Origin of the sequence: Blautia acetigignens, from assembly GCF_025566865.1 — a bacterium.
GTDB lineage: Bacteria > Bacillota > Clostridia > Lachnospirales > Lachnospiraceae > Blautia_A > Blautia_A acetigignens.
Map to the genome: position 1 here is coordinate 19,904 of NZ_JAOQJM010000017.1, position 57,671 is coordinate 77,574.

Annotated in this window: 41 protein-coding genes, 1 tRNA gene and 1 pseudogene (1 of these 43 cut by a window edge); 39 read left to right on the forward strand and 4 right to left on the reverse strand. The window is 43.1% G+C overall.

The window, feature by feature from the left end; all coding sequences use genetic code 11:
* Nucleotides 1-130: 130 nt before the first annotated feature.
* Nucleotides 131-4,381 carry a 2-hydroxyacyl-CoA dehydratase gene (locus OCV70_RS15920; RefSeq protein ID WP_262579869.1) on the reverse strand — a complete coding sequence of 1,417 codons (4,251 nt, stop codon included), beginning with the start codon at nucleotides 4,379-4,381 and terminating at the stop codon, nucleotides 131-133.
* Nucleotides 4,382-4,708: 327 nt separating this feature from the next.
* Here OCV70_RS15920 and tgt point away from each other — a divergent pair, with 327 nt between their 5' ends.
* The 7 genes from tgt to OCV70_RS15955 all read left to right on the forward strand — a co-directional run bounded on the left by tgt (nucleotide 4,709) and on the right by OCV70_RS15955 (nucleotide 13,296).
* Complete coding sequence (gene tgt, locus OCV70_RS15925) at nucleotides 4,709-5,860, forward strand: tRNA guanosine(34) transglycosylase Tgt (protein WP_021926754.1); 1,152 nt, start codon at nucleotides 4,709-4,711, stop codon at nucleotides 5,858-5,860.
* 146 nt (nucleotides 5,861-6,006) lie between these two features.
* Nucleotides 6,007-6,306 (forward strand): preprotein translocase subunit YajC, encoded by a 300-nt coding sequence (gene yajC / locus OCV70_RS15930; RefSeq protein WP_021926753.1) that lies wholly within the window; start codon nucleotides 6,007-6,009, stop codon nucleotides 6,304-6,306.
* A 226-nt stretch (nucleotides 6,307-6,532) separates the two neighbouring features.
* Nucleotides 6,533-7,615 (forward strand): 3-isopropylmalate dehydrogenase, encoded by a 1,083-nt coding sequence (gene leuB, locus OCV70_RS15935; RefSeq protein ID WP_262579872.1) that lies wholly within the window; start codon nucleotides 6,533-6,535, stop codon nucleotides 7,613-7,615.
* A 72-nt stretch (nucleotides 7,616-7,687) separates the two neighbouring features.
* On the forward strand, nucleotides 7,688-9,361 hold the full coding sequence (gene ilvD, locus OCV70_RS15940; RefSeq protein WP_117852154.1) for a dihydroxy-acid dehydratase: 1,674 nt from the start codon (nucleotides 7,688-7,690) through the stop codon (nucleotides 9,359-9,361).
* A 16-nt stretch (nucleotides 9,362-9,377) separates the two neighbouring features.
* Nucleotides 9,378-11,054 (forward strand): biosynthetic-type acetolactate synthase large subunit, encoded by a 1,677-nt coding sequence (ilvB, locus tag OCV70_RS15945; RefSeq protein ID WP_021924819.1) that lies wholly within the window; start codon nucleotides 9,378-9,380, stop codon nucleotides 11,052-11,054.
* A complete protein-coding gene (gene serC, locus OCV70_RS15950; RefSeq protein ID WP_021924818.1) occupies nucleotides 11,051-12,133 on the forward strand; it encodes a 3-phosphoserine/phosphohydroxythreonine transaminase in 1,083 nt (360 codons plus the stop codon). Before ilvB ends, serC begins: the two co-directional genes overlap by 4 nt.
* Nucleotides 12,133-13,296 carry a phosphoglycerate dehydrogenase gene (locus tag OCV70_RS15955; RefSeq protein ID WP_021924817.1) on the forward strand — a complete coding sequence of 388 codons (1,164 nt, stop codon included), beginning with the start codon at nucleotides 12,133-12,135 and terminating at the stop codon, nucleotides 13,294-13,296. Before serC ends, OCV70_RS15955 begins: the two co-directional genes overlap by 1 nt.
* 599 nt (nucleotides 13,297-13,895) lie before the next feature.
* Here the strand turns inward: OCV70_RS15955 and OCV70_RS15960 are convergent.
* A complete protein-coding gene (locus tag OCV70_RS15960; RefSeq protein WP_021924613.1) occupies nucleotides 13,896-14,870 on the reverse strand; it encodes a carbohydrate kinase family protein in 975 nt (324 codons plus the stop codon).
* Between the two features lie 236 nt (nucleotides 14,871-15,106).
* Between OCV70_RS15960 and glgB the strand changes: the two genes are divergently transcribed.
* The 11 genes from glgB (at nucleotide 15,107) to OCV70_RS16015 (ending at nucleotide 28,155) form a co-directional block, all read left to right on the forward strand.
* Nucleotides 15,107-17,236 carry a 1,4-alpha-glucan branching enzyme gene (glgB, locus tag OCV70_RS15965; RefSeq protein WP_021924612.1) on the forward strand — a complete coding sequence of 710 codons (2,130 nt, stop codon included), beginning with the start codon at nucleotides 15,107-15,109 and terminating at the stop codon, nucleotides 17,234-17,236.
* Nucleotides 17,237-17,353: 117 nt separating this feature from the next.
* A tRNA-Thr gene (locus tag OCV70_RS15970) sits at nucleotides 17,354-17,426 on the forward strand.
* 234 nt (nucleotides 17,427-17,660) lie between these two features.
* Complete coding sequence (locus tag OCV70_RS15975; protein WP_021924611.1) at nucleotides 17,661-18,737, forward strand: ABC transporter ATP-binding protein; 1,077 nt, start codon at nucleotides 17,661-17,663, stop codon at nucleotides 18,735-18,737.
* Nucleotides 18,734-19,585 (forward strand): ABC transporter permease, encoded by an 852-nt coding sequence (locus OCV70_RS15980; RefSeq protein ID WP_431833885.1) that lies wholly within the window; start codon nucleotides 18,734-18,736, stop codon nucleotides 19,583-19,585. Before OCV70_RS15975 ends, OCV70_RS15980 begins: the two co-directional genes overlap by 4 nt.
* A complete protein-coding gene (locus tag OCV70_RS15985; RefSeq protein WP_021924609.1) occupies nucleotides 19,582-20,364 on the forward strand; it encodes an ABC transporter permease in 783 nt (260 codons plus the stop codon). Before OCV70_RS15980 ends, OCV70_RS15985 begins: the two co-directional genes overlap by 4 nt.
* 32 nt (nucleotides 20,365-20,396) lie before the next feature.
* The gene (potA, locus tag OCV70_RS15990; protein WP_021924608.1) at nucleotides 20,397-21,440 is read left to right on the forward strand and encodes a spermidine/putrescine ABC transporter ATP-binding protein; all 1,044 of its coding nucleotides are present in this window, start codon (nucleotides 20,397-20,399) and stop codon (nucleotides 21,438-21,440) included.
* The gene (locus tag OCV70_RS15995; RefSeq protein WP_021924607.1) at nucleotides 21,440-22,261 is read left to right on the forward strand and encodes an ABC transporter permease; all 822 of its coding nucleotides are present in this window, start codon (nucleotides 21,440-21,442) and stop codon (nucleotides 22,259-22,261) included. The genes potA and OCV70_RS15995 overlap by 1 nt, the downstream gene beginning before the upstream one ends.
* Nucleotides 22,262-22,270: 9 nt before the next feature.
* On the forward strand, nucleotides 22,271-24,118 hold the full coding sequence (locus tag OCV70_RS16000) for an extracellular solute-binding protein (protein WP_021924606.1): 1,848 nt from the start codon (nucleotides 22,271-22,273) through the stop codon (nucleotides 24,116-24,118).
* A gap of 98 nt (nucleotides 24,119-24,216) precedes the next feature.
* Nucleotides 24,217-25,245, forward strand: coding sequence for a polyamine ABC transporter substrate-binding protein (locus OCV70_RS16005; protein WP_195588195.1), 1,029 nt, complete (start codon nucleotides 24,217-24,219; stop codon nucleotides 25,243-25,245).
* 108 nt (nucleotides 25,246-25,353) lie between these two features.
* Nucleotides 25,354-26,988: a phosphoenolpyruvate--protein phosphotransferase gene (ptsP, locus tag OCV70_RS16010; protein WP_021924604.1), complete on the forward strand. Its 1,635-nt coding sequence runs from the start codon at nucleotides 25,354-25,356 to the stop codon at nucleotides 26,986-26,988.
* 12 nt (nucleotides 26,989-27,000) lie between these two features.
* Entirely contained in the window at nucleotides 27,001-28,155 is a 1,155-nt protein-coding gene (locus OCV70_RS16015) for a DUF362 domain-containing protein (RefSeq protein ID WP_021924603.1), read from the forward strand.
* Between the two features lie 114 nt (nucleotides 28,156-28,269).
* Here OCV70_RS16015 and OCV70_RS16020 read toward each other — a convergent pair whose 3' ends face one another.
* Nucleotides 28,270-29,151, reverse strand: coding sequence for a homocysteine S-methyltransferase family protein (locus OCV70_RS16020; protein WP_021924602.1), 882 nt, complete (start codon nucleotides 29,149-29,151; stop codon nucleotides 28,270-28,272).
* Between the two features lie 283 nt (nucleotides 29,152-29,434).
* Between OCV70_RS16020 and OCV70_RS16025 the strand changes: the two genes are divergently transcribed.
* From OCV70_RS16025 to OCV70_RS16095, 15 genes are all read left to right on the forward strand, one after another.
* Nucleotides 29,435-30,973, forward strand: coding sequence for an LCP family protein (locus OCV70_RS16025; RefSeq protein WP_021924601.1), 1,539 nt, complete (start codon nucleotides 29,435-29,437; stop codon nucleotides 30,971-30,973).
* A complete protein-coding gene (locus tag OCV70_RS16030) occupies nucleotides 30,945-31,076 on the forward strand; it encodes a hypothetical protein (RefSeq protein ID WP_262579873.1) in 132 nt (43 codons plus the stop codon). Before OCV70_RS16025 ends, OCV70_RS16030 begins: the two co-directional genes overlap by 29 nt.
* A 248-nt stretch (nucleotides 31,077-31,324) precedes the next feature.
* Entirely contained in the window at nucleotides 31,325-32,140 is an 816-nt protein-coding gene (locus OCV70_RS16035) for an RpnC/YadD family protein (protein ID WP_021924600.1), read from the forward strand.
* Between the two features lie 426 nt (nucleotides 32,141-32,566).
* A complete protein-coding gene (locus OCV70_RS16040; protein WP_243280834.1) occupies nucleotides 32,567-35,629 on the forward strand; it encodes a fucose pyrophosphorylase domain-containing protein in 3,063 nt (1,020 codons plus the stop codon).
* Nucleotides 35,630-35,656: 27 nt separating this feature from the next.
* Entirely contained in the window at nucleotides 35,657-36,934 is a 1,278-nt protein-coding gene (locus OCV70_RS16045; RefSeq protein ID WP_021924598.1) for a glycosyltransferase family 4 protein, read from the forward strand.
* 31 nt (nucleotides 36,935-36,965) lie between these two features.
* The gene (locus tag OCV70_RS16050) at nucleotides 36,966-37,823 is read left to right on the forward strand and encodes a glycosyltransferase family 2 protein (RefSeq protein ID WP_117852103.1); all 858 of its coding nucleotides are present in this window, start codon (nucleotides 36,966-36,968) and stop codon (nucleotides 37,821-37,823) included.
* 36 nt (nucleotides 37,824-37,859) lie between these two features.
* Entirely contained in the window at nucleotides 37,860-38,840 is a 981-nt protein-coding gene (locus OCV70_RS16055) for an O-fucosyltransferase family protein (protein WP_117852099.1), read from the forward strand.
* A 19-nt stretch (nucleotides 38,841-38,859) separates the two neighbouring features.
* Nucleotides 38,860-39,897 (forward strand): glycosyltransferase family 2 protein, encoded by a 1,038-nt coding sequence (locus OCV70_RS16060; protein ID WP_117852092.1) that lies wholly within the window; start codon nucleotides 38,860-38,862, stop codon nucleotides 39,895-39,897.
* On the forward strand, nucleotides 39,894-41,084 hold the full coding sequence (locus OCV70_RS16065) for a hypothetical protein (protein WP_117852089.1): 1,191 nt from the start codon (nucleotides 39,894-39,896) through the stop codon (nucleotides 41,082-41,084). The genes OCV70_RS16060 and OCV70_RS16065 overlap by 4 nt, the downstream gene beginning before the upstream one ends.
* Nucleotides 41,085-41,098: 14 nt before the next feature.
* Nucleotides 41,099-42,067 (forward strand): glycosyltransferase family 2 protein, encoded by a 969-nt coding sequence (locus tag OCV70_RS16070; protein WP_117852085.1) that lies wholly within the window; start codon nucleotides 41,099-41,101, stop codon nucleotides 42,065-42,067.
* 14 nt (nucleotides 42,068-42,081) lie between these two features.
* Nucleotides 42,082-43,518, forward strand: coding sequence for a lipopolysaccharide biosynthesis protein (locus OCV70_RS16075; protein WP_117852082.1), 1,437 nt, complete (start codon nucleotides 42,082-42,084; stop codon nucleotides 43,516-43,518).
* Between the two features lie 119 nt (nucleotides 43,519-43,637).
* On the forward strand, nucleotides 43,638-45,080 hold the full coding sequence (locus OCV70_RS16080; RefSeq protein WP_117852078.1) for an IS110 family RNA-guided transposase: 1,443 nt from the start codon (nucleotides 43,638-43,640) through the stop codon (nucleotides 45,078-45,080).
* Nucleotides 45,081-45,629: 549 nt separating this feature from the next.
* Complete coding sequence (locus OCV70_RS16085) at nucleotides 45,630-46,739, forward strand: DegT/DnrJ/EryC1/StrS family aminotransferase (RefSeq protein WP_021925886.1); 1,110 nt, start codon at nucleotides 45,630-45,632, stop codon at nucleotides 46,737-46,739.
* 14 nt (nucleotides 46,740-46,753) lie between these two features.
* Nucleotides 46,754-47,953, forward strand: a complete 1,200-nt coding sequence (locus tag OCV70_RS16090) for an ATP-grasp domain-containing protein (RefSeq protein WP_021925887.1) — start codon at nucleotides 46,754-46,756, stop codon at nucleotides 47,951-47,953.
* Nucleotides 47,954-47,972: 19 nt separating this feature from the next.
* Nucleotides 47,973-48,962 (forward strand): NAD-dependent epimerase/dehydratase family protein, encoded by a 990-nt coding sequence (locus OCV70_RS16095; protein WP_021925888.1) that lies wholly within the window; start codon nucleotides 47,973-47,975, stop codon nucleotides 48,960-48,962.
* A 67-nt stretch (nucleotides 48,963-49,029) separates the two neighbouring features.
* On the opposite strand, the gene OCV70_RS16100 is transcribed toward OCV70_RS16095, so the two are convergent.
* A complete protein-coding gene (locus OCV70_RS16100; RefSeq protein ID WP_117852069.1) occupies nucleotides 49,030-49,899 on the reverse strand; it encodes an AraC family transcriptional regulator in 870 nt (289 codons plus the stop codon).
* A gap of 187 nt (nucleotides 49,900-50,086) precedes the next feature.
* Between OCV70_RS16100 and gmd the strand changes: the two genes are divergently transcribed.
* From gmd to OCV70_RS16130, 6 genes and pseudogenes are all read left to right on the forward strand, one after another.
* Nucleotides 50,087-51,142 (forward strand): GDP-mannose 4,6-dehydratase, encoded by a 1,056-nt coding sequence (gmd, locus tag OCV70_RS16105; RefSeq protein WP_262579874.1) that lies wholly within the window; start codon nucleotides 50,087-50,089, stop codon nucleotides 51,140-51,142.
* A gap of 42 nt (nucleotides 51,143-51,184) precedes the next feature.
* Nucleotides 51,185-52,126, forward strand: coding sequence for a GDP-L-fucose synthase family protein (locus tag OCV70_RS16110; RefSeq protein ID WP_334292272.1), 942 nt, complete (start codon nucleotides 51,185-51,187; stop codon nucleotides 52,124-52,126).
* 14 nt (nucleotides 52,127-52,140) lie between these two features.
* Entirely contained in the window at nucleotides 52,141-53,457 is a 1,317-nt protein-coding gene (locus tag OCV70_RS16115; RefSeq protein ID WP_117852059.1) for a sugar phosphate nucleotidyltransferase, read from the forward strand.
* Between the two features lie 28 nt (nucleotides 53,458-53,485).
* Nucleotides 53,486-54,487: a type I phosphomannose isomerase catalytic subunit gene (locus OCV70_RS16120; RefSeq protein WP_117852261.1), complete on the forward strand. Its 1,002-nt coding sequence runs from the start codon at nucleotides 53,486-53,488 to the stop codon at nucleotides 54,485-54,487.
* 45 nt (nucleotides 54,488-54,532) lie between these two features.
* Entirely contained in the window at nucleotides 54,533-56,224 is a 1,692-nt protein-coding gene (locus OCV70_RS16125; protein WP_021925894.1) for a phospho-sugar mutase, read from the forward strand.
* Between the two features lie 396 nt (nucleotides 56,225-56,620).
* Nucleotides 56,621-57,671, forward strand: a pseudogene (locus tag OCV70_RS16130) (AAA family ATPase); its annotated part runs 248 nt beyond the window's last position; the annotation flags it as partial.

Below are 57,671 nucleotides of genomic sequence, written 5' to 3' on the forward strand. Positions count from 1 at the left end.
ATAATTAATTATTCAAACATATTAATAGCTATCATACTACACGCTATTTCCAATTTCAAGCACACAGCGTTTTCACAGCCGCTACTCCTAAGCAGGTCATTTCAGGTGCGCCCTTAATGGAGGTGAAATTTTACGCGTTCTTCGCCTCTTCCTCCGCCTTCAAATTCTTCTGCGCAGTAGAAAGCATCAGCTTAATACGGTTCAGCTGGTTAACCTCACTTGCACCTGGGTCGTAGTCGATGGCTGCAATATTTGCCTTCGGATACTGTCGTCGGATTTCCTTGATAACGCCCTTTCCTACAATGTGGTTTGGCAGGCAGGCAAATGGCTGGATGCAGACAATATTGGGAACGTTGTCGTGAATCAGTTCCATCATTTCACCTGTAAGGAACCATCCCTCGCCGGTCTGGTTGCCCTCAGAAACAATGGGGCGGGCCATTTTTGCAAGGTCACGGATATCGGCTGTGGGGTGGAAATGACGGCTTTCTGCAAGTGCTTCGTTTGCAGCCTTTCTTACCCAGTCAATAGCTTTGATGCCCATATTTCCAAAGAAGGCCTTGGACTTCTTGAAACCAAGGTTATCTGCCTTAAAGTTCTGGTTATAGAAGCAGTAAGACATAAAGTCGATCAGATCCGGCACAACCGGCTCAGCGCCTTCAGCCTCCAGAAGCTCTGCAAGGTGATTGTTTGCAGCCGGAAGGAATTTCACCAGGATCTCTCCTACAATTCCTACACGAGGTTTCTTCTCGTCACTGATGGGAATGGTATCAAAATCATGAACCATCTCACGGCACATTTTCTTAAACTGGCTGTGGCTTAAGGAGCCTCCGGAAACAAAAGCGATCACACGCTTTTCCCAGATCTTGTGCTTTCGGTTTACAATGCCCTTCTCAAGCTCATAGGGACGCATGCGGTAAATACACTTCATCAGAATGTCGCCGAATACTGCAGCGTAAACAACAGCTTTCACAAGTGGAAGAGTGAGCTTAAAGCCAGGGTTGCTCTCCAGACCGCTTAAGTTAAGGGAAATAACCGGAATCTGCTCCATGCCGGCCTTCTTAAGGGCGCGGCGGATAAAGGCAATGTAGTTGGAGGCACGGCAGCCGCCGCCTGTCTGGGACATGATAACAGCTGTCTTGTTCAGGTCATATTTGCCGGATAAAAGAGCATCCATAATCTGTCCTACTACGATCAGGGAGGGATAGCAGGCATCGTTGTTTACATATTTCAGACCTACATCAACGGCGTGCTTGTTGTCATTTGGAAGAACCTCCAGATGATAGCCATTTGCATTAAAGGCAGCCTCAAGCAGGGAAAAATGTACCGGAGACATCTGTGGACACAGGATGGTGTAATCCTTTCTCATCTCTTTGGTAAAGGAAACCTTCTCGATGGAAGCCGGGCGGATGGTGCGCTCCTTCTTCTGCGCATCCTTGGCACGAAGGGCTGCAAGAAGGGATCTGACACGGATTCTTGCGGCGCCAAGGTTGTTGACCTCGTCAATTTTCAGACAGGTGTAAATCTTGCCACTGCCGTCAAGAATCTCATAAACCTCATCTGTAGTTACCGCATCCAGTCCGCAGCCAAAGGAATTCAGCTGGATCAGATCAAGATCGTCCCTGGTTTTTACAAAGTTTGCAGCTGCGTACAGTCTGGAGTGGTACATCCACTGGTCATTGACACGGATGGGTCTCTCCACAGGAACAAGGTGGGAAACAGAATCCTCAGTGAGAACAGCCACTCCGTAGCTGTTGATCAGATCCGGGATACCGTGGTGGATCTCCGGGTCAATGTGGTAAGGACGTCCTGCAAGGACAATTCCTCTTCGTCCTGTTTCCTTCAGATACTGAAGAGTCTCCTCGCCCTTTTTCTCAATGTCCTTATGTACGGCATCCATTTCTTCCCAGGCTTTGTGAGCTGCTGCTTTCACCTCAGCAGCCGGGATATCCGGGAAAATCTCAGTGAGGCGCTTGGTCACGATTTCCTCGGAGGTCAGTGCCAGGAATGGGTTCATAAAGGTAATGGACGGATCATGAAGCTCGTCCACGTTGTTCTTAATGTTCTCTGCATAGGAGGTAACGATCGGACAGTTGTAATGGTTGACTGCGTCCGGGAATTCGTTGCGCTCGTAAGGAATGCAGGGGTAGAAAATAAATTTCACGCCGTTTTTCAGAAGCCAGGTCACATGTCCGTGGGCAAGCTTGGCAGGATAGCACTCGGACTCACTTGGAATGGACTCGATTCCAAGTTCATAAATCTTTCTGGTGGAGGTAGGGGAAAGAACTACCTGATATTTCAGCTCTGTAAAGAAGGTATACCAGAAAGGATAATTCTCAAACATATTCAGTACACGCGGGATACCTACCTTGCCTCGCACTGCTTTCTCCGGGGAAAGCGGTGCGTAGGAGAACAGACGCTTGTACTTATATTCGTAAAGGTTCGGGATATGATCCTTATTTTTCTCCTTGCCGATACCGCGCTCGCAGCGGTTTCCGCTTACAAACTGGCGTCCGCCTGTGAATTTGTTGATGGTAAGACGGCAGTTGTTGGTACATCCGTGACAGTTGGCCATGGAGGTGGTGTATTTCAGCTCATTGATCTTGTCAATGGAAAGCATGGTGGTCTCGCGGCCTTCTGCGTGATAACGCTCCTTGGCAATCAAGGCAGCGCCGAAAGCACCCATGATTCCGGCAATATCCGGGCGGATAGCCTGGCAGCCTGCAATACGCTCAAAGCTTCGAAGAACACCGTCGTTATAGAAGGTACCGCCCTGTACAACAATGTGTTTGCCAAGCTCCTTGGCATCGGAAACCTTGATAACCTTGTAAAGAGCATTCTTGATAACAGAGTAGGCAAGTCCGGCAGAGATATCTGCGACAGAAGCGCCTTCCTTCTGGGCCTGTTTTACCTTGGAGTTCATAAATACGGTACATCTGGTACCAAGGTCAATAGGATGCTCTGCAAAAAGAGCGGCTTTGGCGAAATCCTGCACGGAGTAGTTCAGGGATTTGGCAAAGGTTTCAATAAAGGAACCGCAGCCAGAGGAACATGCCTCGTTCAACTGTACGCTGTCAACGGTCTGGTTGCGGATCTTGATGCACTTCATATCCTGTCCGCCGATATCTACGATACAGTCAACCTCCGGATCAAAGAAAGCAGCTGCATAGTAATGGGAAACGGTTTCAACCTCGCCCTCATCCAGCAGCAGGGCAGCCTTCATCAGCGCCTCGCCGTAGCCTGTGGAACAGGAAAATGCAATGTGGGCATCCTCCGGAAGCAGGCTGTAGATCTCCTGAATGGAACGGATGGCTGTTTTCAGCGGGCTTCCGTTGTTGTTGCTGTAGAAGGAATAAAGCAGGGTTCCGTCCTCGCCTACAAGAGCAGTTTTGGTGGTGGTGGAACCTGCGTCAATACCCAGATAGCAGTTGCCGTGGTACTGGGAAAGGTCGCCCTTCTTTACCTGGTAAGCACTCTGACGCTCGTTGAAGGCCTTGTAATCCTCCTTTGTGGCAAAAAGAGGCTCCATACGTTCTACCTCGAAGTCCATCTTAATGGAATTCTTCAGGCGGTCCTTCATATCGGTAAGGGAAACGGTCACCTCATCTTTAGCGTTCATGGCAGAACCCATGGCTGCGAAAAGGTGGGAATTCTCCGGTGTGATGGCGTGTTCGTCATCCAGCTTCAGGGTACGGATAAAAGCTGCCTTCAGCTGATCCAGGAAGTGAAGAGGACCGCCAAGGAATGCAACATGTCCGCGGATGGGTTTACCGCAGGCAAGACCGGAGATGGTCTGGTTCACCACTGCCTGGAAAATGGAAGCGGAAAGGTCTTCCTTGGTAGCACCGTCGTTGATCAGGGGCTGGATGTCTGTCTTGGCAAATACGCCGCAGCGGGCTGCGATTGGGTAAAGTGCCTTGTAATTCTTGGCGTATTCGTTCAGTCCGGTGGCGTCTGTCTGAAGCAGGGATGCCATCTGGTCGATGAAGGAACCGGTACCGCCTGCGCAGATTCCGTTCATACGCTGTTCAATATTGCCGCCTTCGAAGTAGATGATCTTGGCATCCTCGCCGCCAAGCTCGATGGCTACGTCAGTCTGGGGTGCAATCTTCTGAAGGGAAGTGGAGACTGCGATAACCTCCTGGACAAAAGGAACCCCAAGGTGATTGGCAAGGGTAAGTCCGCCGGAACCTGTGATCACAGGATGGAGGGTAAGCTCTCCAAGCTTCTCGTATGCTTTCTCAAGAAGATCTGCGAGAGTCTCCTGGATGTTGGCAAAATGACGCTGGTAGTCTGCGAAAAGCAGGGTGTCATTTTCGTCAAGTATTGCGATTTTGACAGTGGTGGAACCAATGTCAATTCCTAAAGTGTATTTATTGCTCATATAAAAAAATATGCCTCCTCGTTTGTGCTCATTGCGGCCAAACTGAGTAGGTAAGGCCGCCTTTGGCATGTGCGCGGGATGAAAAACAGTCCGCAAACTTTCTTATTTATATGTTAATCTTTTCAGTGAAGATATTCCGTAATATTATACGATATGAAAACTTAAATGGCAATGTAAAAGTTTAACAAGGATTCTTTCACCAGATGTTGAATTTTCGGTTATTTCGGGCTATAATAGATAAAGTTTCCCACCGGATTTTTACACTTATAAAAATGTGTAAAACAAAAGGGGAAAGGCATAGATAGTATAAAAAGAAAGGAAACATATATGGCAAAATATACACTTATGAAAACAGAAGGCCGTGCCAAGCGTGCCCAGTTTGAGACAGTACACGGAACGATCCAGACTCCTGTATTTATGAATGTGGGAACAGTAGGTGCCATTAAGGGAGCAGTATCTACTATGGATCTGAAGGATATCGGTACCCAAGTGGAGCTTTCCAATACCTATCATCTTCATGTAAGAACAGGAGATAAGCTGATTAAGGAATTTGGCGGACTTCATAAATTTATGGTATGGGACAGACCGATCCTTACAGATTCCGGCGGATTCCAGGTGTTTTCCCTGGCAGGACTGCGTAAGATCAAGGAAGAGGGCGTTTACTTCCAGTCCCACATTGACGGCCACAAGATTTTCATGGGACCGGAGGAGAGCATGCAGATCCAGTCCAATCTTGGATCTACCATTGCCATGGCTTTTGACGAATGTCCCAGCAGCGTAGCAAGCAGGGAGTATGTGCAGAAATCAGTAGACCGCACCACCAGATGGCTGGAGCGCTGCAAGAAGGAGATGGCCAGACTGAACAGCCTGCCGGATACGGTGAACAAGGAGCAGCTGCTTTTCGGAATCAATCAGGGTGCCATCTATGAGGACATCCGTATTGCACATGCAGACGCCATTTCCAAGATGGATCTGGACGGCTACGCAGTGGGCGGTCTGGCAGTGGGCGAGACCCATGAGCAGATGTACCACATTCTGGATGAAGTTGTGCCGCATTTGCCACAGGGTAAGCCTACTTATCTGATGGGCGTTGGAACTCCGGCGAACATTCTGGAAGGGGTTGCAAGAGGAATCGATTTCTTTGACTGCGTGTACCCGAGCCGTAACGGACGTCATGGACATGTGTACACCAACCACGGCAAGATGAACCTGTTTAATGCCAAGTATGAAATGGACCCGCGCCCCATTGAGGAAGGCTGCCAGTGTCCTGCCTGCCAGCATTACAGCAGAGCCTACATCCGTCATCTGATGAAAGCCAAGGAGATGCTGGGAATGCGCCTTTGCGTGCTTCACAACCTGTATTTTTACAATCATATGATGGAAGAAATCCGGGATGCTCTGGATGCAGGGAATTTCGCAGAATATAAGGAAATGCGCCTGGCTGGTTTTGCAGAGGGCAAAATCAACGGCAGAGTATAAAAAAATTCTAAAACTACTTGAAGAATTCCCGTTTATTGTGTATATTATACTATAATGCGCTGGCGATTATGGCGGCGGAAGATTCAGGGGAATTCCGGACTGGAATCACATTCCCTGGGAAGAGTAAGATACAGGAGGATTTGCAAATGGACGCATCAAGCGGAATGAGTATGGGATTTACCATCGTATGGCTGGTTGTACTTTTCGGTATTATGTATTTTCTGATGATCAGACCTCAGAAGAAAGAGCAGAAGAGAGTACAGGCAATGCTCAGCGATATGGCTGTTGGTGATAGCGTTGTGACCACAAGCGGCTTCTATGGCGTGATCATCGACATGACAGAAGACGATGTGATCGTAGAGTTCGGCAACAACAAGAACTGCCGTATCCCTATGAGAAAGCAGGCAATTGCTGAAGTTGAGAAAGCAGAGCAGGCTTCTGCATAATCTGCGGACTGACAATTACGTAAGACGAAAGAGCTTCACCCTATAGCGGGGTGGGGCTTTTTTTATGCATAAATCCATTTATATGGGAGGGAAAACGACAACTTTTTTACTTTAATAGGTTGAAATCTGAAAGAAAGTGCGTTATTATAATAACAATTATCCATTGATGTCAGAAGAGACGTGGAAATTCCCACTGGCATACAGGAACAAAGGAGAAGAAATTATTATGAATTACAACATTTCACTGATTCCCGGAGACGGTATCGGACCGGAGATCGTTGCAGAGGCAAAGAAGGCTCTGGACAAGGTATGTGAGAAATACGGACACAGCTTTTCTTATTCTGAGGTACTTTTAGGAGGAGCATCCATCGATGTTCACGGTGTTCCCCTTACAGAGGAAGCCATTGCAACCGCCAAGGCTTCTGATGCAGTTCTTATGGGCTCCATTGGCGGCGATGCCAAAATATCCCCATGGTACAAATTAGAGCCATCCAAGCGTCCGGAAGCAGGACTTCTTGCCATCCGTAAGGCACTGAATCTTTTTGCAAACCTGCGTCCTGCATATTTATACAATGAGCTTCGCGCAGCATGCCCTCTTCGCGATGAGATCATTGGCGACGGCTTTGACATGATCATTGTACGTGAGCTCACTGGCGGTCTTTACTTTGGAGAGAGAAAGACCATCGAGGAAAACGGAGTTGCCAAGGCAATCGATACGCTTTCCTATAATGAAAACGAGATCCGCAGAATTGCCATCAAGGCATTTGACATTGCCATGAAGCGCCGCAAGAAAGTAACAAGCGTTGACAAGACAAACGTTCTGGATTCTTCCAGACTCTGGAGAAAAGTAGTAGAAGAAGTTGCCAAGGATTACCCGGAGGTGACTCTTGAGCATATGCTGGTTGACAACTGTGCCATGCAGCTGGTAAGAGACCCGAAGCAGTTCGATGTCATTCTTACAGAGAACATGTTCGGCGATATTCTTTCTGACGAGGCCAGCATGGTAACCGGTTCCATTGGAATGCTTTCTTCTGCCAGCCTGAATGAGACAAAATTTGGCCTTTATGAGCCAAGCCACGGTTCTGCACCGGATATTGCCGGACAGAATAAGGCGAACCCGATCGCAACCATTCTTTCCGCAGCTATGATGCTTCGTTTCTCCTTGGACCTTGATGAGGAAGCAAACGCAGTTGAGGCAGCAGTACAGAAGGTTCTGACAGCAGGCTACCGCACAGGCGACATTATGTCTGAGGGCTGCACCTTAGTTGGAACCAAAGAGATGGGCGACCTGATCGCAAAAGAGATCTAATCAGAATAGAAAGGATTTACAGCCGGGAAAATCAGATTTTTCCGGCTGTGAAGAACAAAGGAGATACAAGCTATGAGAAGTGATGCAGTAAAAACAGGCACACAGCAGGCACCTCACCGTTCCCTGTTTAATGCCCTTGGAATGACAAAAGAAGAGATGGAGCGCCCGTTAGTTGGTATTGTGTGCTCTTATAATGAAATCGTACCAGGCCATATGAACCTGGATAAAATTGCCCAGGCAGTTAAGCTTGGCGTTGCAATGGCTGGCGGAACTCCGATCATGTTCCCTGCAATCGCTGTCTGTGATGGTATTGCAATGGGTCATGTGGGAATGAAATATTCCCTGGTAACCAGAGACCTGATCGCAGATTCCACAGAAGCAATGGCAATGGCACATCAGTTTGATGCCCTTGTTATGATCCCGAACTGTGACAAAAACGTGCCTGGACTTCTGATGGCAGCAGCCAGAATCAACGTTCCTACTGTATTCGTAAGCGGCGGCCCAATGCTGGCTGGTCACTTAAACGGACACAAGACAAGTCTTTCCAGCATGTTTGAGGCTGTTGGAGCTTACGCTGCAGGCAAGCTTACAGAGGAAGGCCTTACCGAGTGTGAGAACAAAACATGTCCAACCTGCGGTTCCTGTTCCGGTATGTACACTGCAAACAGCATGAACTGCCTGACAGAGGTTCTTGGTATGGGACTGAAAGGAAACGGAACCATTCCGGCTGTTTATTCCGAGCGTATCCGTCTTGCAAAGCATGCAGGAATGCAGGTTATGGAAATGTACCGCCGCAACATCCGTCCAAGAGACATTATGACAAAAGAGGCAATTTTAAATGCCCTTACCGTAGATATGGCACTTGGATGTTCCACAAACAGTATGCTTCATCTTCCAGCTATCGCACATGAGATTGGCTGGGATTTCGATATCAGCTTTGCAAATGAGATCAGCGCAAAGACCCCGAACCTGTGTCACCTGGCACCTGCAGGCCCGACTTATATGGAAGACCTGAATGAGGCAGGCGGTGTTTACGCGGTTATGAATGAGCTTGCACAGGCTGGACTTCTTCATACAGAATGCATGACCGTAACCGGAAAGACAGTAGGAGAGAACATCAAAGACTGTGCAAACCTGAATCCGGAGGTTATCCGTCCTCTTGACAATCCGTACAGCACCACAGGCGGACTTGCCGTACTTCGCGGCAACCTTGCCCCGGACGGAAGCGTTGTAAAACGTTCTGCAGTGGTAGCTGAGATGATGGTTCACGAAGGACCTGCAAGAGTTTTTGACTGCGAGGAAGACGCAATCGCAGCCATCAAAGGCGGCAAGATTGTAGAAGGTGACGTTGTTGTCATCCGCTACGAGGGACCAAAAGGCGGCCCTGGAATGAGAGAGATGCTGAACCCCACATCCGCAATCGCAGGTATGGGACTTGGCTCTTCTGTAGCCCTGATTACAGACGGACGTTTCAGCGGCGCATCCAGAGGTGCTTCCATCGGGCATGTTTCCCCGGAGGCAGCAGTTGGCGGCCCTATCGCTCTGGTTGAAGAGGGTGACATCATCAGCATCAACATTCCGGAACTGAAGCTGGAACTGAAGGTTTCTGATGAAGAGCTTGCAGCAAGAAAAGCAAAATGGCAGCCAAGAGAGCCGAAGGTTACAACCGGATATCTTGCAAGATATGCAGCAATGGTTACCTCCGGAAACCGCGGTGCAATTCTTGAAGTACCGAAAGCGAAATAGTTAGGAGGAAACAAAATTGCAGCTTACAGGAGCAGAGATCATCATAGAATGTTTACTGGAGCAAAGCGTGGATACTGTTTTCGGGTATCCAGGCGGCGCGATCCTGAATGTTTATGACGCCCTTTACCGATACAGTGACAAAATCAAACATGTACTTACATCCCATGAGCAGGGAGCTTCCCATGCAGCAGACGGCTATGCCCGGGCAACCGGAAAGGTGGGTGTGTGCCTGGCTACTTCAGGACCTGGAGCAACCAACCTGGTAACCGGAATCGCAACCGCATGCATGGACTCTGTTCCGGTGGTGGCAATTACCTGTAACGTAGGAACTGCACTTCTTGGAAAGGATTCTTTCCAGGAGGTGGATATCGCAGGAATCGTAATGCCTGTGACAAAACACAGCTACATTGTAAAAGACGTAACACAGCTTGCGGACACCATTCGCAAAGCTTTTACCATAGCAAAAAGCGGTCGTCCGGGACCTGTCCTTGTAGATGTCCCGAAGGATGTGACCGCCGCGAAATGCGAATATATCCGTCACACTATCACAGCTGTAGAGCCTAAGGTGGATACCATCCGCCCGGAGGATGTGGAGACCGCAGCCCAGATGATCGCCAGAGCCCAGAAGCCTTTCATCTTTGTAGGCGGCGGCGCTGTAATTGCAGACGCATCCAAAGAGGTGCGTGCTCTGGCTCACAAGATCCAGGCACCTGTATGTGACAGCCTGATGGGAAAAGGTGCTTTTTCCGGTGAGGATGAGTTCTATACAGGACCAGTTGGAATGCATGGAACCAAAACATCCAACTATGCTATGTGTGAGTGTGATCTTCTGATTACCCTTGGCGCACGTTTCAGCGATCGTGTCACAGGAGATACCAAGACCTTCGCACCGAAGGCAAAAATCCTGCAGATCGATGTGGATGCAGCGGAAATCAACAAGAACATTGTGGTTGACGCTTCCGTGATCGGAGATCTGAGGGAAGTGCTGAAGCTTCTTCTGGAAAAAATTCCGGAGAAGAAACACGAAGAGTGGGCAGCACACATTCAGGATATGAAAGAAAAATATCCGCTGAATTACGATCATTCCCAGCTTACCGGACCTTATGTGATCCAGAAGCTTTATGAACTGACTGGTGGAGATGCTATCATTTCCACAGATGTTGGACAGCACCAGATGTGGGCTGCCCAGTATTTCAAATTTAAGGAACCGAGAACCTTCCTTACATCAGGAGGGCTTGGTACCATGGGCTATGGCCTTGGAGCAGCTATCGGAGCAAAAATGGGCTGCCCGGACAAAACTGTGGTAAATATAGCAGGAGACGGCTGTTTCCGTATGAATATGAATGAGATTGCTACAGCAGTGCGCTGTGGGAAGCCTCTTGTTCAGATTATCCTGAACAATCATGTACTTGGAATGGTTCGTCAGTGGCAGACTCTTTTCTATGATCATAGATATTCCCAGACTGTTTTAAATGACGGTGTGGACTTCGTGAAGGTATCTGAGGCAATGGGCGCAAAGGCAATCCGCGTTACGAAGATGGAAGAGGTAGAGCCTGCACTTAAGGCTGCGCTTTCATCTGATGGCCCGGTAGTTCTTGACTGCTGGATCGATCAGGATCTAAGTGTATATCCTATGGTTCCTGCAGGGGCAAGTTTAGATGAGGTATTTGACGAGGAGGATGTGAAGAAATGAGCAGAGTGTATAATTTTTCCGCAGGACCGGCAGTTCTTCCGGAAGAGGTGCTGAAAGAAGTCGCAGATGAGATGATGGATTACAATGGTACCGGAATGTCTGTTATGGAAATGAGCCACAGAAGTGCTGCATTCCAGGAAATCATCGACACAGCAGAGAAGGATCTGCGTGAGCTGATGAACATTCCGGACAACTACAAAGTTCTTTTCCTTCAGGGCGGCGCTTCCCAGCAGTTTGCCATGATCCCTATGAACCTTATGAAAAATAAGGTGGCTGATTATATTGTAACCGGCCAGTGGGCAAAGAAAGCATACCAGGAAGCACAGAAATACGGAAAAGCAAACAAAATTGCTTCTTCCGAGGATAAGACTTTCTCCTACATTCCGGACTGCAGTGATCTGCCGATCAGCCCGGATGCAGACTACGTTTATATCTGCGAGAACAACACTATTTATGGAACCAAGTTCAAAGAGCTTCCCAATACAAAGGGCAAAACACTGGTAGCGGATGTATCCTCCTGTTTCCTTTCTGAGCCTGTTGATGTAAGCAAATACGGCATTATCTACGGCGGTGTCCAGAAGAATATCGGACCGGCCGGTATGGTAATCGTGATCATCCGTGAGGACCTGATCACAGAGGATGTCCTTCCGGGAACTCCTACTATGCTTACATATAAGACACATGCAGACGCAGGCTCTCTTTACAATACACCGAACGCATACTGCATTTATGTGTGCGGAAAAGTCTTCAAATGGCTGAAGAAAATGGGCGGACTGGAAGAGATGAAGAGACGCAATGAGGAGAAGGCAAAGATCCTCTATGATTTCCTGGATTCCAGCAAGCTTTTCCATGGCACAGTTGTTCCGAAAGACCGTTCTCTTATGAATGTTCCTTTCGTAACAGGTGACAAGGAGATGGATGCAAAATTTGTAACAGAGGCAGCAAAGGCTGGTCTTGTAAACCTGAAGGGTCACAGATCCGTAGGCGGTATGCGTGCAAGTATTTATAATGCGATGCCAAAGGAAGGCGTGGAAGCGCTGGTTGCATTCATGAAAAAGTTTGAGGAGGAAAATGCGTAATGTTTCAGTATCATTGCCTGAATCCGATTGCCCAGAAGGGTCTGGATATTTTTGATGAGGGATATAAAAATTCTGATACCATTGACGGCTGCCAGGCGGTTCTTGTAAGAAGTGCAAAAATACATGATATGGAGCTGCCGGAAAGTGTTGCTGTGATCGCCCGTGCTGGAGCCGGAGTGAATAATATTCCGGTTAAGGAATGCGCTGAGAATGGTGTTGTTGTATTTAACACTCCTGGTGCCAATGCAAATGGTGTCAAGGAGCTGGTTCTTGCCGGTATGCTGCTTGCTTCCCGTGATATTGTAGGTGGTATCGAATGGGTTCAAAGAGAGAAGGACCAGGAGGATATTGATAAGCTGGCTGAGAAGCAGAAGAAGCAGTTTGCAGGCTGTGAGATCATGGGCAAAAAGCTTGGTATCATCGGTCTTGGCGCCATCGGAAGCATGGTTGCAAATGCGGCAGCTTCTCTTGGCATGGAGGTTTATGGATATGACCCGTATATTTCCATTGATGCGGCTTGGAATCTTTCCCGTACCATTAAGCACAGCAAGAGCCTGGATGAGATTTACAGCAAGTGTGATTATATTACCGTTCATGTTCCCCTTCTGGATTCTACCAAGAAGATGATCAACAAAGAGGCTTTTGGAAAGATGAAGGACGGCGTGGTTCTTCTGAACTTTGCACGTGATCTTCTGGTGGATGAGGAGGCTCTGATCGAGGCTCTTGACAGCGGCAAGGTGAAGAAGTATGTGACAGATTTTGCAAATCATACAGTTGCAGGACATGAGGGAATTCTGGTTACTCCTCATCTTGGAGCTTCTACTGAGGAGTCTGAGGAGAACTGTGCAGTGATGGCTGTGAAAGAGGTTCGTGATTTCCTTGAGAATGGTAACATTAAGAATTCTGTGAACTTCCCGAACTGTGATATGGGTACCTGTGTGGCAGTTGGACGTATTGCTATCACACATAAAAACATCCCGAATATGATCAGCCAGCTGACCAAGATTCTTGGTGCTGAGGGACTGAATATTGCGGATATGACTAACAAGAGTAAAGGGGAGTATGCGTATACTCTGATCGATCTGGAGAGTGCAGCTTCCGCAGAGGCATTGGATGCGCTGAAGTCTATTGAGGGCGTTTCCAGAGTGCGTGTGGTGAAATAAGCGGGACTTAGTGAAGCAATCGTTTGCAGGACGTGAGTTCACAATGTATATTCATCGCAGGTCGTCGCAACACTCCAACGAGCTAATGTCTAACTGCGACTAAGCCGCTCGGGAGAGCCCTCTCGGCTAAGTCTACGTAAGACATGGATCTCGTCTCCGTTAAGAGCGCTCCTGAAATGACCTGCTCACGAATATACATTGTGAGCTCACTGGTTACTGGTAAGGCGAATGTGCTAAAACGATACTTCTTCACTGGCGTTGGAAGGGAATTCAGACCGATGCTTATTGACCGGCATTAAGGGGAGTTTCAGCCGATGCACAGCCTCTGGACACCTGTTACTCCTAAGCAGGTCATTTCAGGTGCGTCTTTAGCGGAGATGAAATCCACTGCTTACGAAGGCTTAATCGTGAAGGCTCTCCTGAACGATTTAGCCGTAGTTAGCAGTTAGTTCACCGGAGCGTTGCACCGACCTGCGTGGAATAACAGGTGTCCAGAGGCGTCCGCCTTGATTAACTAAATAGCTTTTTAGCTTCCGAAGACACAGTTTATTGCATAAAAAAGCTGACATCTGCAACTACCGCAAATGTCAGCTCCTTTTTTATCTGCCGCTCTTAGCAATGAATTCCAGTACTTCCTCGCGGGTCGGCATTACGCGAAGCGCACCCTTACGAGTGGTAATGAGGGAAGCTCCTGCGTTGGCGAAGGTAAGCATTTCCATAAGATTCTCATCGGAGAGGTCCTCAAGACCATGCTCCAGAACATAATTCAGAATGCTGGCGCAGAAGGTATCTCCGGCACCTGTAGTCTCAATAGTATGCTCCTGAAGGAATGGTGCACATTCTACACGGCGGCCCTTGTAGTAAGCACGGCTTCCGTCCTTACCCATAGTGATCAGTACAAGGGGAATGTGGTACTTCTCTTCAATAAGGGCTGCACCCTTGTCATAGTCTGTAGTATCGAAGAGAAATTCTACCTCGTTGTCAGAAATCTTCAGCACATCGCATTTGGTAAGACCGTACTCAATCTCTTTTCTGGCATCCTCTAAGGACTTCCAGAGTGGCGGACGAAGGTTCGGGTCAAAGGTGATAATACATCCGGCTTCCTTAGCTACGTCGATGGCATGGCGGGTAGCCTTACGAACGCCCTCATGAGTAGAAGAAAGAGTTCCGAAATGGAAGATACGGGAATCACGGATCAAATCATCCGGAACCTCGTCAATGGTCAGCATCATGTCAGCACCAGGATTGCGGTAGAAAGAAAAATCTCTGTCCCCATCCGGATAGGTGTGAACAAATGCCAGTGTGGTATGCACCTCATCATCCATAACAAGTGCCTGTGTATCAATTCCAACTTCTTCAACAGCAGCCTTGAGCTGATTTCCAAACATGTCTTTTCCAACCTTGCCGATGAAAGCAGTTTTCTTTCCAAGACGATTCAGCATAGCAAGAACATTGCATGGGGCTCCGCCTGGATTGGCCTCCATAATAGGGTTGCCCTGTGTGCTGGTACCATTCTCTGTGAAGTCGATCAGAAGTTCACCCAGTGCAGTCACATCATAGCTTCGATTGCTCATTGAAAAATCCTCCTTAGCTTCTAGAGCCATTTACAAACATGCCCTAGCGAAAATATATACCAATAATTTAACGCAGCAGGTAAGATTTGTCAAACAAATTCCTTTATTTTTTCAGTTTAAAATGGTAAAATAGTAATAAATAACCATTACCTGCGGATGGATTTTTCAGACAGATTTTAAGGGCAGGATATTAATACTGTGGGTGGCCGCAGGTTGTGCGGAGAAATGGAGAGCATATGAGTAAAACTGTATATGATTATATGAATTGGGCAGGAATTGAAGCAATTGTTTATGGAGAAGAGACAGCTCCAAGAGATGTGATGGGACCCAGACTGACACCGGATGGTGTGCTGATACAGGGCTTTTTCCCAGGTGCCAAGTCAGCAGTGGTAGCTGTTGGGAATAAGAAATACCAGATGGAGCTGGAGGATGAAGCTGGCTATTATGGGGTTTTAATTCCGGGACGGAGAATCCCTGAGTACGAATTTCAGATACAGACAGGTGATAAAGAGAGAAGCTTTAAGGATGCCTATGGCTTTGGAGGAATCCTCACAGAGGAGGATGAGACTGCCTTCTTGTGCGGCGTTTATTATGAAGGCTATAAGAAGTTAGGTGCGCATCCTATGGTTATGAATGGGGTAAGCGGAACCCATTTTGCAGTGTGGGCACCCAATGCCATTCGTGTAAGCGTTGTGGGAGATTTTAATGACTGGGACGGCAGAGTGCTTCCTATGCATAAGATGCCAAAATCCGGTATTTTCCAGCTGTTTGTTCCGGGAGTGAAGGTGGGAGATGCCTACCGGTATGAAATCAAGGCGAAAGGGGATGTACTTCTTCAAAAGGCAGACCCCTATGGAAACAGAACTGCTGCTCCGCCGGAATGGAACTCGGTTGTGGCAGATGTGTCAGACTTTGAATGGAATGACAGCAAGTGGATGAAGGACCGGAAGAAGTACGATGACCGCAGACAGCCGGTTTCTATCTATGAGACAAGCCTTGGCAAGTGGAATAATAAGAAGGAATTAGTTTCTTTTCTGAAGGAAGAGGGCTATACCCATGTAGAGCTTCATCCGGTTATGGAATTTCTGGCAGATGAGGCAGATGGCTATCCTACCTCTTCATACTTTGCCCTTAGCACACGATATGGAGAGCCTAAGGAGTTTGCTGCCTTTGTTGATCAGCTTCATCAGGAAGGAATCGGTGTGATCCTTGACTGGTCCCCGGCCCAGTTCCCAAGATATGAGGGCGGACTGGAGAAATTTGACGGAACTGTTCTTTATGAGGTGAAGGATCCTGGTATGGCAGTTCATCCTATGTGGGGAACCATGCTTTATAATTATGACAGTCCTATGGTAAAGGATTTTTTGATTTCAGGTGCCTGCTTCTGGCTGGAGGTTTTCCATGCAGACGGACTTCGCATGGATGATGTGGATGCCATGCTTTACCTGGATTACGGAAGAAAAGACGGATGGACACCGAATATGTACGGCTCCAATGAGAATCTGCATGCCATAGAATTCCTGAAGCATCTCAATTCCATTGTGAAGAAACGTAATCCGGGCGCGCTTCTCATTGCCCAGGAGGACGGTCTGTGGCCGGAGCTGACAGATTGTGTAGAGAATGATCATATTGGCTTTGACTACAAGTGGAGCGGCGGATGGACCAGAGATTTCCTGTTCTATCTTTCCGTAGATCCTTTCCTTCGGAAAAATTATCATGACCAATTGACTTTGTCTACCTTATATGCATATTCTGAGCATTATGTACTCACCCTTGGAAGCAGAGATGTGGGAACTCTTGGGGAATTTATGGATAAGCTTCCAGGAGATGAGAAGCAGAAGCTGGCACAGGTAAGAGCTGCTTATTCCTATATGATGGTACATCCCGGCTGCAAGATGATGGCACCACAGGGGGATATGCCAGAGGGGCTGGCGAAATGCATTCAGGCATTGAATGCTCTTTACAAAAATTCTCCTGCTCTTTATAAGCTGGATGACGATTATGACGGATTCGAGTGGATTCAGCTGATGAAGTACGAGGAAAATGTGATCACTTTCCTTCGCAAAACAGAAAAGCCGGAGGAGACGCTTCTGGTGATCTGCAATTTTGCTGCCATTCCTTATGAGAATTACCAGGTTGGCGTACCGTTTGCAGGCAAATATAAAGAAGTCTTTAACAGTGACGCTGCAGAATTTGGCGGCGAGGGCGTTGTAAATGCCCGGGTCAAAGCAGCAAAGGCAGAAGAGTGGGACGAGCGGGAGTATTCTATTAAAGTGAAATTACCGGCTCTTGGAGTAAGCATCTATAGCTGTACTCCGGGGAAGGCACCTGCCAAGAGGGCAATTGCTTCGAAGACTGTGAAATGATTGCACAGTAGTGGAATTTTCCCAGGAGGACTGGTTCAAAATTTCCTTGACAAATGCAGATGTATAAATTAAAATAGCAATTGTGTCCGGCAGATGTTTTCATCTGCCGATGCATAAGCTGGAATAGCTCAGTCGGTAGAGCACTTCACTCGTAATGAAGGGGTCGTGAGTTCGAGTCTCATTTCCAGCTTTTTTTATTTTGCAAAAGGGTATATTCCATGATTGAATGTACCTTGAACAGGACGGACCTGCTTTTGGCGTACCTTTTTTCGGCAAATTATATGAAAATACGGGTTACCGATTTCGTAAGGTGCAGTAATAGCACTGCATTAACATTTATTATGTTAATGCCGAAGTCCATCAAGGGCTTTGTTATGTCGGCAGCCCGTATTTTTTTTCACAAAAACAGAGAGGAGGGGAATGAATGTCTGACTCATTTCTTGAATTAAAAAATCTGAAAAAAAGCTTTGCCCCCGGCGAGGCTGTTCTTCAGGGGATAAATCTTACAATCAGGCAGGGCGAGTTTGTAACCCTGCTAGGTGCTTCCGGCTGCGGCAAGACAACCACCTTGCGTATTATCGCAGGCCTGGAGCAGCCCGACAGCGGCAGTGTGTGGCTGGAGGGACAGGATGTGACTGCTCTTGAACCTAATCAGCGAGATGTGAATACGGTATTTCAGAATTATGCCCTTTTTCCCCACATGAATGTGGCGGATAATATTGGGTATGGCTTGAAAATCCGTAAGGCTCCCAAGGCTGAGATTAAGAAAAAGGTGAAAGAGATGCTGGAGCTTGTGCAGCTGGAGGGGTATGAGAAGCGAAAGCCCTCAGAGCTTTCCGGCGGTCAGAAGCAGAGGGTTGCAATTGCCAGAGCACTGGCAAATAATCCGAGGGTTTTGCTGCTGGATGAACCTCTTGGAGCACTGGATCTGCAGCTTCGCCGCACCATGCAGCTGGAGCTGAAGCGTTTGCAGAAGAAGCTTGGAATTACCTTTATTTATATTACCCATGACCAGGAGGAGGCCATCAATATGTCTGACCGGATCGTGGTAATGAATCAGGGGCAATTTGAGCAGATCGGAACACCGGATGAAATTTATAATCATCCGAAGACCAGCTATGTGGCTGCCTTTGTAGGAAATGCCAATATTCTCAAGGGAATTGTAGCAGAGAAAAACGGGCACCACATAAAAGTGAAGCTGGGAGATGAAGTGGCTTCTATTGATACAGAGGAAAAGGTAAATGTCGGGGAAAACGTTACGGTTGCTCTTCGTGGTGAACACATTCTGCTGGAGGAAAATGGCGACTTGCATGCCACTGTGAAGGAGAAAAATTTTGCAGCAGGGCAGCTCAGGGTTTTGCTTACCCTGCCAAATGGTGATGAGGTTACAGCCAGCCGCTTCGGTATGAATGCAGACATTCAGCCGGGACAGCAGATTTGCTGGCGTTTTGAACCAAAGGATGCGGTTTTAGTGGACCGTCCTAAGGGAGGTACAAACTGATGGGCAAAAAAAGCTCCATATGGATGATTCTTCCTTTATATATTTTTACCCTGATATTTGTAGCCTGCCCACTTCTCTATATGGTTGCCTTAAGCTTTGCCACTCCAGGAGAAGTTCACGGGGTACAGTGGATTTTTACACTGGATAATTACAGAAAGCTATTAGAGCCTGTATATCTGAATACATTTGCCCAGTCCTTTCAGCTTGCTTTTACAAGCACCCTGTTTATAACACTGATCGGCTATCCTTTTGGCTATTATATGGCGAAGCTGCCGGCCGGCGGCAAAAAGAAAGCCATGCTGCTTCTTATGCTACCCTTCTGGGTGAATTCCCTGATCCGTCTTTATGGCTGGATCATTATTCTTCAGAAAAAAGGACTTCTGAATTTCCTTCTGAAGAAGCTTGGCCTGATCGAGAAGCCTTTGAAGCTGATGTACAGTTACCCGGCAATTGTAATCGGTATGATTTATGTGCTGCTGCCTTTTATGATCTTGTCTGTATATTCCAGTGCGGAAAAGCTGGACTGGTCTTTGGTGGAGGCAGCCCGGGATCTTGGTGCCGGCAAAATAAAAGCCTTTTGGACGGTTAGCTTTAAGCTGACTCTGCCCGGACTTTTGTCAGGTGTGATTCTGACCTTTATCCCATCTATGGGGCTGTTTTTCATAGCAGATATTCTGGGCGGAAATAAAGTGGTGCTGGTAGGAAGCCTGATCCAGGATCAGATGACCAGGGGAAATAACTGGCCCTTTGCAGCAGCCCTGGCAGTGATCATGATGATCCTTACCACCTTGATGATCCTTTTGTACCGTAAGGTTACCAATGCCAAAGAAGTGGAGGGGCTGGGATGAAAAAAAGCACACGTTTCGAAAAAATCTACCTGGGTATTGTTTTTTTGCTGATGTATCTGCCGGTGGCAGTTGTGATCATTTTTTCCTTTAATGAATCCAAGCTTCCTGTACGGCTGACCGGATTTTCCCTGCAGTGGTATCAGAAGCTGTTTGCAGATCGTGACATGCAAGAAGCACTTGTAAACAGTTTGATCCTGGGAGCTGCCAGCTGTGCGGTTTCCGCGGTGATCGGAACCATGGGAGCAGTGGGACTGTCACGAATCCATTGGAAAACAAAGGGCGCACTTGAGTACATCTCTATTTTGCCCCTTATGATACCGGAAATTATTCTGGGCATGGTGCTGATGGCATTTTTTTATATGCTGAACCTGCCCTTTGGAATGCTGACCCTGCTTATCGGCCATACGGTATTTTGCATTCCCTATATATTGATGGAAGTAAAGGCAAGGCTTGTAGGCATGGACCCTTCCCTTGAGGAAGCCGCAAGAGACCTTGGCGCGACTTCCCTCAGAGCCTTTTTTGACATCACCCTGCCCCTTATTATGCCGGCTGTGGCATCTGGCTCATTACTTGCATTTGCCATGTCCATGGACGATGTGGTGATCAGTATTTTTATTAATGGTCCGAGACTGTCCACCTTGCCGATCAAGGTGTACACTCAGATAAAAACCGGTGTAACACCGGAAATCAATGCCCTGTGTACGATTATGCTGGCTTTTACAGTATTGCTCCTTCTTGTCTATTCTCTTGTGAGAAAGCTTTACAGGAAGCTTAGGTAGGGCAATGGTTGTCTACGGAAAGGAGAAAACAAATGAATAAACTCATTGAGTTGAAAAACCTCACAAAAAACTTTGATGACCAGCAGGTTCTTCGCGGAATCAATCTGGACATTTATGAGAACGAGTTTCTCACCCTTCTGGGACCAAGTGGCTGCGGAAAAACCACTACCCTTCGAATCATTGCAGGCTTTGAGGAGCCAAGCGGCGGAGAAGTATTGTTTAACGGCATTGAGATTTCCAAGCTTCCTCCATATAAAAGAGAGGTAAACACTGTTTTCCAGAAATATGCTCTTTTTCCCCATCTGAATGTGGCAGATAATATTGGATTTGGTCTGAATCTGAAAAAGGTGGATAAGACGGTTATCAGTCAGAAGGTAAGCAAAATGCTGAAAATGGTAGGCCTTGAGGGCTTTGAAAAAAGAGATGTTACCCTGCTTTCCGGCGGACAGCAGCAGCGAGTTGCCATTGCCAGGGCTCTTGTAAATGAGCCGAAGATCCTTCTTCTTGATGAGCCTTTAGGTGCCCTTGATGCCAAGATCCGTAAGCAGATGCAGATCGAGCTGAAAAAAATCCAGCAGGAGGTTGGAATCACATTCATTTATGTCACACATGATCAGGAGGAGGCACTCTCCATGTCTGATACAGTGGTAGTTATGAATAACGGTGAAATTCAGCAGATCGGTGCTCCTACTGACATTTATAATGAGCCGGAAAACCGCTTTGTAGCAAGCTTCATCGGAGAATCCAATATCATTGAAGGAATTATGATAAAGGATTTCCTGGTGCAGTTTGACGGATTTGAATTTGAGTGTGTGGACAAGGGCTTTGAAGACAATGAAGAAATTGAGGTTGTGCTTCGTCCGGAGGATCTGGATATTGTAGAGCCATCTCAGGCTAAGTTAAATGGTGTGGTACGAAATGTTACCTTCAAGGGTGTACACTACGAAATCCTTGTGGAGACAGAGCTGCGTACCTATAAGGTTCAGACTACTGATTATGCGGAGGTGGGCCGCCAGGTAGGACTGAAATTCGGACCGGAAGATATTCATGTTATGTACAGAATGGGAGCATATTAATGAAACAGTTTAAACGACTTATTATTCCGTATTTGATATGGGCAATCATAATCCTTGTAATCCCACTGTTTCTCATTGCCCTGTATGCATTTACCACAGAAGGAAATGAAGTTATGACTCTTTCCTTCACCTGGGGAAACTTTGCCAAGTTTCTGGAAGCTACTTATTTAAATGTTATCCTGAAATCCTTCTGGCTGGGACTGCTTACCACCTTTATCTGTCTGGTGCTGGGCTATCCCCTTGCCCTGATCATTGCAAGATGCTCTGAAAAAATGCAGGGCCTTCTGATCATGCTGGTTACGATTCCCATGTGGATCAACATGCTGCTTCGTACCTATGCATGGATGAACCTTTTGTCAGATAACGGAATCATCAATAACCTTTTGGCAAAAATCGGACTGGGACCTATCAATATGATGTATACTGATTTTTCCGTAATGCTCGGTCTGATCTGTAACTTTATGCCCTTTATGATCATTCCGATTCATACATCCTTAAATAAAATGGACAAGTCCCTGATCGAGGCTGCCTACGATCTTGGTGCAAACCGGTTCCAGACCTTCTGGAAGGTGATCTGGAAGCTGTCTTTGCCTGGGGTGGTAAACGGTATTATGATGGTATTCCTTCTTGCCATTTCCTCCTTCGTTATTCCCAAGCTTCTGGGAGGGGGACAGTACATGCTGATCGGTAACCTGATCGAATCCCAGTTTATCTCTGTTGGAGACTGGAACTTCGGAAGTGCCATTTCTATGATCCTGGCAGTGATCATTTTGCTTTCCATGAGTCTTATGAAGCGAATGGATAAGGAAAAAGGAGAGTAGGAGGGTATCATGCAGAAGAAGACAAGCTTTTTTCAGAGATTTTATGTGGCCATCTGCCTGGTGTTTTTTTACCTGCCAATTCTGGTGACCATGATTTTTTCCTTTAACTCATCTAAATCCCTGACTAAATTTACGGGATTTTCCATGAGATGGTATACCGAGCTGCTTCATAATACAGAAGTCAGCAAGGCGGTTTACGTATCTGTGACGATTGCCATTCTGGCAACTGTGATCTCTACCGTTCTTGGAACTATTACAGCCATCGGGCTTTCCAAGTCACGGAAGGTGTTAAAGGAAACACTTTTAAATATTAACAACCTGCCGATCCTTAATCCGGATATTGTAACAGCTATCGGACTGATGCTTCTTTTTTCCTCACTGGGCTTTCGCAAGGGATATATCACCATGCTGCTGGCGCATATTTCCTTTTGTACGCCATATGTTATCACCAGTGTTTATCCAAAGGTAAGAAGTCTGGATCCCAATCTGGCAAATGCGGCAATGGATCTTGGAGCAACACCCTTCCAGGCATTGACAAAGGTAATTGTGCCTATGATCAAGGACGGTATTTTCGCCGGCGCCCTGCTTGCGTTTACCATGTCCTTTGATGATTTTGTAATTTCTTATTTTGTATCCGGCAACGGTGTGAAAAATATTTCTATTGTTGTTTACAATATGACCAAGCGAATCAATCCAACCATTAATGCCTTGTCTACCATTGTAATCGTGGTTATTATTCTGGTACTTGTTTTCGCAAATATGCTTCCGCCGATTCTTGAGAAGCATGCAAGTAAGCATACGAAAAAGATTCAGCGTGTGATCGCACTTCTGGTAGTGGCGGCTCTTGGCTTTGGTCTTGCAAAATGCGGCGGTGCAGCAGGAGAGAGCCATGTGCTGAAGGTATATAATGCAGGAGAATATATTGATCTTGCGCTTCTCAAAGAGTTCGAGGAGGAATATAACTGTACTGTGGTGTATGAGACCTTTGAGTCCAATGAGATGATGTACACCAAGCTGTCCGGCGGTGAATCCTATGATGTGCTGGTACCCTCCGATTATATGATCGAGCGTCTGATCAAAGAGGATTATCTCCAGCATATTGACTGGGATCAGATTCCCAATAAAGCAAATCTGATGAAAGAGGTTATGAATAAGAGCTATGATCCGGGCAACCGTTATTCCTGCCCGTATTTCTGGGGAACAGTAGGAATTCTGTATGATAAGACGGTGGTAGATCCGGCAGACCTTCAGGAGGGCTGGGAGCTTCTTTGTGATACCAAGTATAAAGGAAATATTTACATGTATGATTCTGAGCGAGATTCCTTTATGATAGCCTTAAAGGCCCTTGGATATTCCATGAACACAACGGATGAAAAACAGATTCAGGAGGCGTATCAGTGGCTGGTTAATCAGAGAAACACCATGGATCCTATTTATGCAGGTGATGATGTGATCGATAATATGATTTCCGGCAATAAGGCAATGGCAGTAGTTTATTCTGGAGATGCTTCCTATATTATCAGTGAAAATCCGAATATGGACTATTTCACACCGGGACAGGGAACCAATAACTGGTATGATGCGATGGTAATCACAAGAGACTGCAGCGAGGTGGAGCTGGCACATCAGTTTATTAATTTTATGCTGGAAGAAAAATCTGCTCTTTCCAATACGGAAGAAGTAGGTTATACTTCTCCTGTAAAGAGTGTTTACGAGACCATGATCAGTGGTGAGTATGAGGGCGTTTCTTCTTATATTCCGGATTTCGAGAATCCTAACAGTGAAATTTTTTGCTATCAGGAGCCGAAGATCAAGCAGAAATATGCAGAGCTGTGGACCAAGATCAAGGCCGAGTAAATGCAGGTAAGACCCGTCACCTGGGCAGATGCAGCAGCACTTTCAAAAGCTGACGGGGCAGGCAGCGGGAAACCGTAAGACGAAAAAGGAGATCGACTATGAAGAAAAAGTTACTTGCAGCAATTTTAACAGTGGCAGCAGTATGCGGCAGCGTGGTACCTGTATATGCAGCTGATTCTGAGCTGGTTCTTTACACCTGGGAGGGAATGTTCCCGCAGGAGGTTCTGGATGGCTTTGAGGAAGAGACAGGCTATAAGATTGTATACTCCAATTTTGACACAGATGAAACCATGCTTGAGAAGGTTTCCATGGCAAAGGGCGGAGATTATGATGTGGTAATCGCAGACGATTATATCCTTGAGAAAATTATAGAGGAAGGCCTTGCCACTAAGCTTGACAAGGAAAAAATTTCCAATTGGGATAACATCAACCCTCTTTACCAGGGACAGTTCTATGATGAAAATGATGAGTACACCGTACCCTACGGCGCAGGAATCCCGCTGATCGTTTACGATCCGGATGAGGTGGAGCTGGACATTAAGGGCTATAAGGAACTGTGGGATCCGTCCCTTGAGGACAGTGTGGCATTGATTGCCAACTATCGTGTTATCAATGGAATCACACTTCTTACCATGGGGAAAAGCATGAATGAGGAGGATGTGGATACGATTAAGGAGGCCGGTGAAAAGCTTGTGGAACTGGCACCTAATATTCGTATGATCCAGGATGACAATACCCAGAATGCGCTTCTGAACGGTGAGGCATCTGTAGCGCTCCTTTATACTTCCCAGGTAACAGCAGCTCTTGCAGAGGATCCGGAGCTGAAGGTGGTTTACCCGGAAGAGGGTCTGGGATTTGGCGTAATGGGCATGTTCATTCCAAGTGCTGCACCTAATGCTGAGGCAGCATATCAGTTTGTGGATTATATTTTAAGACCTGAGATTGCAGCAGAATGCTTTGATTATATTGGATACTACTGCACAAACAAGGCGGCTGACCAGCTGGTAGATGAAAACCTGGTGGTGCCGGACAGCGTAACCAGCGGCGAAAGCATCAAGAATGTAAATGCAAAGGCAGAGGAGCAGTATAATAAGAACTGGACGGAATTTAAAGCGGCTTGTGATTAATTCAAAATTGCATTAAAAAGAGTTGTGTTGTATAATTGGTACAAAAGCAACAGTTTGTAGAGGCAGGCTTTTGAGTCTGCCTTTCCTATTCGCTAAAGGGAGAACAACATGGAAATATACAAGGGTGCTTCCGCATTTGCGGGAATTGCCATCGGAAAAATACGGTTTTACCAAAAAGGAGAATATCAGCTCCGACAGCATCAGGCAGATGATATAAAGACGGAACAGCGTAATTTTGATATAGCAAGAAGACATGTGATGCAGACCCTGAAGGAAGAATATGATAGCGCAGGAATCTCAGAAGCTATTGAACATCAGGTACTTGAGCAGGCTGAGCTTCTTGGCTCCGGCAGCTTTCTTCGGGCGGTACAGAGCATGATAAGCGGCGAAAAGGTAACTGCTGCCTATGCAGTGCAGACCACACGGGACGAGTTAAATGGCACGTTTAGCAATCTGAAGGATCCGTCTATAAAAGAACGGATTCACAATGTAAGCAGGGTTTCAGACCTCCTTCTGGAAATCCTGGGAAAAGAAGAGAAAAAAATCAATCTGGGTGAGGAGCCGGTAATTCTGGCTGCAGATGCCCTGTCTCCGGCTGAACTGATGGAGATGGATAAGGACAAGCTTCTTGGCATTGTGACACGTAAAGGCTCTGCAACCTCTCATACAGCAATCCTTGCCAAAAGCATGGATATTCCCTGTGTAACAGGAGTAGGAATTCCCGCATCCGAAGAGGAATGGGAGGATACAGTTGCCATAATCGATGGTTATACCGGAACTCTTTATCTGGAACCGGACCGTGAGGTGAGAAGGGAATACGAAATCCGCAGAAAAGCGGATATTGTGGAGCGGGAAGCTCTTTTGAAGCTAAAGGATGAAAAAGACATCACCCTGGATGGCAAAGAAGTAGGAATTTATGCAAATATCGGAAGTCTGGATGATTTGAACAGTGCGCTTTACTATGGCGCAAGGGGAATTGGATTGCTTCGAAGTGAGTTCCAATATCTGGGAAGAGAGAGCTATCCGGGAGAGGAAGAGCTTTTCCAGGCATACAAGAAGACGGCACAGACCATGGGTGATCGTCTGGTGGTCATTCGAACAGCAGATCTTGGTGCAGACAAACAGGCAGCCTACCTGGAGATTCCTCAGGAAACAAATCCTCTTATGGGCAATCGTGGAATCCGTTTTTGCCTGGACCGGAAAAATCTGTTTAAAACACAGATTCGCGCCATTTACCGTGCAAGCTGGTACGGAAATCTGGGGATGATGTATCCGATGATCAGTGAAGAGGAGGAAATGGATGCGATTGAGGAACTGATCCGGGAGGTGAAGGCTGAGCTGACCGGTGAGGGGATTCCTTTTAAAAATATCCGAACCGGTATTATGATGGAAACTCCTGCGGCCGTAATGATTGGGGAGGAGCTTGCAAGACGTGTGGATTTCCTTGGAATCGGAACCAATGACCTGACCCAGTATACTCTAGCCATGGATCGCCAGAATCCTTTGCTTCAGAAAAAATATGACGATCATCATCCGGCGGTTGTGCGTATGATCAAAATGATTATAGATGCAGGACACAAAGAGAACTGTAAGGTTTGTCTCTGCGGTGAGCTGGCAGCAGATGCAAGGCTGACAGAGACCTTTCTGCGGATGGGTGTAGATGCGTTATCTGTGGTACCGGCGTGTATTTTGCCGGTGAGAAAGGCACTGCGGGCTGCGCGGGTGAAAAATGAAGATGAATAAAGGACATTGTGCATGAATAAAAAAAGTAAAGTAGTTGTGCTTCCTTGTGAGGCATATGAGGAAGAAAAAATCTATAATCTTTTAAAAGCTGGTCTGAAGGAACTTGGCGGGCTTGAAGCACTGATTGGAAAAGAAGAGAAGATTCTGCTTAAGCCCAATCTTTTGAAGAAGGCAGAAGTAGAAAAGGCAGTGATCACCTATCCTGTGGTAGTTGGTGCCTTTGCCAGAATTTTACGGGAGGAAGGCTATGCCAATATTGTTCTTGCAGATTCCTGCGGTCACGGAACCACCAGACAGGTGATCCAGGGAACCGGCATGGATACCTATTTGGAAAAATACGAGATTCCGGCTATTGATTATACAAAAGGAGTGCATGTAGATTATCCGCAGGGGATTCAGGCCAGGGAATTTATTCTCCCAAAGGAGCTTCTGGAGGCAGACTGCGTCATTTCCCTTTCCAAAATGAAAACCCATGCCCTAGAACGGATCACAGGTGCTGTAAAAAACAGCTATGGCTTCATCTATGGGAAAAATAAGGCAATCGGCCATACAAAATATCCAAGTGCAGACAGCTTTGCGCGTATGCTGATCGATCTGAATCAATATGTGAAGCCAAGGCTTTATATTATGGATGGAATCACGGCAATGGAAGGCAACGGCCCTGGATCCGGAGATCCGGTTGCAATGAATGTGATCCTTATGTCCACAGATCCGGTGGCGCTGGACAGTGTGTTTGCAAGGCTTGTGTATCTGAAGCCGGAGATGGTGCCAACAAACTACCATGGGGAAAAGATGGGACTTGGACACTGCCGGGAAGAGAATATTGAGATTGTGGTGGCAGATGCCATGCATTCGAAACAGCCTGTATCCATGGAGGACTTGGTTTGCCGGTACGGAAAACCGGATTTCAATGTGGACCGTACTCAGATACGCAGCAATATCTGGACAAAACTAGCCAAAGCCCTGAATATTTTCCAGAAGAAGCCCTATATTGAACCGGATAAATGTATTCGCTGCGGCATTTGCGTAAACAGCTGCCCTGTTCCCGGTAAAGCTGTGGATTTCCGAAAAGGAAAAGAGAATCCGCCGGTATATGATTATAAAAAGTGTATCCGATGCTTCTGCTGTCAGGAGATGTGCCCGAAGAAGGCGATTAAGGTGAAGTGATTGAATGCTCGTTTGAGAGCACTTCTTGCATCTAAGGAAAAATAAGAATTTTTACGTGAAAAGCAGCAGTAGCACATCTGGATTCACCAGCTATCCTATTGCTGCTTTTACAAATCAACGCCCTAATAAAGTTGCTACTTCTTTAATGTATTCCGGTGTGGTGCCGCAGCATCCGCCTACAATGCCAGCGCCCACATCAATCAGTGCCTTGATGTGCTTGGCAAAATCCGGGGCTTTCATAGAATATACGGCATTTCCCTGATCATCAATGAAAGGCATTCCTGCATTGGGCTTGGCGATAACCGGAATGGAAACATTCTCGCGGATGTTTCGAATAACAGAAATCAGCTGGTCCGGACCAACGGAACAGTTTACACCTACTGCATCAGCGCCTGCAGCCTCCAGAGAAACAGCAGCTTCAATGGCATTTCCGCCGCTGAAAATACTTCCGTCAGCATCTACAGTCATAGTACACATAATCGGAAGCTGGCAGACTGTGGAAGCAGCATCTACAGCAGCAAGAGTCTCTTCAATATTGATCATGGTCTCTGCAACAATCAGGTCAACTCCTGCGTTTTTCAGAATTTCAATCTGTTCCCGGTACATTTCAAAAGCAGCCTCATAGGTCATATCTCCGGCAGGCTCCATCATTTTGCCGCTTGTGGTAATGTCAGCAGCGACATAAACCTTGCGGGAAGCTGCGTCTGCTACTTCTCTGGAATAGGACACCAGGCGGGTGTTGATCTCTTTTATCTGATCCTGAAGATGATGCATGGTGAGATTTATGCGATTACCACCAAAGGTAGGAGCATAGATAATATCGCTTCCCGCTTCTACATAGCCTCTCTGAAGGGCCTGGAAGACATCCTTATGTGCCAGTACCCACTCCTCTGTGCAGACGCCCTTTGGCATGCCGGCAGCCATCAGATTAGAACCTGTAGCTCCATCAAGAAGAACAACATTCTGTGTAAGTGTCTGAAAATCCTGTTTTGTCATATGATAATTCCTCCTTAGATTGGCAGAACATTTTCTTGCCCGCTTGTCCGGGTATACATGATATAGTTCTGCCGGATACGGTAGATTTCGTCATAGTCCCATCCGCGTCCTGGAAATTATAACGTTTTCATAAAAAAATAAATATAAATCTTTTGCATTATATCACTATTTGACTTGATTTTCCAGTTGTCAGCATATAAAATATATGCTATGTTCTGATAAAAGGTTACTGTTCATTCCGTGAACAGTAACGATGAATGACTATAAGAAAAGGAGTTACACGATGAGTAGAAGGAGAAGAAGAAACGACTGGATTCCAGGCGCAGTGATCACGATCATTGTACTTATGCTTTCTGTTGTTTTCATGGGACTTCTTGCAATGACTAAGATGGTTCCCACGATTTATATGCTGATCATAGGCATTGTATTGGTATTGTTTACCGCTGTGATCTGGCTGCTGGTATGGCATTTCAGACATAAGGGCAGATTTATAGCAGGTACCATACTTGCAGTGCTTTTGGTTGCAGTTCTTGCCCTTGGCGGTTTTTATATTAACAAGACAAGAGATGCATTAAGCGGCATTTCCGGCGTTAATACAGAGGTAACCCAGATTGCAGTTTATGTAAGAAGTGACGATGCTGCGGATTCTGTTGAAGCAACTGCAGGATACAATTTTGGTATTTTGTCCTCTCTTGACCGTGAGAACACGGACGGTGCTGTAAACCATCTGAACAGTCAGTTTGGAACAGCGGTACAGACTACAGAATACGCCGGACTTACCGAGCTGGCAGACGGACTTTACAAAAATGAAGTAGGTGCGATTATCCTGAATAACGCATATCTGGATGTCCTTGAGGAAATGGATGGGTATGCGGACTTTGAGTCAAAGGTGAAACAGGTTGGAACTGTTGACGTGGAAAGTGAGATTGCGGTAAATAACACATCCTCTGAAGACAGTAACGATACGCAGACAGCAGAGCCGGTAACCACCTCCAGAGGCGGTAAGGTTTATACCATTTACCTCAGCGGTATTGATACCCGCGGCGAGATGACAGCTAAGAGCCGAAGCGATGTAAATATCATTGCGACTATCAATACAGACACCCGTGAGATTCTTCTTGTTTCCACACCTCGTGATTACTATGTGCCGCTTTCCATTTCAAACGGAGCACCGGATAAGCTAACACATGCAGGTATCTATGGAATTGATGTTTGTATGAACACCCTGGGAATGCTGTATGATGTTGATATCAACTATTACTTTAGGATCAACTTCGGTGGATTTGTGAAGGTAATTGATGCATTAGGCGGAATTACTGTATATTCAGATTATGACTTTGATTCCAAGAATATTACAGGATACCACTTCAATCAGGGAGCGAACTATGTAAACGGAGAACAGGCCCTTGTATTCTCAAGAGAGCGATATGCGTTCCAGGAGGGTGACCGCCAGAGAGGCAAGAACCAGATGGCAGTGATCAAAGGCGTTGTGGATAAAGCACTTTCTCCGGAAATCCTTACCAGCTATTCTTCCATCCTTTCCAGCTTGGACGGATGCTTTGGTACCAATATTACCTACGAAGAAATTGCACAGCTTCTCCAGCAGCAGCTTGCAGGCGGCGGTGATTGGACGATTGTTTCCTACAGTGTGGATGGAACCGGTGCAACCGAGAAGCCATACTCCATGAGCCAGAAGGCTTATGTTATGGTACCGGATTACAGTACTGTTGATAAGGCGAAAGACCTTATGGCGAAGGTACGTAATGGTGAGATTGTTACACAGGACGAGGCAGATGGAACTGCCAGTACAGAGGCAAACTGATGTAACTGCTGATATAGTAGTCGCAGATGAAACAGCTACAGAGGAATCAATAAGAGAAGTCGATAGCATAAAGTATTTAGGCAGCAGAGAAAAAATAAAATGAGAAACCGGGGCAGATCACTATCTATTTGATCTGCCTCATTTTTATTAGCAGATTTTCGGATTGCGGGATGATTTTCTGATGGAAATCTGGTAATATAGAATTGTCGAAAGAAAGGCAGGTGAAAATACATTTTACGCACCTTACAAATGAAGAAATTTCAGTGAATAGCACTGAAGTAGGAACATACATTCTGAGAATGCTTTTAAAGTACATGAGATAACGATACGAAATAAAAAAGGAGAAATCTCATGCCAAATGCGAAACACGAAGATGCTCTGCTGAAAATGGGAGTAAAATATTTTCAGGAGCATATACTAAAGCTGATCGGAATTGATTATACTTATGAGGACATTCTGCCAACAGAGCTGATAGAGTTGACGATAAACGAATTGTATATGGATTTTACATTCAAAACTACGGAAGATTTGTATATCCATATAGAATTTCAGAGTACAAACAGTTCAGAGAACAAGGATTTGAGGCGCTTTCATTCTTATGAAGCTTTATTTTCCCATAACACAGGGAAAAAGGTAATTACATACGTAATCTACACTGGCGGGATTAAGAAATCCAAGGGAAAACTGGACTGTGGGGCCTATACATACCGCGTAATGCCGATATACATGGGAAAGAAGAAAGCTGACAAGGTATTTAAGCGTCTTCGAAAGAAAAAGGCATCTGGAGAACCCTGGGATGAATCAGATTTCGCACAGCTTTCCCTGACCCCGCTCATGGGCGGTAAAATGACAGCGAAAGATAAGATTAAAGAAGGAATTCTTCTGCTGAAACAGGAAAACAATGAACTGTCAGATAAAGTAACCGCAATACTGTACACTTTGGCGGACAAATTCCTGACAGGAGAAGAGTTAAATGAAGTAAAGGAGGCGGTAACAATGACAAGACTCGGACAGATGATTATGGATGATGGAATTGAACTTGGACGTAAACAAGGATTAGCATTAACAGAAAAGTTACTGTCAGCCAACCGTGTGGAAGATTGCATACGTGCCACAAAGGATGAAGAGTACAGGAAACAGTTGATGAAAGAACTGGGGATAAAGTAGAAATATAAGGGGAATTCAAAAAGAAAAGAACAAAAGAATGAAAAGGTAATTATTCAAAGCGGGCAAGAGAGTGTAAGCTTTGAGTAATTGCCTTTTTTATAGTGAAAATTGGCACTGGTTGAATTATGCCCCTGTAAAAACAATAAAAAAATGAACAAAAACCTAGAATAAGTGGAAATAATTACGAATTTCCTCCAGAAGAGAGTAAAAACAAGGGCGTACAGTTGACAATTCATGGGGGAGGTGGTATTTTTATTAGAAGAATGCGATGGTGAAAACTATCGAAAAATGTGATTTGTCTCATTGGTATTAAAATAAGCCAATGGGTAAGATGATGATTTAGATAAGTTATAAATATAAAGAAAGGAAATCTGAAGAAATCAGATATTCGCACATAACGATATGATGAATGATCAATACAAGAAAATGAAAAATTTATTTCTAAGACAAAGCTACATAGATGCCTGGGAGGATTACCAGAGATCATTAAGAAAAAAGAGCTTTGCTCAGTGGGATTACATTGTACTGACAGCTTCGAATGAAGAACAGGCAAATGCCTTTCGAAGCCAGATTGCATATCGGCAGGAGAAAAAAGTTCTTCCATGTAAGACAAAATATTTGGTTCTTTCAGATCCTGACGGAAAAAGAGTTGGCTCTGGCGGAGCAACTTTACAGGTACTTCGCAAACTATCAGAAGCAGAAGATATTGCTGGAGATTTTCATAAAAAGAGGATTTTAGTGATCCATTCTGGTGGTGACAGCAAACGCGTTCCTCAATATTCCGTATGCGGCAAATTATTTTCACCTGTTCCAAGAGAACTGCCTGACGGAAGACCATCCACACTTTTTGATGAATTCCTTATCGGAATGGCAGGGGTGCCGTCACGATTCAGAGAAGGAATGCTGGTTCTTTCCGGTGATGTGCTGCTTTTATTTAATCCTCTGCAAATTGATGCACAGTTTCATGGTGCAGCTGCCATATCAATGAAATCTCCTGTAGAAATTGGAAAAGACCATGGTGTATTCCTGAATAATGGAAATGATTATGTGAAAAAGTTTTTGCATAAGCAGTCTATAGAAACTTTGCAGCAATTAGGTGCTGTTAATAATCATGGAAATGTAGATCTGGATACAGGAGCTGTACTTTTTGATGTAGATTTGGTCAACTCTCTTTTATCACTGATCCAGACAAACGGTCAAATTGATGAAGAGAAATATGCGCGTTTTGTAAATGATACTTCCCGTATTAGTTTATATGGAGATTTTCTTTATCCGTTGGCTGAGGATTCCACTCTTGAACAATATTATAAAGAACAGCCTGAGGGTAAATTCTGTGAAGAATTAACTGCTTGCCGAACAGAAATCTGGAATGCTCTGCATAATTATGGAATGAAGCTTATTTGTCTTTCACCAGCTGAATTTATTCATTTCGGTACTACATGGGAACTTCTGGAACTTCTTACAAATGATATTGCAGATTACGAGTATTTAGATTGGAAATCATTGGTGTTTACCAACTATATTCCAGAAGGTAGCATGCACGTAGCAGTACACAATTCTCTTATCGAGAAAAGCGTACAGTTGGCAGATTATTGCTATGTAGAAAACAGCTGTCTGTGTGGCAATACAACTCTGGAAGAGGGAACTGTAGTCTCTCATTTGAATTTAACAGACGTAAAAGTTCCGCCAATGGTATTGCATGGCATTGTATTACGACAGAATGCAGATTGCCTAGCAAATGGAAAAAAAGAACATATTGTCCGTGCTTATGGAATAAAAGATAATCCCAAAAAGACATGGGAAGAAAATGGCAGTTTCTTAAATGGCGGGTTAAAAAATCTTACAGAATTAAATTCCTTAGATGTAGATGATATTTGGGTTGATGAAGATCATTCTCTATGGAAAGCAAAGCTTTATCCTGCTGCCAAAAGTCAGGAAGAAGCGATCCATTGGGCAATGCTTCTGTACACTATGAGTTATCAGACAGCAACTGCAGCAGAAGTGGCAGAATGGAAAGCATTAAAAAGATATTCCCTGGAAGAATCTTTCCGGTTAGCTGATGCTTCCGTATTAGTTCCATGGAACGAGGAATTGGAAAATCGTATTCTCGCAGAGCGCTTCCTCGGAAAAGTCCAGGAGGGTGCACATTATGTAGATGCGCTAAAGACCTTTGGAACCAATGAATTAAATGAAAAACAATTTGATCTCCTTATGAAGATGGCAGAGGAAAGTTTGCCATTCTCCGAAAGAATTCGTGTTTTGTATGATATGTCAAGATCCATGAAATTTATGAATAAAACATTTCATGGAATCAGTTATGACCAGATTGAACAGAAATGTTTTTTTGTTTTGCAGCAGGAAATCTTTAAGGCAAGCAGTGTAAACCGGGTACATCAGTATCACATTGCCAAAGATGAAGTGAAAGTAAGCCTTCCCGTACGTGTGAACTGGGGAGGAGGCTGGACAGATACCCCTCCTTACTGCAACGAAAAAGGGGGAGTTGTATTAAATGCGGCCATTTTACTGAATGGAAAAGAGCCAATTGAAGTGGAACTAAGGCGTATCCAAAAAAATCATATTGAATTTGCGAGTCTTGATTTCAATGCCTATGGAACTGCATCTACAGTAGCGGAAATTCAGGACTGCCATAATCCATATGATTCTTTTGCACTACATAAAGCAGCATTGATCGCATGCGGCATTGTTCCTATGGAAGGAGAAGCTGATCTGGAGGAAATCCTGAATGAAATGGGTGGAGGCTTTTACATGTCCACCAGAGTAAACGGGGTTCCAAAAGGCTCTGGACTTGGAACCAGCAGCATCCTCTCAGGAGCTTGTGTTCGTGCATTAGGTGAGTTCCTGGGAACTGACTGGAGCGATTCTGATGTATATGAACTGGTTCTGAATCTGGAACAGATTATGAGTACTGGAGGAGGCTGGCAGGATCAGGTTGGTGGTCTGACTGGCGGTGTAAAGTACATTACATCTCGGCCAGGAATGAAACAGCACCTTAACGTAGAATATTTGAAACTGGATGAGCAAACCAAGCAAGAATTGCAGGAAAGATTTGCACTGATCTATACAGGTCAACGTCGTTTGGCAAGAAATCTGCTGCGCTATGTGGTTGGAAATTATATTGGCGGCAGAAAAGAATCCGTAGAAGCATTAGAAGAGATGAAGCATTTGGCAGTGATGATGCGCTATGAACTGGAACAGGGAAATGTAGATGAATTTGCCAAACTCCTGAACCAGCATTGGGAAGTATCTAAGAAATTAGATGACGGTTCGACTAATACCTGCATTGATCAAATTTTTGCAAGCTGCGAGGATCTAATTGATGGAAAATTCATTTCAGGTGCTGGCGGCGGCGGATTCCTGCAGGTAATTCTAAAGAAAAATGTAACGAAAGAGATGTTAAGGAAAAGACTTCTGGAAGTATTCCAGGATTCCGGTGTGGATGTCTGGAATGCAGAATTTGTATGGGAGTAGGAAAATAATTTTAAAGGAATATGGAAAATGGAAAATAAAAACGAAAAGAAAAATCTTTTAATTTATGCGCATTACTATATTCCGGATACCGCGTCAACGGGGCAGATTCTCCGTGAATTGGCGGAGGGTATGCTGGATAAATTTAATATTACTGTAATCTGTGTAGTTCCAAGCTATTTGGGTATTGTTGAGGATAAGTATAAGACCCAGAAATACTATGAAGAAGAAATTAATGGTGTAAAGGTTCTGCGAATCCGTGTTCCAGAGTTTAGTAAAACCAACAAGAAAAGCCGTGTAAAGAATATTATTTCTTACTTCTTTGGAGCAATGGGAGCAACCTTTAAGGTAGGAAAGATGGATTATGTATTTTCCATCTCTCAGCCCCCAATTCTCGGCGGTCTGTTAGGTGTTTGGGGCAAGTGGATGAAACATGCCAAATACATTTACAACATTCAGGATTTTAATCCGGAACAGGTTTTAGCCGTTGGCTATACTAAGAATAAGGTGATTACTGATATCATGATGTGGTTTGACAAGTTCAGTTGTAAGCGAAGTGATTTGGTAATTACAGTTGGCCGTGACCTGGTAGAAACTATAGAGAAGCGGTTTAAGGAAAAAAAAGTCCCAAAGACGGTTATGATCAATAACTGGATTGATGAAAATGAAATCTATCCGTTGGAACCGGATAATGAACGTGTGCTTGCATTTAAGAAAAAATATGGTTTGGATGACAAGTTTGTCATCATGTATTCTGGCAACATTGGCTTGTACTACGATCTTGAGAATCTCATTAAAGTTGTGGACAAGTTCAAGCCGGGCACGAAGACCACAGATGGACGAGAGGTTGTGTTTGCTTTTGTTGGTGCTGGTTCTGTGCTGGATAAGCTTGTGCTTTATGTAAAAGAACATCATATGGATAATGCGGTTTTTATTCCATATCAGAACAAGGCAGATCTTATTTATAGCCTAAATGCCGGTGATGTTCATTGGTGCGTAAATGCAAAAGGGATTAAAGGTGTAAGCTGCCCTTCTAAATATTATGGACTGGCAGCCGCAGGAAAGCCTGTAATAGGAGTTCTTGAATCTGGATCTGAAATTCGTTGCCTGATTGAAGATACTCACGGTGGCTTGTGCTGTGAGCCAGGTGAGTACGATAAGGTCGAAGAGAATATTCGATGGTTTATTGAAAATGCTGGATCAAATGAAATTAAACAGATGGGAATCAGGGGAAGAGTAAATCTTGAAAAGAATTTAACACGGAATGTTTCAGTGAAAAAATATGCTGAAGAGATTTTTAAGCTGTGAATAAAAAAATAAGGAATAGAAAGGAATCAAAATGCCTGCAGATATTACAGCAATAATATTGACAAAGAATGAGGAAGTTAATATAGAAGAATGCATTAAATCAATTGCTACGGCAGTAAAAAGAATTATTGTGATAGATAGTTATAGTACTGATAGAACAGTTGAAATAGCAAAAAGAATGGGAGCGGAAGTGCATCAGCATCCGTTTGAAAATTATGCAAAACAGTATATGTATGGTGTTGAAGTCGCAAAAGCGGAAACGGTGTGGACATTAAGAATTGATGCAGATGAGCGTTTAACTTTTGAATCCGCACGCGAGTTAGTTCAGCTATGTGATTGTAATATGGAAACGGATGTTGCTGGAATTGTTCTGCGATTTAAAAAGAATTTTTTAGGAAGAGATTTATACCATGGGGGCGTGTATCCATGGAAAAAAATGAATTGTTATAAGACAAAATTAGGTACAATTGAAAATAGAAATATGGATGAACATATAATTTTAAGCTCCGGAAAAGTCATTGAAATGAAACAAGATTGTTTACATTTTGATTTTAAAAATTTGGAGTATTTTATTAATAAACATAATTGGTATTCGTCTCGTGAAACAGTAGATTATTTTGAAAATTTAGAGAAAAAAAGATCCAAGAATGAACTTGATTTCAAAACTTGGCTAAAAATGCGAGTGTATTATAAACTGCCATTAGGAATGAGAGCTCATATATATTATATTTATAGATATTATATTTTAGGCGGCTTTCTTGATGGAAAACCGGGTAAAATATATGCTTTTTTGCAAGCGTATTGGTATAGATATTTAGTAGATGCTAAAATTTATGAATGTGAAACTATGAACATAAAATATAGTGCAAATGGTAGCCTTAAAAATTAAAGTAAGTGGGTAAATACATAATATAAGGAGTATAGGATGAATTTAAAAAAAATTTTAAAGAAAATTTTATATTTATGTCCTTCTCGATATATAGATAAATTTTATTTGATATATAATCGTATTTTTTATTCTGAGTTAACTGAAAAAAAGATGACTTTTGGAAGTAGTAATGAAGATAAGACATTTTACATTATTAGACCAAGAACAAATTCTGTAGAAGGTTTAATGGCATTACTGTTTTATGTAATACAACACATAGGGTATGCGGAAAAAAACAATTATGTTCCCGTTGTAGATTTTAAAAATTATAAGGTACAATATACAATCCAAAAGGGAGAAGATACTTGGGAAGTTTTTTTTAAGCAGATTTCAAAGTATACACTTAATGAGGTATATAAAAGTAAGAATGTTATTTTATCTGGACTTAATGCATCTTATGAAACATATCCTTATCTTCGTGAAAAATCTTTTGATAAAGAAGATTTGCAAGAAGTACATAATTTAATAAAGAAATATATCAAATTTTCAGATGCTGCACTTGCTAAATATAAAGACGAATTAAGTAATATTAATCCAAAAGAAATGATTGGTCTTTATTTAAGAGGAACTGATTATACCAAATTAAAGCCAGCAGGAGAAGCTGTCCAACCTACGGTAGAAGAGGCTATTGAACGAGTAAAACAGTATATAAAAAATAATGATAAAAAAGTCTTTTTGGTTACAGAAGATGAAGAAGTGTATAAAAAAGTAATATCAAATTTAGGGAATAAAGTAGTAACAGTAAGTTTTGATAGATATATAAAGAATTATTCGGCCAAAAATTTTCTTGCAAAAGATTCTTGTATAGAACAGTTAGCAAAAGATGCTCATACCAGAGGAATGAACTATTTAGTGAAAATAATGCTGCTTTCTCAATGTTCATGTATTGTAGGAGGAAAGACGTGTGGATCTTGGGCAGCCTGTGCGCTTGCAGATGAAAAAACAAAGATAGATATATTTGAATTAGGAAATTATTAAATGGGGGATATAAATAATAATGTTATTTAGTATAGTTGTTCCAGTTTATAACGTAGAAAAATATCTAGAAGAATGTTTGAATTCTATAATTAAACAAATACTGCAGATATCAGAATCTTGTGAAATTATATTAGTTAACGATGGATCAACGGATTCTAGTGGAGAAATTTGTAACCGATATAATGCTATGTATCCTAATATAGTTAAAGTATTTCACAATTCAAATCATGGTTTACTTATGACTAGAAGGTTTGGATATAAAAAGGCGAAAGGAGAGTACATAGTTAATTGTGATTCAGATGATGTACTGGAATCGGACTTTTTTAAATCTTTAGTGGAAACAATTAAAGAATATTCAAGACCAGACATGATTATGTTTAATCAGTATTTATACGATGGACAGGATAAAAAAGTTGCTTTTGACAATATTTTATCGAAAAAAAATGTAAGTGTTGTTTCAAAGGAAGATGTGTTACGCCAATTTTTAATGGGAAATAGTTTGGTTAGCATATGTGGGGCTGTATATAAAAGAACTTGCATTGATATCGATAAAAATTATTTAATGTATGCACATGTTAGTAATGGTGAAGACAGTCTTCAAAAGATTGAATTGTTTGATTATGCAGAGACATTTGTTTATTTAAATAAAGCTCTTTATAACTATCGAATGGGGTCCGGAATGACCACAAAATTTGATGCGAATTACTATGGTTCATTTAAAGTTGTATTTAAAGAAATAATAAAAAGAAAGGAAAAGTGGAATCTACCAGATTTTGAATATTTATTATCAATAAAAGTGTTGTCAACGGTAGGACGTGCCATTACGCAGACAAGATTGAAAAGGTGGAAAAATTACAACGATCATAAAAAATATTTACAGAAAATTAGAAGAGATGATATTTTGAATGAATATATTGTAAATGTAAATGTAATTAAAAAACAGATACAAAAATCACATTTTGTTTTTTTGATTTTGCTAGAAAAGCATTTGTATTGCATAATTATTGTTTTGCTTAATTTGAAAAATTTATCTGAAAAAATCGGGATGGGAAAATGAAAAATTATACAGTAAATAAAATGGATATTTTAGCAGTCCTATTTTGGATTATGATAATGGGATTCTATACGCCGTATCAAGCAATATATTATGTTTATCAAGCTACTGTAGCAATAATAATTTTCATAGCTGCTTTTAGTGAAATAAAAGGAGCAATAAAAAATGGTGTTATATTGTTATATCCATGTGGAATAGTTATTTCCTGTATTTTAAATAAAAATAATATATTATATACACAAATGATGCGAGGCTTTATATATGCATTGATTATTTTAGATGCATTTTTATTCTTAAATAAATTTGTAAAAAAACGTGGTTCAGATAGGCTGATTGCTATATTTTATAAGATGAGTTTGCTTTACTTTATTATTAGTATTACTTGGATTATAGTATTAGCTGTAAATAAAAGATTGGAGTTTGCAATACAGAATGAGCAATTGTTTTTGGGAGGAAAATTTCCAACAGTATATTGCTTGATCTTCTTTTTGATGTTTTTTTGTTTACACTGGTCTGGGGATAAGGTTTTTCATTATAAGGCTAAAAAATATGTATTTATAATTTTATCTATTTTGTGTATTATCTTATCTTATATACTGGAAGTATCTACGGGTATAGTGGCAATAGTTTTATTCTCCATTTCAGTGTTATTTTTTGACAAAATTATAAAGCTTATAGGTAATCCGGTTGTAGCTATCATAGCAATGAGTATATCAATGGGAGCAATTTTTGTACTTAATGCTATTTTGGCATTACCAATTGTTCAAACATTAATTGTTAAAATTTTGCATGAAGATTTAGGCTTAACAGGAAGAATGCGTTTGTACACATTACTATATTCGCTTCTTGTAAAAGCAGGAATTTTCGGAAATGGTTTTGGAAGCTATGTTACTACTTCTCTTGAATATCATGGATGGGCAAATGCACAGAATGGCTTAGCTGAAATAATTTTAACGTATGGTTGGTGGGGCGCAATATCACTTTTGGCAATTGTATTTAATAGATTAAGACAACGTAAGGTAGAATTAATCCCATTAAACGCAGCTTTGTTAACATTTATTGTAGTTTCAGTAATAGAGATTCCATATGATGCAAAATTTATTCTACTAATAATGATGTTTGGAGTAATAGATTCAAGGAATGTAGAAATAAAATCTAAATTTCCAAGGAGATTTAGAATAAAAAAATAAGAAGGAAAATTAATATGAATCCAATGGTAAGTATATGTTGCTTGGCATATAATCAAAAAAAATATATTGGAAAAACAATTGAGAGTTTTTTAACTCAAAAGACATCATTTGAGTATGAAATAATAATTCATGATGATGCTTCTTCGGATGGAACGCAGGACATTATTAGAGAATACGCAGAAAAATATCCGCATAAGATAATTCCAGTGTTTCAAAAACAGAATCAATATTCTAAAGGCGTGGAAAATAGTATCACTTTTTGTTATCCAAGAGCAAGAGGAAAGTACATAGCGCTTTGTGAAGGGGATGATTATTGGTGCGATGATTATAAGTTAGAAAAGCAAGTGGCAATTTTTGAATCAAATCCAGAATGTACTTTTATTTTTTCAAATGGCTATTCTTATGATGAAAAAAATAATAAAATGACCTCTTTTTTGCCAAGAATAGAAAAAGAAAGACAGATAGCTTCATATAGTCATTTTATGAATTTAAGTGAAAATTTGAAATTTAGTTTTATACCTACAGCTTCTTTTATATTTAGAAAAGAAACATTAGATCGATTACCAAATGGATTTAAAATTTATTGCCCGACAGGTGATTTAAGAACTCGTCTTTATCTAATAGGACAAAAGAAAGCATATTATTTTAAGGATAAAATGGTTGTATACCGAGAAAATACGCCAGGATCGGTAATGGCTAGTTGGAAAAAATTAAATACGGATCAAGCCTATAAAAATTTTAAGTCTATTGTAGATATGTTAGAAAGAGTTAATGTATATACCAATTTTGAATATTCGGATGCTATAAGAGAATACGAAATACCACATAGGAAGGCATTACTTTTAAATACAAAATCTTTTCATGATTTGCTGGAAAGAGAGAATAAAATAGTGTATAAGAATTGCACTATTTTAGAAAAGATGAAAATATTAGGGAAAATAGTTTTGCCCAACACAATTTGTGATATATTTAAAAAGGAATAGGTATAATTTAGCGTATGCAAAGAAAAGGAAATGTGATTTCAAATTTTTTATGGCGATTTGCTGAGAGATGTGCCGCCCAGTTAGTAACTTTAATTGTATCAATTATTCTTGCACGTATTTTGACTCCGAGTGATTTTGGAACAGTTTCGTTGGTTATGGTTTTTACTACAATTATGCAAGTTTTTGTAGATAGTGGACTTGGAACTGCACTTATTCAAAAAAAGAATGCTGATGATCTTGATTTTTCATCAGTATTTTATTTCAATTTTGCGGTATGTCTTATCCTATATGCTGGAATGTTTATAGCCGCACCATATATTGCTGGATTTTATAATGATGTTTCATTAACGCCAATTATTCGAGTAATAAGCTTAACGATAGTTATATCAGGAGTAAAGGGAATACAGCAATCATATGTATCGCGTAATATGCTATTTAAAAGGTTCTTTTTTGCAACATTAGGAGGGACGATTTTTTCAGCATTTTTGGGAATTGGCATGGCGTATGCAGGTTGTGGGGTGTGGTCTATTGTTGCACAGCAACTTTCTAATACGGCGATTGATACATTAATTCTTTGGATTACTGTTAAATGGCGCCCAAAAAAGATGTTTTCATGGAGTCGCCTTAAAAGTTTACTTTCCTACGGTTGGAAGCTACTAGCGTCTTCGCTCTTGGATACGGTTTATAACAATCTACGAAATTTAGTGATTGGCAAAATTTATACATCGGCTGATTTAGCTTACTATAATCAAGGCGATAAGTTCCCAAAAGTTGTTATTACAAATATAAATGCTTCTATAGATAGTGTTCTTCTTCCATCTATGTCAGGAGAACAAGAAAATTGTGAACGCGTGAAAAGTATGACACGACGCGCAATAAAAACAAGTACATATATTATGGCGCCTTTAATGATGGGATTATTATTTTGCGCTGAACCTATTGTCAAGTTACTTTTAACTGAGAAATGGCTTCCGTGTGTTCCGTATTTGAGAATTTTTTGCTTCACATATATGTTTTGGCCAATTCATACAGCAAATTTGAATGCAATTAAAGCTATGGGAAGAAGTGATTTTTTTCTAAAACTGGAAATCATAAAAAAGGTAATGGGTTTGGCTTTGTTATTGTTTACAATGCGAATTAGTGTTATGGCGATGGCGTATAGCTTAATTGTATCAGGAATATTGAGTCAGATTATTAATTCATGGCCCAATTGGAAATTATTGAATTACAATTATTTTGAACAATTAAGGGATATATTGCCGTCAATTATTATTGCAGTTGGTATGGGAATCTGTGTTTACTTTATAAGTTTTATTCCAATGCCAACAATTGTTACACTGTTAATTCAAATTGTTATTGGTGCTGTCATTTATATTGGTGTATCTGCGGCATTGAAGCTGGAGGAATTTGAGTATTTATTTGGAATGATTAAATCATTTCTTAAAAGATAAGGAGCTTCCTGTATACTTTAAAGAGTAAAAGGAATTGACCAAAAAGAATACCTCAAGTAAATTTAGATTATTACTGACCGGCCAGTTAGTAAAAATCTAAAGTACAAGAGGTATCTGAAATGAATGTTAAAACAAATAAGACAAAAAAGCAAGCAAATGTAGAAAATCAGGCAGTTAATCTTTTATCAAAAGAAGAACTCTGCAAACGGATTGAAGGTGTTGAAAAAGAATTAAAATCGTATACCTGGAGAGAACTGAAAACAAACGGTAAATTTGCAAAAAATGATAAACTTTCCTTTATCACGGATGACATGCTTATAGTTGGATGCGATATAGGCAGTGAAACTCATTATATAAGAGCAATCGACATCCGAGGAAGGGAATTAAGCAGAAAAGCATTTGAATTCGGCAACACAGCAGAAGGCTTTGAAGCAGCTAAAGCATGGATGCTGGAGCTTGCGGTACAGAATAGAAAAAGCCAGATTGTCCTGGGGCTTGAACCGACTGGCCACTACTGGTTTACACTGGCTGCATGGCTGATCACAGCTGGAATCAGCGTTGTCCAGGTGAATCCATATGCTGTAAAACAGAGCAAGGAAATCGAAGACAACAGCCAGCTCAAGGATGACAGAAAGGATCCTAAACTGATTGCGAATCTTGTAAAAGATGGGAATTTCGGAATGCCTTATCTTCCGGAAGAAACCTATGCAGACATGAGAAAACTTTCGATGTTCAGGGATCAGCTTACAGAAGACCGTATTAGAAATATTAACCGTCTTCACAGGGAGCTTAAGATCTATTTCCTGGAATACATGGACGCATTTGGAAAAATCGATGGTACATTTGCGTTGGAAGTATTGAAAGTGTCGTGTATTCCATCAGAGATTACAGAACTGGGGACAGAAGGTCTGAGGAACATCTGGCATGAAGCGAAGCTAAGAGGACGCGGCTATAGCAGAGCCAGTGAAATCGTGGAGTATGCAGAAAAAAGCGTAGGACTGAAAGATGGATCCAGTGTCGGTCGTGAGACAGTGAAGTGGTTTGCAAAAGAAATCATGAAACTGGATGAACAGCTTGCCTGGATAGAGAATACCCTGCATAAAAAATGCATGGAAATACCTTATGCAGAAAATATCCTGGAAATCAAAGGCGTGGGTGAAAATATTTTAGCCGGAATTGTGGCAGAAATGGGAGACATCAGCAGATTTGATGATGTAAAAGAAATCCAGAAATTAAGCGGGATGAGTCTTGTAGCATACAGTTCAGGTAAGCACAAAGGGCAGACAAAGATCAGTCACAGGGGACGCAAACGGCTCCGGTACTGGCTGTTCCAGGCGGCAAGATCAGCAGTTTCCCATGCCGAAGAATTTAAAGAACTGCATGTATATTACACAACACGCGCTGACAACCCGCTGAAAAAGATGCAGTCCCTGATAGTGATAGCCTGCAAGATATTAAGAGTAATATACACCATCCTGAAGACAGGAAAAGACTATGATCCGCAAAAAATGTTAAAGGACATCAAACGGCCAAAAGCTGCATTAGCCGCAAAAGCAGCATAAAGAGCAAAAACAGTGAATACTTCCAGAACTCTGTCGAGTCTGTGATGATCCGAATTGGAGACTGGACAGGGTTCTGGAACAGAAACCCGTAAACGATGAGGTCTGAAACGGACCACATCAGCCAAAAGACTAACAGGAATCTGTAATGGTATAGTGTCCACTGAGTAAATCAGTACCATAATAGATGAATGCAGGTCAGTAACAATCAAACAGAAAAAACAAGAGCTGTAGCCGGCATCGGTGTTTACCATAGGGCCTGGACCCTGTTTAGGAGCTTGGCTGGCACTCAGTGTATGGTAGATGGGATGAAGGAAGTTGGGACATGATCCCTTTGGACACGGAAGGTTCATCATCATAGTTGATCAGAGGGAAAATAGCCTTTATAAAGCAAACAAAAGGGATGCTTTTAAAACTATATCCATTTATCAGCTATTCGGTACATGATACTACGATATCCATCACTCCCGGCTCTGTTTTTGAGGTAAATAAAAATCGTCAAAGTCTATAAAATCAATAAATTTAGGCTTGACAGAATAGGGAGGTTATTGTATGGAAAATAAAATTCTTGTGACACGTTCATCAATGCCAGAACTTGACGAATACATGAACGAAATCACCCCAATGTGGGATAGTCATTGGTTGACGAACATGGGGCCAAAGCACAAAAAACTTCAGGATAATTTGTGTGAATACCTTGGAGTTGAGAATATTGACTTGTTGACGAATGGCCATATGGCATTGGAACTTACTCTTCAGGCAATGAATTTACAGGGAGAGGTAATCACGACACCATTTACATTCGCATCTACAACCCATGCAATTGTTCGTAATGGTTTGACACCTGTATTTTGTGATATTGATCCTGAAACATATTGTATGGATGCAAGTAAAATTGAAAAGTTGATTACAGACCGTACATGTGCGATTATGCCAGTCCATGTATATGGTAATGTTTGTAACATCGAAGAAATCGAACGTATTGCTCATAAATATGAGTTGAAAGTTATCTATGATGCTGCACATACGTTTGGTGAATCTTACAAAGGAAAAGGAATCGGATCTTTTGGAGATGTTTCTTGCTTTAGTTTTCATGCGACAAAAGTTTTTAATAGTATTGAGGGTGGCGCTGTATGCTTCAAGGATAAACAACTTGGGGCTAAACTTTATGAATTAAAGAATTTTGGTATTCATGGTCCAGAAGAGGTTCCTGCGGTTGGAGCGAATGCAAAAATGAACGAGTTTTGCGCAGCAATGGGACTTTGTAATTTACGTCACGTAGATGAAGAAATTGCAAAACGTAAGGCTGTGGTTGAAAGGTATCGTGAACGTTTAGAAGATGTGGAAGGCATCCAACTTAATTGCATTCAAAATGATGTTAAAAGCAACTATGCATATTTTCCAGTTGTTTTTGAAGAAAGGCTGTATGGTGCAAGTCGTGCAGAAGTTTTTGATAAGTTGGCGGAAAATGGAATTGGAGCAAGAAAATATTTTTATCCACTGACTAATACATTTGAATGTTTTCACGGAAAATATGATGTAACAGAGACGCCAGTTGCATTACATATTAGCAAACGGGTTTTAACGTTACCATTGTATGCTGATTTGGCATTAGAAGATGTGGATAGGATTTGTGATATTATATTGGGTTGCAAGTATTGAGGAGAATGGACAGAATGAAAAAATTAATGATTTTAGGAGGCTCACGATATGCTCTCCCTGTAATTAAAGCAGCAAAAAAACTTGGAATTTATACAATTACAGCTGATTATCTTCCAGACAATGTCGCGCATAAGTTTTCTGATGAATATGTTAATGTAAGCATTATTGATAAAGAAAAAACCCTTCGGGCAGCAGAAGAATGTAATATTGATGGTATTATGTCTTTTGCCTGTGATCCAGGTGTTATTACTGCTGCTTATGTAGCGGAAAAAATGGGACTCCCTAATGTTGGTCCATATGAGTCGGTCTGCATTTTGCAAAATAAAAGTAAATTCCGTGATTTTTTGACAAAGAATGGTTTTGCAGTTCCGACTGCAAAGGGATATAAAAATGTTGTTGATGCGCTTGCGGATATTGAGATGTTCCATTGGCCAGTTATTGTAAAGCCGACAGATTCTGCTGGCAGTAAGGGTGTTACACGTGTAGATGAACCAAAAGATTTGGAAAAGAGTATTCAGTATGCACTTTCGTATTCTCATTCAGATGAGTTTATCATTGAAGATTTTATTACACAGCATGGTTACTCCTCTGATACAGATAGTTTTTCTATTGATGGTGAATTGAAATTTGTTTCTTTCGATTGTCAGCGGTTTGATCCTGAAGCTAAAAATCCCTATACACCAGCGGCATATAGTTGGCCATCTTCAATGTCAGTAGAGCATCAGGAAGAATTGACAAATGAGATTCAAAGACTTTTAAAATTGCTGAAAATGAGAACTGCAGTTTATAATATTGAAACTCGCGAAGGAACAGATGGAAAAGCATATATCATGGAATTGTCTCCACGAGGAGGCGGTAATCGGTTGGCAGAGTGCCTTCGGTATGCAACTGGTGTTGATATGATTACCAATATGGTTAAATATTCTGTTGGATTGCCAATTGAAGAAATTTCGCAACAACCATATGATGGTTGTTGGGCAGAAATTATTCTTCACAGTGATGAACCTGGTGTATTTAAGGAACTTTGGATTTCAGATGAAATTGTAGATAACGTTGTGGAGCGCGACCTTTGGATTGAAGAAGGTACATCGGTTGGAGGCTTTGAAGCTGCAAACGAGGCAATTGGTACTTTAATACTTAAATTCGAAAATCAGGAGAGAATAGAAGAAGTTCTTGGAAATCAAAGTAAATATGTAAAAGTACAATTAATGTGATAAAGAGAAAGGGGTTTATATGAAAAAAATAGTTGTTTTTGGAGCAAGCGGAGATACAGGACAGTATTTTGTTAAGTATTTTTTGGAACATTATACGGGCGATGAATATGAAATTATCGCAACAGGTACTCGTGAAACTAATTATTTTAATCAATTCAAGGTCTCTTATTATCAGGTTGATATTACAAAAAAAGATGAATTTTCAAAGCTGCCGAAAGATGTTTATGCTGTAGTTGATCTTGCGGGGGCAATGCCGGCTAGAATGCAGGGATACGATCCCTATAAATATATTAATGTTAATATTACAGGGAATTTAAATATTCTTGAATATTGCAGGGAAAATGGAGTAGATCGTATCCTTTTTGCACAGAGCTTTGGTGATATAAAGGATTATGGAGAGGAGGATCCTCTGTTAACAGTGGACTTACCTCGCAAGTTTAGTTTTACAAGTGATCATACAATTTATGTTATGTCCAAAAATTTTGCGGTTGATATGATAGAAAACTATCATCAAATGTATGGTCTAAAGAGATTTATATTCCGGTTACCGACTATTTATCTGTATTCTCCTGTAGATACATTTTATGTAGATGGTAAGGTTAGAAAAATTGGTTATCGTTTATTGATTGACAAGGCAAGAGCTGGTGAAACAATAGAGGTTTGGGGCGATTCTAGCCGCGTAAAAGATATGGTCTATGTTAAGGATTTTTGCCAGATGCTTTTTAAAGCTGTTTTTGTCGATAGAGAGTGTGGATATTATAATGTTGGAACTGGAGTTGGCACATCTCTTTTAGATCAGATTAAAGGAATGGTAGATGTTTTTAGTGAGGAGGGAAGAAAGTCTAAAATAGTTATGAGACCAGACAAGCCTAATGCGCCGCAATATATTATGGACATTACACCTGCAGTAGAAGAACTTGGGTATAAGCCTCAGTATAGTTATTTGGAAATGTTACGTGATTTCAAAACTGAAATGGAGCTTGCAGAAAATCGTTTATTGCAAAAATAGAATGGATAGTTTACAGCTGGAATAATGTGGAGCACAATCAAAATAATTAATATATAAATTTTTTCCCCTACATCCTCCACGCCTTCCGATACTCCCCCGGTGCCACCCCTTCCGTCTTCTTAAACACCCGCGAGAAGTAATTAGCATCACTCATCCCGCATTCCTGCCCAATTTTTTCTATGGGGAGGTCGGTGAAGCGGAGGAGCTGTTTGGCGTGGGTGACGCGGACCTGGATCAGGTAGCTGTTGACCGGGGTGCCGAACTGGTCCTTGAAGCTGCGGGTTAAATAAAATTTGTTAATAAAATATTGGGATGAGAGCTGATCTAAGGTGATTTTTTCTGCATAGTGGGTGTCGATGTATTCCTTGACAGACTGCAGGTTGCGCTTACGGCTTTTGTCTGAACTATGACTGGTAAGACTGTGTGACTCTTCCATGAGAAGGGACAGCAGGCTTACCAGTTTTTCGTATATTTTCATATCCCGGCTGGTGGAATTGGAATCAGTAAGATCAAAAATGGTATGGTAAATCTGGGTGTACGCCTGCTGGTCAGCGGTGTGGAAGCAGGGGCGTCCGCCACGGGAAGCATATTTTTCATAGATCGCGGTCATGTTGGGACCGTAGAAGTGGATCCATTTCAGTGACCAGAGATCATCTTCCGAAGTAAGGTGGGAATAGGATTTATGGCAGTCTATGAAAACACAGTCCCCGGCATGCAGGTTATACACAGTTTTTTGGTATACCAGCTTTCCGGAACCGGAGGTTACCAGGAAGAAGAGAAAGGAAGCAAGGTTTTCACGCTGGCTGGTGTGGGGCTTCCTGGCCTGAAGCTCGCCGATCTCCTGGAGATGAATCAGCTGGGACTTTGCAAATTTGGAGGGGGTATAGATCACACGCTGTGAAGTTACCAGATCTCCGTGAAATAGTGAATTATCCATAGTCTTGAATTCCTTTCTTCGCTGACAGCTATCTTAACACACGTTCTTAGTATTAGTTTAACTGTACATCACCAAACCAGAAAAGTCAATATAATGCTACAACATGGCAAGATATACACTTAAATCTCTCTGATTTTTCCAGTATGATATGGAAAGTTAATAAATAAAAGAACGTTTGGAGGAGATTATGAAGAAAGCATTGATTACAGGTATCACCGGACAGGACGGGTCTTTCCTGGCGGAATTGCTGATTGATAAGGGCTATGAGGTTCATGGGATCGTGAGAAGAGCTTCCATTTCAAACACTGGCAGGATTGATCATCTTCTTGCAGAACATAAGGTAACTTTGCATGATGGGGATTTATCGGATTCCTCTTCCCTGATCCGGATCATCAATATTATCCAGCCGGATGAGATCTATAATCTGGCAGCACAGTCCCATGTGCAGGTATCCTTTGATGTCCCGGAATATTCCGGGGATGTGGATGCGCTTGGCGTGCTCCGTATTCTGGAAGCCGTGAGGATCTTAGGGCTGGAAAAGAAAACCAGGATTTATCAGGCGTCTACCTCCGAGCTGTATGGAAAAGTGGAGGAGGTTCCGCAAAGAGAGACCACACCTTTCCATCCTTACAGCCCTTATGCAGTTGCCAAGCAGTATGGCTTCTGGATCACAAAGGAATACAGGGAAGCATATGGAATGTTTGCTGTGAACGGCATTCTTTTTAATCATGAGTCTGAGCGCAGAGGCGAAAACTTTGTTACCAGAAAGATCACCCTGGCAGCAGGAAGAATCGCAGAAGGGCTTCAGGACCATCTGGAGCTTGGAAATATGGATTCCTTACGTGACTGGGGATATGCAAAGGACTATGTGGAATGCATGTGGCTGATCCTGCAGCAGGAGAAGCCGGACGATTTTGTCATTGCAACCGGGGAGCAGCATACGGTCCGCGATTTTACAGAGAAGGCATTTCTGGCAAATGGGATCCGGATCCGCTTGGAGGGTGCCGGCCTGGAAGAAAAGGGCTATGATGCACAAACCGGAAAAATGCTGGTATGCGTAAATCCCCAGTGGTTCCGCCCAACAGACGTAGATAACCTCTGGGGCGACCCCACAAAGGCACGGACAGTGCTTGGCTGGAATCCCCAGAAAACAAGCTATGAGGAGCTTGTAAAAATCATGGCAGAGCATGACCGTGAGCTGGCAAAGCAGGAAGCCAGAGTGAAATGCGCACAGAACAAATAAAAGGTAATCAATGAAAGTCAGAAAGCTGGAAAGAAAATCATGATGGAAAAAAATGCAAAAATATATGTGGCAGGACACCGGGGAATGGTTGGATCTGCGATTGTAAGGGAACTAAAAAAGCAGGGCTATACCAATATCATAACCCGGACACATGCAGAGCTGGATCTTTGCCGTCAGGATGCAGTGGAGGGATTTTTTGCCCAGGAAAAGCCGGAGTATGTTTTCCTGGCAGCTGCAAAGGTTGGCGGTATTGTGGCAAATCAGACTTCCCTGGCAGATTTTATGTATGACAATATGATCCTGGAGATGAACGTGATCCATTCTGCATGGAAAAACGGCTGCAGGAAGCTGGAATTTCTTGGATCTTCCTGCATTTACCCGAGAATGGCACCGCAGCCTATGAAGGAGAGCTGCCTGCTCACATCAGAGCTGGAAAAGACAAATGAAGCCTATGCCCTTGCCAAGATCTCCGGCCTTAAGTACTGCGAGTTCCTGAACCGCCAGTATGGCACAGACTATATTTCAGTCATGCCCACCAACCTTTACGGACCGAATGACAATTACCATCCCACACACAGCCATGTCCTTCCGGCACTGATCCGCCGTTTTCACGAGGCAAAGGAACAGGGGCTTCCCTATGTGACCTGCTGGGGTGATGGCAGTCCGCTGCGGGAGTTCCTTTATGTGGATGACCTGGCAAACCTGTGCGTTTTTCTGATGAACCATTACAGCGGAAATGAGACGGTAAATGCAGGAACCGGAAAAGAGCTTACAATCAGGGAGCTTACAGAGCTGGTTGCCAAGGTGACCGGCTATAACGGGGAGATCCGCTGGGATACCACCAAGCCTAATGGAACACCCAGAAAGCTTCTGGACGTTTCCAAAAGTGCCGCGCTTGGCTGGACCTACCAGACAGAACTGGAGGATGGCACCCGTCTTGCCTATGAGGATTTCCTCCATAATCCTATGCGGGCAGAAAGATAAGGGGAGAGTTTGGCATGAATATAGTTTTATTATCAGGTGGTTCCGGGAAAAGATTGTGGCCCCTTTCCAATGATGTGAGGTCCAAGCAGTTTATCCGGATCTTCCAGGATGAAAACGGAGAGTACCATTCTATGGTGCAGCGTGTTTTCAGTCAGATCAAAAAAGCAGACCCGGAAGCTGCCGTAACCATTGCAACCTCCAAATCCCAGGTCTCTGCGATCCATAACCAGCTGGGGGAAAATGTGGGGATTTCGGTAGAACCGTGCAGGAGAGATACGTTTCCCGCGATTGCCCTGGCAGCATCTTACCTTCATGATGTGAAAAAGATCCCGGAATCCGAAGCTGTGGTTGTGTGTCCGGTCGATCCTTATGTGGAGGATTCCTATTTCCAGAGCCTGAAAAAGCTGGGAGACCTGGCAGGGAGCAGTCAGGCAAACCTGGTGCTGATGGGGATTGAGCCTTCCTATCCCAGCGAGAAATACGGATATATCATTCCGAAAACCCAGGAAGAAATAAGCCAGGTGGATGTTTTCAAGGAAAAACCGGATAAGAAAACAGCACAGGAATATATTTTACAGGGTGCGTTGTGGAATGGCGGCGTGTTCGCTTTCCGCCTTGGATATGTGCTGGCGCGCGCACATGAGCTGATTTCTTTTACAGACTATGAAGACCTTTATGAGAAATATGAGACTCTGGAAAAGATCAGCTTCGACTATGCGGTGGTTGAGCATGAAAAGCAGATCGAAGTGCTCCGGTATCACGGGGAGTGGAAGGATCTTGGTACATGGAACACGCTTACGGAGGCCATGGATGATCCCACCGTTGGAGAAGCGATCCTGAGCGATACCTGTGAAAATGTAAATGTTGTGAATGAACTGAAGGTTCCGGTTCTTTGCATGGGCTTAAAAAATGTGGTGGTGTCTGCAGGACCGGATGGGATCCTGGTGTCTGATAAGGAGCAGTCCAGCTATATAAAGCCTTATGTGGACGATATTGATAAGCAGATCATGTTTGCGGAAAAATCCTGGGGAAGCTTTCGCGTGCTGGATGTGGATGAGGAGGGGATGACCATAAAGGTTACCTTGAATCCGGGACATGGCATGAATTATCACAGCCATTCCAACCGGGATGAGATCTGGTCCGTGCTTTCCGGTGAGGGAAGGACCATTGTGGATGGAATGGAGCAGAAGGTAAAACCGGGAGACGTTGTGACCATGGCAGCGGGATGCCGCCATACGATCATTGCGGATACAAAGCTTCAGGTGATAGAGGTGCAGCTTGGCAGGGAGATCAGTGTATATGATAAACAGAAATACGAGCTTGAATTATAATACAAAAAACAGGGCATTTCAGGAGGAAATGCCTTTTCTTTTAAAACCGGCGGGAAAGGATTACCTGTGGGGAGGACAGCGCCTGCGGGCTGACTTTGGAAAAGAAAGTGTGCTCAATCCCCTGGCAGAGACCTGGGAGTGCTCTACCCATCCGGATGGGCCAAGCCTGGTGGAGTCCGGCGCTTTTGCCGGGATGCCCCTGAAGGAAGTTCTCAAAGAGCACCCGGAATATCTGGGGACCCATCCCCTTTGCAATTATACAAAGGAACAGCTGGCTGCGGGGGAACTGCCGGTCCTGATCAAATTTATCGATGCAAAGAAAGATCTGTCCGTGCAGGTACACCCTGATGATGAATATGCCAGAACCCATGAAAATGGCTCCAGGGGAAAAACAGAAATGTGGTATGTGCTGGATGCGGCGAAGGATTCTTCTTTAGTATATGGATTTTCCCAGGATATGGAAAGGGAGCAGCTGAAGAAAAGCATAGAGGATGGCACCATCGGGGAGTATCTCCAGAAGATCCCGGTACATAAAAATGATACTTTTTATATAGAAGCCGGAACGGTACATGCCATTGGTGCTGGCTGTCTGATGGCAGAAATCCAGGAAAATTCCAATCTGACATACAGAATGTATGATTATGACCGTCAGGATAAATACGGGAAAAAGAGACCCCTGCATATAGAGAGAGCCCTGGAAGTTGTAAAATTAGACAAGAGCACACCTCCAGGACAGCCCCAGCGGGTGTTAAATTACCACAGAGGGTGTGCAACAGAGCTGCTGTGCCGCTGCCGTTATTTTCAGGTGGAGCGTATGCTGTTTAATACGGAACAGTGCCGCCAGCTTCTGGAATATCATACAGACAGCACTTCTTTCCAGGTACTGCTGTGCATAGACGGATGCGGGATTATGCTGAAGGACGGAGCAGGGGAGCTGCAGTTTTTTAAAGGTGACTGCATTTTTGTCCCGGCTGGAATGGACGGGATCCGGATACATGGAAAAGGGAAAATGCTGAAGGTGGTATGCTGAGAATAATGTTATACATCAATAATAAGCTGAAGGGATTGGAATGATATGTTGTTGTATAAGGATGAGTATCAATGCTGGCTTGAAAATGCAGTTGAGGATGATCTGCATTCTCTATTAAGAAAGATGAGCCAGGAAGAGATAGAAGATGCGTTTTATAAAAATCTGGCATTTGGAACCGGAGGACTTCGGGGAACGATCGGTGCCGGGACAAATAGGATGAATGTTTACACAGTTGCAAAAGCATCCCAGGGACTGGCAGATTATCTGGTGAAAAAATTTTCCAGACCGTCTGTGGTGATCGGCTTTGACAGCCGGATCAAATCCGATGTATTTGCCAGAACTGCGGCTTCTGTATTTGCAGCTAACGGTGTGCTGACCCATTTGTGGCCGCATTTGAATCCGGTTCCCACTGTGTCCTTTGCAGTCAGATATCTGAGTGCTTCCGCAGGCATTATGATCACAGCTTCCCATAACCCCTCCAAATATAACGGATATAAGGTCTATGGGGAAGATGGCTGTCAGATTACCACAAAAGCAGCGGCAGAAATTTTAGGTGAGATTGAAAAGCTGGATATTTTTATAGATGTGAAAAGGCTGGATTTTGACGCGGCAGTTTCAGAGGGAAAGATTACATATATTTCAGAGGATGTGCTGACTGCATTTATTGAAAATGTAAAAAATCAGTCCGTTTTATTCGGAGAAAAAGTGAACCGGGATGCTTCAATCGTGTATAGCCCTTTGAATGGAACCGGTCTTATCCCTGTGACAAGAACACTGAAAGAAATGGGGTATACCAACATTACCTTAGTGGAAGAACAACGGCTGCCAGACGGAGCGTTCCCAACCTGCCCCTATCCAAACCCGGAGATCAGGGAAGCAATGGCACTGGGACTGGAATACGCCAGAAGGTGTAATGCGGATCTGCTTCTTGCCACGGATCCGGATTGTGACCGTGTTGGCATTGCAGTTAAGGATGACCGTGGAGAATATGTTTTGTTAAGCGGAAATGAAACAGGCCTGCTGCTTCTGGACTATATCTGTTCCCAGCGGGCAAAACACCATAAGATGCCGAACAACCCGGTTATGGTCAAAACCATCGTAACCATGGATCTGGCAGAAAGAATCGCAGCCGATTATGGAGTACGTACCGTTAATGTTCTAACCGGATTTAAATATATAGGGGAACAGATCGGCTTCCTGGAACAGGCCAAAAAGACGGATTCCTTTGTCTTTGGTTTTGAAGAATCTTATGGATACCTTTCAGGAAGCTATGTGCGGGATAAGGATGCGGTAGCAGGAGCATTCCTGATCTGCGAAATGTTCAGTTACTATGCAGCCCATGGAAGCAGTATCTGGGAGAAGCTTCAGGAGCTGTTTTCCCGGTATGGCTATTGCCTGAATACCCTTCACTCCTATGAATTCGACGGTCCTGCAGGTTTCGAGAAAATGAAAAACATTATGAGGCGTTTTCACGAAGAAGCTGGCCCGGGAAAGACACTTGCCAGCCTTGGAGGAAAGAAAATCCTAAAAGTCCTGGATTACAACCAGGGCCTGGATGGACTTCCAAAGTCCGATGTGCTGAAATACTTACTGGAAGACAACTGCTCCGCCGTTATCCGTCCCTCTGGAACAGAACCAAAGCTGAAGGTTTATATTTCTGTATCTGCTAAGACAAAGGCAGAGGCACAGGAGGTTGAGAGGAAAGTGGTGGGGGATGTGGAACGGGTTTTGCGATAAATGTGAACTTCCATAATAAAGTGCAACTCAAGTGAATCATACGGATTGCGAATGCCCTGAAAATACTGAAAAAATAAGGAAAAACCTGCATTTTGTTGTTGCAGAAAGTGATTACCACAACTTCAAAACATTTTTTATTACTGCCAGTGGTTCGCTTATGATTTCATGGCTCACTTCTCTTTATAAAGAACGGAAAAATAGATAATTTAGAAGGAAACTGGTGCGTGAGGCCGGAGCTTGCGATGGGGCGAAAAATAGTGGCGGTACGCTGACTTATTGACTTGTTATTTGACCTGCTAAATGGTAAAATCAAAATACATTGGGGTAGGCTGTGAAGAATTTGTTCTTTTTGCACATTACTCCAGGAGTACAGCTTCGGAAAGGAGCGTGTAAAGTGTGCTTGGATTGAAAAAGCTGCCAGTTGGGTTTGAAAGTTTTCAAGAAATTCGAAAGTTGGGCTGCTATTATGTGGACAAAACGAAACTGATAGAGCGGCTTCTTGAGAATTGGAGTAAAGTGAACCTGTTTACAAGACCTCGCCGATTCGGAAAAACCTTAAACATGAGTATGCTTAAGAGCTTTTTTGAAATTGGAACAGATGCAACATTGTTTGATGGTCTTTATATCTCACAGAATAAAGAACTTTGCAGGGAATATATGGGAAAGTAACCGGTTGTGTGCTTGTCCCTAAAAAGCGTGGACGGGCTCACATTTGAGGAGGCACAGTACTCATTGTGTGAGCTGATTGCCAGTGAAGCTAGGCGTTTCAAGTATTTGCTGAATAGTGACAGATTGGATGACGACGAAAAGAAACTGTATCGTGATTTGATTTCGCTTCAAGAGGGACGAGAAACTGTACTTGCAGTAAAGCTTAAATTTTCGCTAAAGAAAATATCAGAGCTATTATATAAACATTATAATCAGAAAGTAATTGTTCTGATTGACGAGTATGATGTGCCGCTCGACAAAGCATTTCAGCACGGCTATTATAGAGAGATGGTATCACTAATCCGAGGCGTGTTTGGTGAGGCATTAAAGACAAATGATTATCTGCAGTTTGCTGTGTTGACAGGATGCCTTCGGGTTTCCAAGGAGAGCATCTTTACGGGTTTGAATAATTTCAAGGTTTATGCTGCTGATGATGTTCAGTATGAGGAAGAATTCGGTTTCACAAAAGAAGAAGTAGCGAACCTCTTGGCTGACTACAATATGCAAGAACATTCTTCAGAAGTTAAAGAGTGGTATGACGGTTATCATTTTGGGAATGTGGACATTTACTGCCCATGGGATGTAATAAACTATGTTTTAGATCGGCTGACGGACCCGGACGCACACCCAAAATCCTACTGGATTAACAGTAGCGGAAATGACTTGGTTAAACGCTTTGTTGACAAGGCAGATACAACCACCAAAGATGAAATCGAGCAGTTGATCGCTGGGAATGCGG

Excerpts from the sequence above, each read along its gene's own strand:
- OCV70_RS15920 (WP_262579869.1), bottom strand. The coding sequence starts at position 4,381 with ATGAGCAATAAATACACTTTAGGAATTGACATTGGTTCCACCACTGTC.
- tgt (WP_021926754.1), top strand. The coding sequence starts at position 4,709 with ATGGCAAAATATACACTTATGAAAACAGAAGGCCGTGCCAAGCGTGCC.
- yajC (WP_021926753.1), top strand. The coding sequence starts at position 6,007 with ATGGACGCATCAAGCGGAATGAGTATGGGATTTACCATCGTATGGCTG.
- leuB (WP_262579872.1), top strand. The coding sequence starts at position 6,533 with ATGAATTACAACATTTCACTGATTCCCGGAGACGGTATCGGACCGGAG.
- ilvD (WP_117852154.1), top strand. The coding sequence starts at position 7,688 with ATGAGAAGTGATGCAGTAAAAACAGGCACACAGCAGGCACCTCACCGT.
- serC (WP_021924818.1), top strand. The coding sequence starts at position 11,051 with ATGAGCAGAGTGTATAATTTTTCCGCAGGACCGGCAGTTCTTCCGGAA.
- OCV70_RS15955 (WP_021924817.1), top strand. The coding sequence starts at position 12,133 with ATGTTTCAGTATCATTGCCTGAATCCGATTGCCCAGAAGGGTCTGGAT.
- OCV70_RS15960 (WP_021924613.1), bottom strand. The coding sequence starts at position 14,870 with ATGAGCAATCGAAGCTATGATGTGACTGCACTGGGTGAACTTCTGATC.
- glgB (WP_021924612.1), top strand. The coding sequence starts at position 15,107 with ATGAGTAAAACTGTATATGATTATATGAATTGGGCAGGAATTGAAGCA.
- OCV70_RS15975 (WP_021924611.1), top strand. The coding sequence starts at position 17,661 with ATGTCTGACTCATTTCTTGAATTAAAAAATCTGAAAAAAAGCTTTGCC.
- OCV70_RS15985 (WP_021924609.1), top strand. The coding sequence starts at position 19,582 with ATGAAAAAAAGCACACGTTTCGAAAAAATCTACCTGGGTATTGTTTTT.
- potA (WP_021924608.1), top strand. The coding sequence starts at position 20,397 with ATGAATAAACTCATTGAGTTGAAAAACCTCACAAAAAACTTTGATGAC.
- OCV70_RS15995 (WP_021924607.1), top strand. The coding sequence starts at position 21,440 with ATGAAACAGTTTAAACGACTTATTATTCCGTATTTGATATGGGCAATC.
- OCV70_RS16000 (WP_021924606.1), top strand. The coding sequence starts at position 22,271 with ATGCAGAAGAAGACAAGCTTTTTTCAGAGATTTTATGTGGCCATCTGC.
- OCV70_RS16005 (WP_195588195.1), top strand. The coding sequence starts at position 24,217 with ATGAAGAAAAAGTTACTTGCAGCAATTTTAACAGTGGCAGCAGTATGC.
- ptsP (WP_021924604.1), top strand. The coding sequence starts at position 25,354 with ATGGAAATATACAAGGGTGCTTCCGCATTTGCGGGAATTGCCATCGGA.
- OCV70_RS16015 (WP_021924603.1), top strand. The coding sequence starts at position 27,001 with ATGAATAAAAAAAGTAAAGTAGTTGTGCTTCCTTGTGAGGCATATGAG.
- OCV70_RS16020 (WP_021924602.1), bottom strand. The coding sequence starts at position 29,151 with ATGACAAAACAGGATTTTCAGACACTTACACAGAATGTTGTTCTTCTT.
- OCV70_RS16025 (WP_021924601.1), top strand. The coding sequence starts at position 29,435 with ATGAGTAGAAGGAGAAGAAGAAACGACTGGATTCCAGGCGCAGTGATC.
- OCV70_RS16030 (WP_262579873.1), top strand. The coding sequence starts at position 30,945 with ATGGAACTGCCAGTACAGAGGCAAACTGATGTAACTGCTGATATAGTA.
- OCV70_RS16035 (WP_021924600.1), top strand. The coding sequence starts at position 31,325 with ATGCCAAATGCGAAACACGAAGATGCTCTGCTGAAAATGGGAGTAAAA.
- OCV70_RS16040 (WP_243280834.1), top strand. The coding sequence starts at position 32,567 with ATGAAAAATTTATTTCTAAGACAAAGCTACATAGATGCCTGGGAGGAT.
- OCV70_RS16045 (WP_021924598.1), top strand. The coding sequence starts at position 35,657 with ATGGAAAATAAAAACGAAAAGAAAAATCTTTTAATTTATGCGCATTAC.
- OCV70_RS16050 (WP_117852103.1), top strand. The coding sequence starts at position 36,966 with ATGCCTGCAGATATTACAGCAATAATATTGACAAAGAATGAGGAAGTT.
- OCV70_RS16055 (WP_117852099.1), top strand. The coding sequence starts at position 37,860 with ATGAATTTAAAAAAAATTTTAAAGAAAATTTTATATTTATGTCCTTCT.
- OCV70_RS16060 (WP_117852092.1), top strand. The coding sequence starts at position 38,860 with ATGTTATTTAGTATAGTTGTTCCAGTTTATAACGTAGAAAAATATCTA.
- OCV70_RS16065 (WP_117852089.1), top strand. The coding sequence starts at position 39,894 with ATGAAAAATTATACAGTAAATAAAATGGATATTTTAGCAGTCCTATTT.
- OCV70_RS16070 (WP_117852085.1), top strand. The coding sequence starts at position 41,099 with ATGAATCCAATGGTAAGTATATGTTGCTTGGCATATAATCAAAAAAAA.
- OCV70_RS16075 (WP_117852082.1), top strand. The coding sequence starts at position 42,082 with ATGCAAAGAAAAGGAAATGTGATTTCAAATTTTTTATGGCGATTTGCT.
- OCV70_RS16080 (WP_117852078.1), top strand. The coding sequence starts at position 43,638 with ATGAATGTTAAAACAAATAAGACAAAAAAGCAAGCAAATGTAGAAAAT.
- OCV70_RS16085 (WP_021925886.1), top strand. The coding sequence starts at position 45,630 with ATGGAAAATAAAATTCTTGTGACACGTTCATCAATGCCAGAACTTGAC.
- OCV70_RS16090 (WP_021925887.1), top strand. The coding sequence starts at position 46,754 with ATGAAAAAATTAATGATTTTAGGAGGCTCACGATATGCTCTCCCTGTA.
- OCV70_RS16095 (WP_021925888.1), top strand. The coding sequence starts at position 47,973 with ATGAAAAAAATAGTTGTTTTTGGAGCAAGCGGAGATACAGGACAGTAT.
- OCV70_RS16100 (WP_117852069.1), bottom strand. The coding sequence starts at position 49,899 with ATGGATAATTCACTATTTCACGGAGATCTGGTAACTTCACAGCGTGTG.
- gmd (WP_262579874.1), top strand. The coding sequence starts at position 50,087 with ATGAAGAAAGCATTGATTACAGGTATCACCGGACAGGACGGGTCTTTC.
- OCV70_RS16110 (WP_334292272.1), top strand. The coding sequence starts at position 51,185 with ATGGAAAAAAATGCAAAAATATATGTGGCAGGACACCGGGGAATGGTT.
- OCV70_RS16115 (WP_117852059.1), top strand. The coding sequence starts at position 52,141 with ATGAATATAGTTTTATTATCAGGTGGTTCCGGGAAAAGATTGTGGCCC.
- OCV70_RS16120 (WP_117852261.1), top strand. The coding sequence starts at position 53,486 with ATGCCTTTTCTTTTAAAACCGGCGGGAAAGGATTACCTGTGGGGAGGA.
- OCV70_RS16125 (WP_021925894.1), top strand. The coding sequence starts at position 54,533 with ATGTTGTTGTATAAGGATGAGTATCAATGCTGGCTTGAAAATGCAGTT.